Annotated in this window: 61 protein-coding genes and 1 other annotated feature (2 of these 62 cut by a window edge); of the genes, 17 read left to right on the top strand and 44 right to left on the bottom strand. The window is 50.7% G+C overall.

Going from position 1 to position 57,482, the window contains the following annotated elements:
- On the top strand, positions 1–183 hold the 3' end of the coding sequence (locus BM412_RS06595) for an Rqc2 family fibronectin-binding protein (protein WP_091215435.1). It extends 1,668 nt beyond the left edge of the window; the window shows 183 of its 1,851 coding nt (coding positions 1,669–1,851); its start codon lies beyond the left edge, outside the window; the stop codon is at positions 181–183.
- Between the two features lie 77 nt (positions 184–260).
- On the opposite strand, the gene BM412_RS06590 is transcribed toward BM412_RS06595, so the two are convergent.
- The 10 genes from BM412_RS06590 to BM412_RS06545 all read right to left on the bottom strand — a co-directional run bounded on the left by BM412_RS06590 (position 261) and on the right by BM412_RS06545 (position 9,568).
- On the bottom strand, positions 261–797 hold the full coding sequence (locus BM412_RS06590) for a MerR family transcriptional regulator (RefSeq protein WP_091215433.1): 537 nt from the start codon (positions 795–797) through the stop codon (positions 261–263).
- Positions 798–802: 5 nt separating this feature from the next.
- Entirely contained in the window at positions 803–1,645 is an 843-nt protein-coding gene (locus tag BM412_RS06585; RefSeq protein WP_091220243.1) for a PHP domain-containing protein, read from the bottom strand.
- Positions 1,645–2,556 (bottom strand): selenium metabolism-associated LysR family transcriptional regulator, encoded by a 912-nt coding sequence (locus BM412_RS06580; protein ID WP_091215430.1) that lies wholly within the window; start codon positions 2,554–2,556, stop codon positions 1,645–1,647. Before BM412_RS06580 ends, BM412_RS06585 begins: the two co-directional genes overlap by 1 nt.
- 118 nt (positions 2,557–2,674) lie before the next feature.
- Positions 2,675–3,112 carry a hypothetical protein gene (locus BM412_RS06575; protein ID WP_090978221.1) on the bottom strand — a complete coding sequence of 146 codons (438 nt, stop codon included), beginning with the start codon at positions 3,110–3,112 and terminating at the stop codon, positions 2,675–2,677.
- A gap of 181 nt (positions 3,113–3,293) precedes the next feature.
- Positions 3,294–3,557: a YlbG family protein gene (locus BM412_RS06570; protein ID WP_090635781.1), complete on the bottom strand. Its 264-nt coding sequence runs from the start codon at positions 3,555–3,557 to the stop codon at positions 3,294–3,296.
- A gap of 28 nt (positions 3,558–3,585) precedes the next feature.
- Positions 3,586–4,077 (bottom strand): YlbF/YmcA family competence regulator, encoded by a 492-nt coding sequence (locus BM412_RS06565; RefSeq protein ID WP_338044741.1) that lies wholly within the window; start codon positions 4,075–4,077, stop codon positions 3,586–3,588.
- Positions 4,078–4,171: 94 nt separating this feature from the next.
- Positions 4,172–5,962: a hypothetical protein gene (locus BM412_RS06560; protein WP_091215428.1), complete on the bottom strand. Its 1,791-nt coding sequence runs from the start codon at positions 5,960–5,962 to the stop codon at positions 4,172–4,174.
- Positions 5,959–7,686 carry a DNA repair helicase XPB gene (locus BM412_RS06555; RefSeq protein WP_091215425.1) on the bottom strand — a complete coding sequence of 576 codons (1,728 nt, stop codon included), beginning with the start codon at positions 7,684–7,686 and terminating at the stop codon, positions 5,959–5,961. Before BM412_RS06555 ends, BM412_RS06560 begins: the two co-directional genes overlap by 4 nt.
- 138 nt (positions 7,687–7,824) lie before the next feature.
- Entirely contained in the window at positions 7,825–8,271 is a 447-nt protein-coding gene (locus tag BM412_RS06550) for a CBS domain-containing protein (RefSeq protein WP_091215422.1), read from the bottom strand.
- A 109-nt stretch (positions 8,272–8,380) separates the two neighbouring features.
- The gene (locus BM412_RS06545) at positions 8,381–9,568 is read right to left on the bottom strand and encodes an amidohydrolase (RefSeq protein ID WP_256256153.1); all 1,188 of its coding nucleotides are present in this window, start codon (positions 9,566–9,568) and stop codon (positions 8,381–8,383) included.
- A 219-nt stretch (positions 9,569–9,787) separates the two neighbouring features.
- Here BM412_RS06545 and BM412_RS06540 point away from each other — a divergent pair, with 219 nt between their 5' ends.
- Both BM412_RS06540 and ftsW read left to right on the top strand, forming a co-directional pair.
- Entirely contained in the window at positions 9,788–10,132 is a 345-nt protein-coding gene (locus tag BM412_RS06540; RefSeq protein WP_091215417.1) for a YugN family protein, read from the top strand.
- Between the two features lie 6 nt (positions 10,133–10,138).
- Positions 10,139–11,335 carry a putative lipid II flippase FtsW gene (gene ftsW, locus BM412_RS06535; protein WP_091220240.1) on the top strand — a complete coding sequence of 399 codons (1,197 nt, stop codon included), beginning with the start codon at positions 10,139–10,141 and terminating at the stop codon, positions 11,333–11,335.
- Between the two features lie 48 nt (positions 11,336–11,383).
- Here the strand turns inward: ftsW and BM412_RS06530 are convergent, their stop codons facing one another.
- Together BM412_RS06530 and BM412_RS06525 are read right to left on the bottom strand one after the other, a co-directional pair.
- The gene (locus BM412_RS06530) at positions 11,384–11,761 is read right to left on the bottom strand and encodes an Asp23/Gls24 family envelope stress response protein (RefSeq protein WP_091215416.1); all 378 of its coding nucleotides are present in this window, start codon (positions 11,759–11,761) and stop codon (positions 11,384–11,386) included.
- A gap of 96 nt (positions 11,762–11,857) precedes the next feature.
- Complete coding sequence (locus BM412_RS06525) at positions 11,858–13,414, bottom strand: stalk domain-containing protein (RefSeq protein WP_091215414.1); 1,557 nt, start codon at positions 13,412–13,414, stop codon at positions 11,858–11,860.
- A gap of 176 nt (positions 13,415–13,590) precedes the next feature.
- Here BM412_RS06525 and cax point away from each other — a divergent pair, with 176 nt between their 5' ends.
- Positions 13,591–14,652: a calcium/proton exchanger gene (gene cax, locus BM412_RS06520; protein ID WP_091215412.1), complete on the top strand. Its 1,062-nt coding sequence runs from the start codon at positions 13,591–13,593 to the stop codon at positions 14,650–14,652.
- An 81-nt stretch (positions 14,653–14,733) separates the two neighbouring features.
- Here cax and BM412_RS06515 read toward each other — a convergent pair whose 3' ends face one another.
- The 5 genes from BM412_RS06515 to BM412_RS06495 form a co-directional block, all read right to left on the bottom strand.
- Complete coding sequence (locus tag BM412_RS06515; RefSeq protein ID WP_091215409.1) at positions 14,734–15,015, bottom strand: Fpa/YlaN family protein; 282 nt, start codon at positions 15,013–15,015, stop codon at positions 14,734–14,736.
- 139 nt (positions 15,016–15,154) lie between these two features.
- Positions 15,155–15,394 carry an HPr family phosphocarrier protein gene (locus tag BM412_RS06510; protein WP_091215406.1) on the bottom strand — a complete coding sequence of 80 codons (240 nt, stop codon included), beginning with the start codon at positions 15,392–15,394 and terminating at the stop codon, positions 15,155–15,157.
- Between the two features lie 78 nt (positions 15,395–15,472).
- Positions 15,473–16,588, bottom strand: a complete 1,116-nt coding sequence (locus tag BM412_RS06505; RefSeq protein ID WP_091215403.1) for an aminopeptidase — start codon at positions 16,586–16,588, stop codon at positions 15,473–15,475.
- A gap of 69 nt (positions 16,589–16,657) precedes the next feature.
- Positions 16,658–17,395 carry a hypothetical protein gene (locus BM412_RS06500; protein ID WP_091215401.1) on the bottom strand — a complete coding sequence of 246 codons (738 nt, stop codon included), beginning with the start codon at positions 17,393–17,395 and terminating at the stop codon, positions 16,658–16,660.
- 129 nt (positions 17,396–17,524) lie between these two features.
- The gene (locus BM412_RS06495; protein ID WP_256256152.1) at positions 17,525–19,384 is read right to left on the bottom strand and encodes a sensor domain-containing diguanylate cyclase; all 1,860 of its coding nucleotides are present in this window, start codon (positions 19,382–19,384) and stop codon (positions 17,525–17,527) included.
- A 385-nt stretch (positions 19,385–19,769) separates the two neighbouring features.
- Here BM412_RS06495 and rpsD point away from each other — a divergent pair, with 385 nt between their 5' ends.
- Positions 19,770–20,369 carry a 30S ribosomal protein S4 gene (gene rpsD, locus BM412_RS06490; protein ID WP_091215399.1) on the top strand — a complete coding sequence of 200 codons (600 nt, stop codon included), beginning with the start codon at positions 19,770–19,772 and terminating at the stop codon, positions 20,367–20,369.
- A 42-nt stretch (positions 20,370–20,411) separates the two neighbouring features.
- On the opposite strand, the gene BM412_RS06485 is transcribed toward rpsD, so the two are convergent.
- The 3 genes from BM412_RS06485 to tyrS form a co-directional block, all read right to left on the bottom strand.
- A complete protein-coding gene (locus tag BM412_RS06485; protein ID WP_177245875.1) occupies positions 20,412–21,944 on the bottom strand; it encodes a flotillin family protein in 1,533 nt (510 codons plus the stop codon).
- 29 nt (positions 21,945–21,973) lie between these two features.
- Entirely contained in the window at positions 21,974–22,501 is a 528-nt protein-coding gene (locus tag BM412_RS06480) for an NfeD family membrane protein (RefSeq protein WP_091215394.1), read from the bottom strand.
- A 173-nt stretch (positions 22,502–22,674) separates the two neighbouring features.
- Entirely contained in the window at positions 22,675–23,928 is a 1,254-nt protein-coding gene (tyrS, locus tag BM412_RS06475; protein ID WP_091220237.1) for a tyrosine--tRNA ligase, read from the bottom strand.
- Between the two features lie 47 nt (positions 23,929–23,975).
- Positions 23,976–24,270: a binding site (T-box leader), on the bottom strand.
- A 161-nt stretch (positions 24,271–24,431) separates the two neighbouring features.
- On the opposite strand from tyrS, the gene BM412_RS06470 reads away from it, so the two are divergent.
- Positions 24,432–27,560, top strand: a complete 3,129-nt coding sequence (locus BM412_RS06470) for a transglycosylase domain-containing protein (protein WP_091215392.1) — start codon at positions 24,432–24,434, stop codon at positions 27,558–27,560.
- Between the two features lie 67 nt (positions 27,561–27,627).
- Here BM412_RS06470 and acsA read toward each other — a convergent pair whose 3' ends face one another.
- Positions 27,628–29,352: an acetate--CoA ligase gene (gene acsA, locus BM412_RS06465; protein WP_091215389.1), complete on the bottom strand. Its 1,725-nt coding sequence runs from the start codon at positions 29,350–29,352 to the stop codon at positions 27,628–27,630.
- A 177-nt stretch (positions 29,353–29,529) separates the two neighbouring features.
- Between acsA and BM412_RS06460 the strand changes: the two genes are divergently transcribed.
- Positions 29,530–30,162, top strand: coding sequence for a GNAT family N-acetyltransferase (locus BM412_RS06460; RefSeq protein ID WP_091215386.1), 633 nt, complete (start codon positions 29,530–29,532; stop codon positions 30,160–30,162).
- 40 nt (positions 30,163–30,202) lie between these two features.
- Positions 30,203–31,381 (top strand): acetoin utilization protein AcuC, encoded by a 1,179-nt coding sequence (locus tag BM412_RS06455; RefSeq protein WP_091215384.1) that lies wholly within the window; start codon positions 30,203–30,205, stop codon positions 31,379–31,381.
- Positions 31,382–31,457: 76 nt separating this feature from the next.
- Here BM412_RS06455 and BM412_RS06450 read toward each other — a convergent pair whose 3' ends face one another.
- The 5 genes from BM412_RS06450 to BM412_RS06430 form a co-directional block, all read right to left on the bottom strand.
- Positions 31,458–32,162 (bottom strand): 5'-methylthioadenosine/adenosylhomocysteine nucleosidase, encoded by a 705-nt coding sequence (locus BM412_RS06450; protein ID WP_091215381.1) that lies wholly within the window; start codon positions 32,160–32,162, stop codon positions 31,458–31,460.
- The gene (ccpA, locus tag BM412_RS06445; protein WP_091215378.1) at positions 32,162–33,166 is read right to left on the bottom strand and encodes a catabolite control protein A; all 1,005 of its coding nucleotides are present in this window, start codon (positions 33,164–33,166) and stop codon (positions 32,162–32,164) included. The genes BM412_RS06450 and ccpA overlap by 1 nt, the downstream gene beginning before the upstream one ends.
- A gap of 71 nt (positions 33,167–33,237) precedes the next feature.
- Positions 33,238–33,576 (bottom strand): bacillithiol system redox-active protein YtxJ, encoded by a 339-nt coding sequence (gene ytxJ, locus BM412_RS06440; protein WP_177245686.1) that lies wholly within the window; start codon positions 33,574–33,576, stop codon positions 33,238–33,240.
- A 31-nt stretch (positions 33,577–33,607) separates the two neighbouring features.
- Positions 33,608–34,033, bottom strand: coding sequence for a hypothetical protein (locus BM412_RS06435; protein ID WP_091215373.1), 426 nt, complete (start codon positions 34,031–34,033; stop codon positions 33,608–33,610).
- Positions 34,034–34,159: 126 nt separating this feature from the next.
- Positions 34,160–34,582, bottom strand: coding sequence for a VanZ family protein (locus BM412_RS06430; protein WP_091215371.1), 423 nt, complete (start codon positions 34,580–34,582; stop codon positions 34,160–34,162).
- 84 nt (positions 34,583–34,666) lie between these two features.
- Between BM412_RS06430 and BM412_RS06425 the strand changes: the two genes are divergently transcribed.
- Positions 34,667–35,191, top strand: a complete 525-nt coding sequence (locus tag BM412_RS06425; protein ID WP_091215368.1) for a type 1 glutamine amidotransferase domain-containing protein — start codon at positions 34,667–34,669, stop codon at positions 35,189–35,191.
- 101 nt (positions 35,192–35,292) lie between these two features.
- On the opposite strand, the gene ptsP is transcribed toward BM412_RS06425, so the two are convergent.
- The 5 genes from ptsP to BM412_RS06400 form a co-directional block, all read right to left on the bottom strand.
- Positions 35,293–37,056, bottom strand: a complete 1,764-nt coding sequence (gene ptsP, locus BM412_RS06420) for a phosphoenolpyruvate--protein phosphotransferase (protein ID WP_091215365.1) — start codon at positions 37,054–37,056, stop codon at positions 35,293–35,295.
- Complete coding sequence (locus BM412_RS06415; protein ID WP_091215363.1) at positions 37,053–38,936, bottom strand: glucose PTS transporter subunit IIA; 1,884 nt, start codon at positions 38,934–38,936, stop codon at positions 37,053–37,055. The genes ptsP and BM412_RS06415 overlap by 4 nt, the downstream gene beginning before the upstream one ends.
- A gap of 136 nt (positions 38,937–39,072) precedes the next feature.
- Positions 39,073–39,510, bottom strand: coding sequence for a CoA-binding protein (locus tag BM412_RS06410; RefSeq protein ID WP_091215360.1), 438 nt, complete (start codon positions 39,508–39,510; stop codon positions 39,073–39,075).
- Between the two features lie 53 nt (positions 39,511–39,563).
- Positions 39,564–40,856 carry a 3-phosphoshikimate 1-carboxyvinyltransferase gene (gene aroA, locus BM412_RS06405; protein ID WP_091215357.1) on the bottom strand — a complete coding sequence of 431 codons (1,293 nt, stop codon included), beginning with the start codon at positions 40,854–40,856 and terminating at the stop codon, positions 39,564–39,566.
- Positions 40,857–40,885: 29 nt separating this feature from the next.
- Positions 40,886–41,413: a shikimate kinase gene (locus tag BM412_RS06400; RefSeq protein WP_091215354.1), complete on the bottom strand. Its 528-nt coding sequence runs from the start codon at positions 41,411–41,413 to the stop codon at positions 40,886–40,888.
- Positions 41,414–41,563: 150 nt separating this feature from the next.
- Here BM412_RS06400 and BM412_RS06395 point away from each other — a divergent pair, with 150 nt between their 5' ends.
- Positions 41,564–41,866 carry a hypothetical protein gene (locus tag BM412_RS06395; RefSeq protein ID WP_091215350.1) on the top strand — a complete coding sequence of 101 codons (303 nt, stop codon included), beginning with the start codon at positions 41,564–41,566 and terminating at the stop codon, positions 41,864–41,866.
- Here the strand turns inward: BM412_RS06395 and gndA are convergent.
- From gndA to BM412_RS06375, 4 genes are all read right to left on the bottom strand, one after another.
- A complete protein-coding gene (gndA, locus tag BM412_RS06390) occupies positions 41,847–43,259 on the bottom strand; it encodes an NADP-dependent phosphogluconate dehydrogenase (RefSeq protein ID WP_091215347.1) in 1,413 nt (470 codons plus the stop codon). The two genes, BM412_RS06395 and gndA, sit on opposite strands and share 20 nt — an antisense overlap.
- Positions 43,260–43,485: 226 nt before the next feature.
- Positions 43,486–44,082 (bottom strand): hypothetical protein, encoded by a 597-nt coding sequence (locus BM412_RS06385; protein ID WP_091215345.1) that lies wholly within the window; start codon positions 44,080–44,082, stop codon positions 43,486–43,488.
- Between the two features lie 230 nt (positions 44,083–44,312).
- Entirely contained in the window at positions 44,313–44,513 is a 201-nt protein-coding gene (locus tag BM412_RS06380) for a hypothetical protein (RefSeq protein ID WP_091215342.1), read from the bottom strand.
- Between the two features lie 120 nt (positions 44,514–44,633).
- Positions 44,634–45,065: a hypothetical protein gene (locus BM412_RS06375; RefSeq protein ID WP_091215340.1), complete on the bottom strand. Its 432-nt coding sequence runs from the start codon at positions 45,063–45,065 to the stop codon at positions 44,634–44,636.
- A gap of 153 nt (positions 45,066–45,218) precedes the next feature.
- Between BM412_RS06375 and BM412_RS06370 the strand changes: the two genes are divergently transcribed.
- The 6 genes from BM412_RS06370 (at position 45,219) to BM412_RS31780 (ending at position 47,515) form a co-directional block, all read left to right on the top strand.
- Complete coding sequence (locus tag BM412_RS06370) at positions 45,219–45,455, top strand: spore germination protein (protein ID WP_090978156.1); 237 nt, start codon at positions 45,219–45,221, stop codon at positions 45,453–45,455.
- Entirely contained in the window at positions 45,455–45,670 is a 216-nt protein-coding gene (locus BM412_RS06365) for a spore germination protein GerPB (protein WP_091215337.1), read from the top strand. Before BM412_RS06370 ends, BM412_RS06365 begins: the two co-directional genes overlap by 1 nt.
- Before the next feature lie 21 nt (positions 45,671–45,691).
- Positions 45,692–46,456, top strand: a complete 765-nt coding sequence (gene gerPC / locus BM412_RS06360) for a spore germination protein GerPC (RefSeq protein WP_091215335.1) — start codon at positions 45,692–45,694, stop codon at positions 46,454–46,456.
- 16 nt (positions 46,457–46,472) lie between these two features.
- Complete coding sequence (locus tag BM412_RS32850; RefSeq protein ID WP_091215332.1) at positions 46,473–46,733, top strand: hypothetical protein; 261 nt, start codon at positions 46,473–46,475, stop codon at positions 46,731–46,733.
- On the top strand, positions 46,730–47,200 hold the full coding sequence (locus BM412_RS06350) for a spore germination protein GerPE (RefSeq protein ID WP_091215329.1): 471 nt from the start codon (positions 46,730–46,732) through the stop codon (positions 47,198–47,200). Before BM412_RS32850 ends, BM412_RS06350 begins: the two co-directional genes overlap by 4 nt.
- A 189-nt stretch (positions 47,201–47,389) precedes the next feature.
- On the top strand, positions 47,390–47,515 hold the full coding sequence (locus BM412_RS31780; protein WP_143111642.1) for a sporulation protein YjcZ: 126 nt from the start codon (positions 47,390–47,392) through the stop codon (positions 47,513–47,515).
- Between the two features lie 101 nt (positions 47,516–47,616).
- Here BM412_RS31780 and BM412_RS06345 read toward each other — a convergent pair whose 3' ends face one another.
- From BM412_RS06345 to BM412_RS06310, 8 genes are all read right to left on the bottom strand, one after another.
- Entirely contained in the window at positions 47,617–48,066 is a 450-nt protein-coding gene (locus BM412_RS06345; protein WP_177245685.1) for a GyrI-like domain-containing protein, read from the bottom strand.
- Between the two features lie 157 nt (positions 48,067–48,223).
- Positions 48,224–50,143, bottom strand: coding sequence for a threonine--tRNA ligase (gene thrS, locus BM412_RS06340; protein WP_256256150.1), 1,920 nt, complete (start codon positions 50,141–50,143; stop codon positions 48,224–48,226).
- 375 nt (positions 50,144–50,518) lie between these two features.
- Positions 50,519–51,358 carry an MBL fold metallo-hydrolase gene (locus tag BM412_RS06335; RefSeq protein ID WP_091215323.1) on the bottom strand — a complete coding sequence of 280 codons (840 nt, stop codon included), beginning with the start codon at positions 51,356–51,358 and terminating at the stop codon, positions 50,519–50,521.
- Positions 51,352–51,630: a dihydrodiol dehydrogenase gene (locus BM412_RS32320; RefSeq protein ID WP_218163125.1), complete on the bottom strand. Its 279-nt coding sequence runs from the start codon at positions 51,628–51,630 to the stop codon at positions 51,352–51,354. Before BM412_RS32320 ends, BM412_RS06335 begins: the two co-directional genes overlap by 7 nt.
- Before the next feature lie 14 nt (positions 51,631–51,644).
- A complete protein-coding gene (locus BM412_RS06325) occupies positions 51,645–52,235 on the bottom strand; it encodes an aromatic-ring-hydroxylating dioxygenase subunit beta (RefSeq protein ID WP_218163124.1) in 591 nt (196 codons plus the stop codon).
- Entirely contained in the window at positions 52,225–53,580 is a 1,356-nt protein-coding gene (locus tag BM412_RS06320; protein WP_091215318.1) for an aromatic ring-hydroxylating oxygenase subunit alpha, read from the bottom strand. Before BM412_RS06320 ends, BM412_RS06325 begins: the two co-directional genes overlap by 11 nt.
- 27 nt (positions 53,581–53,607) lie before the next feature.
- Positions 53,608–54,525, bottom strand: coding sequence for an NAD-dependent epimerase/dehydratase family protein (locus BM412_RS06315; protein ID WP_091215315.1), 918 nt, complete (start codon positions 54,523–54,525; stop codon positions 53,608–53,610).
- Positions 54,526–54,538: 13 nt separating this feature from the next.
- Positions 54,539–55,549, bottom strand: a complete 1,011-nt coding sequence (locus tag BM412_RS06310) for an ABC transporter substrate-binding protein (RefSeq protein ID WP_091215312.1) — start codon at positions 55,547–55,549, stop codon at positions 54,539–54,541.
- 127 nt (positions 55,550–55,676) lie between these two features.
- On the opposite strand from BM412_RS06310, the gene BM412_RS06305 reads away from it, so the two are divergent.
- Positions 55,677–56,531: a MerR family transcriptional regulator gene (locus BM412_RS06305; protein WP_091215310.1), complete on the top strand. Its 855-nt coding sequence runs from the start codon at positions 55,677–55,679 to the stop codon at positions 56,529–56,531.
- A 29-nt stretch (positions 56,532–56,560) separates the two neighbouring features.
- Here BM412_RS06305 and BM412_RS06300 read toward each other — a convergent pair whose 3' ends face one another.
- Positions 56,561–57,482: the final stretch of a glycoside hydrolase family 15 protein gene (locus BM412_RS06300; protein WP_091215307.1), read on the bottom strand. The gene runs 1,046 nt beyond the window's last position; the window shows 922 of its 1,968 coding nt (coding positions 1,047–1,968); its start codon lies beyond the right edge, outside the window — the gene reads right to left on this strand; the stop codon is at positions 56,561–56,563.

Raw genomic sequence — 57,482 nt, 5'->3', positions numbered from 1 at the left:
GCCGCTCATTTCAGCCAAGCCAAATCCTCCAGCTCCGTGCCTGTCGATTACACGCTGATTCGTCACGTGAAGAAGCCAAGCGGTGCGAAGCCGGGGTACGTTATCTACGATCATCAGAAGACATTGTTTATCACGCCGGATGAACAGCGCTTGAAAGACCTGCCTTCCCACATCAAAGCATAGACTGCCGGACATAAGCAAAGAAAGGGGTTATCTCACCTGCCGAATTTACGCCGGCATGGCTCTGATAACCCCTTTTCTTATTCCCTGCCAATCCTGCTTGTCATGACAACTTCGCGGATATATTGACTGCAGAAACATGCTTTGCAGTCGTACAACTCGCCGCGTTCAAACTTCTCTCCAAGCTCAAGCAGCGCTGGCCTAATCACTTGTGAAACCAACTGTTCCATGGAATGAAGAGCTCTCACTTGTCGATACACCTGATCTGCGCCGCGCAGATCTACTTTATCCAAGTAGTGCATCAGAATATCCACCGGACCTCCGGAATCCACTGCTGCTTTTACTGCGGAGAATCCTCTTAACTCCTCCGAGCCTGAGCCGGAGTCGACCATATTCCGCTTCCGCTCCGCAACCGCCATACCAATTGGTCTGCCTTCTTCGACCCGGGATTTCAACCAACGAATGATTTCAATATCCTGCGCTGTATAACCGCGATAGCCGTTAGGCATGCGCAGCGGACTCACCGCCTCATATCTCTTCTCCCACTTCCTGATGAGCTGCGTAGACAGCCCCGTCAGCAAGGAGACTTCTTTGATTGTGTAAAGCCCGTCAATCATGGCATCTACCTCCGTGAAGGATTGAGTTGACTCAGTACGTCCAACGGGGCAGTTTTGCTTCCCATTGCGCCGTGAAATACGACGCCTTGGCGTTCGCCGTGAAAATCGGATCCTCCGGTAACGATCAGATTATATTGTGATGCCAGCTTTAGATATCGCTCTTCATCTTCGGCCGAGTGATCCGGATGATAGACCTCGATTCCCTTTGCCCCTTGCTTAATGATCGACTCCACAAGCACATCGTTACCATAGATTCCGGGATGCGCAATAACACTAGTTCCGCCTGCTTCGCGAATCCATTCCAATGCTTCAAAAGGATGCAGTCTCGGCGGGTTGGCATAAGCTGCGCCGTCTTCCCCGAGGTACCTGTCGAAAGCCTCCTGCATCGTGCTGACATAGGCTTTGGCTACAAGCACTGCCGCGATATGAGGACGACCGATCGAGCCGCTATCCTTCCCTTGCGCACGAGCCGCTTCCATGACTTCTTCCATCGTTATGGGGAGACCGAGTTCACATAACTTAGCAATAATCATAATGTTTCGCTGATCTCGGGTATCACCCAGCGATGCTAATTTCGTTTTCCAAACTGCTGTATCCCAGTTAATGTAATATCCCAGTATATGTATGTCGCGTCCTTCTGCGACAGTACTTATTTCTACGCCGGGCACCACCGTAATTCCAAGCCGCTCTCCCGCTTCGAGCGCTTCGGCCAGTCCATCCACAGTGTCATGGTCTGTGATCGCAATGGCTCCAAGGCCGCGGGCCTTAGCCATCTCAACATTATCCGCCGGCCGCTGCATGCCGTCGGAAGCCGTTGTATGCGTGTGCAAATCTGCACGAAGACGCATTACAGCCATTGATTTAAATCTCTTTCTCTCAAGAAGCTGAGGAAGGTCACCGCAGATATCGGCAGCAGCGCCGATTTCAAGAAGATGGAATAAAACTGCCGTTTAAATCGAACATCCCTTATCGGGATCGTCTTGATTAAACCTAAGGCAACTTCATGTTTGATGGAAGAGCTCGATACAAAGGAAATGCCAAGTCCAGCCTCCACGGCGGACTTTACGGCTCCCGTACTGCCAAGCTCCATGACGATCTTCATTTCTGACAGATCCATGTTCTTCACTCTGAGCTGTTCTTCCATCACAAGACGAGTACCCGAGCCTTGCTCACGCAGGACGAACGGATAGCTCATCACTTCCTCCAGATCGACGATTTCCGCATCTGCAAGAGGGTGCGACTTGCCAACAATGAGCTGCAGCTCATCGCTCATGACCGCTTCCATATGCATGTCCGGATGATTGACCGGCGCTTCAATCAACCCGAAATTCAACTGGTGATTGACGATTTCTTCCATGATCTGCGCCGTATTCATTACTTTCATGCTTATGGAGATATGCGGGTATTCCTGTCCGAACGGCCCCAGCAGGCGCGGCAAAATATATTCGCCAATCGTTAAGCTGGCTCCGAGCTGCAGCCTGCCTTTGAGCTGCGTCGTAAATTTGGACATTTGGACGTCCGTGTCGCGTATCAAATCGATGCTGCGCTGGGCATAAGGCATCAGGGCACGCCCTGCTTCCGTTAATTCGATTCGCTTCGTGGAACGTTGAAGCAGCTTCGTGCCGAAATAATCTTCGAGCGACTGCACCTGCATCGTCACGGCTGGCTGAGTCATATGCAGCGCTTGCGCGGCCGCCGAGAAGCTCCCGCGTTCTGCGACCGTATAGAAAATATGGAGTTGATGAAAATTGAGCGCCATGAAGGGCATCCCTTCCTTTCTGTTACCACTCATTATACAACAAACTGTGGCGAAAACTCGCTCTCAAATTAAAAAGCATGAGCGCGAACACTCATGCTTTTTCTATAATTGAGAAATATTATTTCCGTTTCCTACTATTTTTAATTAATGTCATTCTTCTGGAATGTCTGAGCCAAGAGTAATAGGACTTCAAGTCACGTAGTTCAATAGTCTCAGACATTCGGCCGAGAAACGTGACTACAATCATCTTGTGCAGCGGGTTCCCGGTCAAATCGGTTTCTTTCTCCAGCACTGCAAACTCGGCAACGAAAACGAGATCGTCATCGATCAGGTACACATCCTGCTCATTCCGGTAATAAGGCTCAATTCTCCCTTGTTTCAAGCATTGCCACATATAGTCCGCAATATCTTCAAAGCCGGTCTTAGCGCTTTCAACGCGATCTGACCATCGGCTCTTGGCATGGTTCGTGATGACGATATCTGCCACTTTCTTGTCCCCAAGCACGACGTGGAACGACTCATATGTGTTCCATCTATCCGTCATCTTGTCTTTCATCGCGATCCACCCCTCCTCCCCGGCAGTAGGCCTTATGATCTATATGTACTTTCCATTTAATTGTAGCATGCCTGTCACATTTTTCAATATTAAAATAAAGTCTCACCAAAAATGTAATTATATGGCTGTTATAAATATAGGAAAAAGCCCCAACTGCAATTACAGTCAGGGCTTCTTCTTCCTACAAACTATAGAATCGTGTCTTGTCCGGCACGCCTTGCGTATACTCGGTCTTAATTTCATTCCGGTATGAACGTTCGATTCGCTTCACGAACGGCAGGCGCCCCATGTTGCGAACGACCTCGTCAGCGCGGTCTGCGTTCATGTACATGACTACATAGTGCATCTTGCGAGACATGTAATGCACTGTGCCATATTTCTCCAGCGAACGGGCAGCCTTGAGATCACTGACCCATACAATATATCCGACGCGTTCCGAAAACATGCAAGCTCCCCCGTTTCCCTCTCTTTGCTTATCCGCAGCCCCCGCTGCTGCAGCTGCAAGAACCGCCGCTGCCACAGCTGCCGCCACCCTTCGGAAGCGGATCGTTGCTCGGCACCTTAATCGTTTCCGAGACCGAGCTCGCGATTTGCTTGGCAATTTCGTGCAGCAAATCATCGACCTGCTGCTCAGCGGCCTTAAATCGGCTGACGCATTCAATCTCATTCAATTGCCGCTGAATCGCTTCCACTTTATCTTTAGCGGCATTGAAATCCGGATGAAAACGTCCGAACCGCTCGCAATCGACGAACTGCTCTTTCGCTTTATCGAATTGCTTGACGAGCTGATGGACTTGCTCATCTTGATCTACTACTGTCTTCCAATATGCATATTCGGCCACTTCAACCGATTGGTTTACCATATCGCCAATTTCATAGGCGTTTAATAACAGCTGTCCCATATCAAGCGAGGAATGATCATTCATTTCAAGCTCTATAGGGTCTGATAATGGCATGGTTTGCATGATATCCGCCCCTTTATGAACACTTGGCTTGTGCCTAATTGTTATCATACCATATCAATCACCGAAAAAGGTAGAGGAAGGCAGTAGCCCTACGTTAAAAACTACCAATTTCAGTTGGAAGAACAAGCATCATTTCCTGCCACATCTCTGGCAAAAGGTTTGCGGGAGCATAACTTTCCTCAAGGACAAAATGTCCCATCACACTCCAACAGCCATCCACATCCACGATGCGTTCGGGAACAAACGGCTTTACAGCGCCCTCACAGCTTAGTTTAACCGGAGTGCGCCAGCTTAACGCCAGTTCCATCAGTTCCCTACGAGTGGAGCTGTGATACGCTCTGAACTGCTTCAGCCACATAGTCGGCACATCCTCAATGCCGCTGAACATGGCTTTCAAAGGCTGCCTTTCGGTTAACAACCCATAGGTCTGCACGACATTGCCATTTTGAATCAACGGTAGTGGTTCTATGGATTCAATAAGGTCTACGGCTTTAATCGGTTTGTTCCCAAGATGTTCGCCAGTAGCTGCGAATGCTTGCATGATGATGGCCCGAACGGTTACAGGCAATGCTTCCCCTGATGCGGTCTCCAAGAAACCAATTACCCCTTCACCGGCCTCATGAAGCAGCGCCTCTTGTTTAAAGCCGCGAGAATCCAGCCGATACACCGCTATGTGGTCGGTACGTTTCCGCGTTACCAACTGTTCAATCTGCCAGATTGTACGGTATGCGCAATCACTGGGAACATAGACATCGCCATCCGGCGTAATTTGCACCTGGCCCTCAAGTCTGGCTTGCCCCTCCAACAAAGCATCGCCAGTCTTGAAGGCGCTTGGGGGAATGAGCCAACGGAGTACTTTGCCGCCCTGTTCGTCGAACGCAGCTTCCATCCACCCTAACGCGCATAACAAACCGCACCAAGCGGGAATGGCTGAAGGCTGAGGTTTAGCGAGGAATTCTTGGCGAAGCATGTGCTGTACATCTAAATCCGTGATTCGAAACCACCGATAAGGAGGCAGCATGCAAAGCGATGCCATTCCTGTCGCTGCTGATGGACTTCTCTCCAGAAAAATCCCGATAATCTGCTTAAGCAGCTCCGTTTCCCGCTCCAATGGCTCGCATTCAAGCCAACCGTTCCACCTATCTTCGTGGATGGCGTACGAGTTCTGCAGTTCTTGCAGCCACTGATTTTTCCGGGCGATATCGAGAAAAAATGCCAGCTGCAGCGGATAAACCTCTCCGGATGCCGCAAGCGATAATTCAGCGACTGCGTTCAGTTGACTGCTGTCTACGGCAAGCTGCTCCGTGCATTTTAAGATCGTGCGTTTCGTCAGGATGCCTTTCGCCGTTCGTTTCATACCGGTATGGAGCAGCTCTGCCATCACATGTAAGCATTGAAGGCTTAGAGGCGGCGTATAACCGCTCTCCTCCATGGAGACGATATGCCTTGATTCAATCTCCATCGGAACAGGTAGGATCTCGGACCTGCGCTTATGCTGCATGCTGATCATCGTTTCGTACCAGGTAAGATACATATCGCTCGGCAGCAGATATTGCTTCTCTCCCCAGCCCTTGCGCACTGCAAAGATTATTCCCGCATCCATGAGCTGAAGCAGTCCATGGCGCAATTCCGCTCCCGCTACTCCCGAACGAGCTGCAAGGAGCAACTGCTCCTCGCTAAACGGCAACGGACCGAACGCGCAGAGCACTACCTCTAAAGCAATCGCAGCTTGCTTCGATAAAGCCGCCCATGCTGATTCAGAGCCCGATCGGCTCAACATGACACTAGGCCATGTTTCAGCCTCACTCAAATGCCAAACGGGACAAGCGCTAATTTCCCCGATTTGCGTTTCAGTAAGGCGATTCACGATTTCCTGAACCTTCACAGCGCGGCCTCCCGAAGACCCTCAATCGACTTTTCTTGCAATAACTGCTCCATATCTGACCATTCGTGAAGTGCATACCTGTAGCCTTGTTCGAGCAGGAAGAGCTGTCTTCTGCTTGCATAGTCCGTTTCTTTGGTTCCCTGGGATACAATCGTGTAGAACCAGGCTTGGTTATCCCCGCGCTTCGGACGAAGGATCCGGCCGATCCGTTGCGCTTCCTCTTGGCGCGAACCGTAGCTTCCCGATACTTGAATGGCTACTGCGGCATCAGGCAGGTCAACGGCAAAGTTGGCCACCTTCGAAACGACCAGAACCGGAATTTTTCCGGCCTTGAATGCTTCATATAGCACTGCGCGCTCTTCATGCGGCAGCTCGCCGGTTAAGACAGGTACGCCTAATTCCTCGGCCAGCGAATGCAATTGCGTTAAATATTGACCGATAACGAGCGCCGGCTTCCCTTCATGGAATTGAAGCAGCTCTCGAACAACTTTGATTTTGGTTCTGTTCTCGCCTGCTATTCTTACTTTCTCCTTCTCGGTAGCTGCGACATACCGTTCAACTTCCTCATGAGCCAGAGGCAGCCGAATTTCCGTGCATGCTAACGATGCGATCCACTGACGGGACTCCAGCGTCTTCCAAGGCAGGTCAAAGCGCTTCGGGCCAATTAACGAGAATACATCTTCCTCATGGCCATCCTCGCGCACGAGAGTCGCCGTTAAGCCCAGACGGCGCGTCGCCTGTAAGTCCGCCGTCATGCGAAACACCGGGGCAGGGAGCAAATGTACCTCATCGTAGATGATTAGCCCCCAATTCCGCTCCCCGAACAGTCTCATATTGCTGTATTCATCGCCTTTTCGCCGGCGGCTGGTCAGAATTTGATAGGTGGCTATCGTGACGGGACGTACTTCTTTGGCTGCCGCCGCATACGTTCCGATTTCCTGATCGGTTAACGTCGTCTTATCGATAAGCTCCGCTTTCCACTGGTTAACCGAAGTCACGTTGGACGTCAGAATTAACGTGTCACAGTGCAATCGAGCAAGCGCCGCAATGCCGATAATCGTCTTGCCCGCGCCGCAAGGCAGCACAAGTACGCCGCTCCCGCCATCAGCTTGACCTTCGCGGTAGAACAGATTAACGGCCCGTTCCTGATAATCGCGCAATTGAAATGATTTCCCGCTCACGGATTTCTCCCGAATTTCCACATCGAGCGCTTCACCATGCCGATACCCGGCCAAATCGATAACCGGATACCCCAAACGTATGAGCTCCTGCTTGAGCAATCCTCTGGCTTCCAGCCGGACTGCTCTCTTCTCTTCGCTGCCGGCAGGCAGCAGAAATGCAGAGATTGTCTTATTCAAACTAAGCAGCTTCAGCAATTCCTCCTCACCCAGCAGCAGCAGCTCTCCTTCTGTCGTTTGCTGCAGCATGAGCTTGCCATATCGATCTGCCAGCTTTCTTATCCCGCTTGTCACTTGAAGCGGAATCTCGTAGCAGCTATGTTCCGTGAGTACTTGAATCATATCCTGAGGCGTCATCCCTGTGGAAGCTGCGTTCCAGAGCGACATCGGCGTAATTCGGTACGTATGTAGATGTCCGGGCCTTTTCACCAGATCGGCGAACCGGCTTAGCTGTTCCCTGGCTGCTTCCGCATCCTGATGCCTTTCATCAAGAAGCACGGTAAAATCAGCCTGGACACATAAGGGGCGAAGCTCGCGTTTATACATCCCATCATCTCCTTGACTCGCGCATTTGGCATGCATGTCGCCTAATGTTTCTTCCCTCAGTATTGAAAGTTTCCTGCCTGATTATGCATACAAAAAAAAAGCGATTCGGCAGTTAATGCCAAATCGCTTATTCTCCCTCTAATGGACAATCGTTTGCTGCTCATTATGCAGCTCCTGCGAAATGCTGCTGAGTGCATCGCCCGCCTCATCGACGAATACTTCTCGAACCGCCAGGTCGCCGATCGCCACAATTCCGACCAAATCCCCATTCTCGACCACAGGCAGACGGCGAATTTGATGGGAAGCCATCAGTTTGCCCGCTTCATCTACCGTCGTCTTCGCATCGATCGTCACGACATCCTTTGTGATGACCTCCGCTACTGCCGTGGAACCGGAATGTTTCTCGGCGTAGCCGCGAACGACCAAGTCGCGGTCCGTTACAACGCCAATTAATTTCTTCCCGTCCACGATGGGGACAAAGCCGATATTATGATCCTTCATCAACACGGCAAGCTCATACACATTATCCAGCAGTGTGGCAGTCACACAGTCGGTAGACATTAATTCCTTCACCAGTCGCGCCATAATTGCAGTTCCCTCCTTGATGAATCGCACGAACACGTTCGACGTATGCATGGACTTCAACACTAGGGTTGCCGTTTGCCGACTTTTTATGAATGAAGCAATGACGTTCTTACGCTTGTGCCGCAAAATCCTCCGCCATCGCAATCATGAGCTTCGCCGCTTTCAGCATCGCCCGTTCGTCCAAATCGAACTTCGGATGGTGATGCGGATAAGTAGCCCCGCAATCTTCGTTGCCGGCGCCTACGAACATGAAGCAGCCCGGAACTTCGCGCAAATAGTAGGTGAAGTCCTCCCCGGCCATAATCAGCGGGGATTCCTGTACACCTTCATTGCCAAATACCTCTGGTGCCACCTTGAAGAATCGTGCTGCTTCTTCCGGATCATTTACAACGGGAGGATAACCGTCCCGGTACTCCAGCTCTGCCGTAGCGCCGTAAATCGCCGCAGTTTGTGTTACGATCGTTCTCAGCCTGCCTTGAATAAAAGACCGGACCTCATCGGTGAACGTACGAACTGTCCCCGTCATCCGACACCGTTCCGCAATGACATTGGCCGTCGAGCCTGCGTGGATCGACCCGATCGACACAACGGCAGGATCTAACGGGTTTACGTTTCGGCTTACGATCGACTGAATCGCTTGTACAATGGCCGATGCGACTAATACTGCATCGACGGTTTCATGCGGCAATCCGCCATGTCCGCCTTTGCCGGTAATGTCGATATAAATTTCATCCGGCGCTGCCATGAACGGCCCCGGCTTCGTTGCGGCCAGACCGTAAGGAAGCGGTGTCCAGAGATGTACGCCATAGATAGCATCAACGCCGTCGAGCGCCCCGCCCGCGATCATCCCCATCGCTCCACCGGGCGATACTTCTTCGGCAGGCTGGAAGATCAATCTTCTTTCCCCTGCAAAATGCTCTTTATTCTCACTATAGAAGCGGGCAATGGCAAGCATCGTTGCTGTATGCGCGTCATGACCGCAAGCATGCATAACACCGGGTACCTTCGAAATGTACGCCGTTTGTTTCTCATCTTGGATGGGGAGTGCATCGATATCGGTTCGAAGTGCAACTACCGGTCCCGGCTTATCGCCATATATGGAAGCGACCAATCCGTAACCTCCGCCGACTCTCGTCTTCACTTCACAGCCTATCTCTGCCAGCTGCTGCTCGATCCAGCGAGATGTTTCCTTCTCATGAAAAGATAATTCCGGATGCTGATGCATATACCTGCGCCACTGCACCATATTCGGATAGACAGTTTGCAGCTGTGCTTCCATCTTGTTTGTTATACTCACGCTTACAAACCCCCTCGCTCACAATTGACTTACGCTCTATTGTACCAGAATGAGAGAGTGAACTGAAATTTGTTTTTTGGCGATTTCAGGCAACATTTTTCGTAAATATGTCACTTTTTGCGCCTTGAGGCAACGGGAGTTAGGCTTGCACTGGTGCATGAAAAATACTATCATGAATAAGAAGAAAACCTGTTCTGAAGCTTGAAGGAGGATCACCCTATGATTATTGAGAATACAGGCCTGAACGGCATGACTAGCGAACTCGCGCACCTTGACGAGTCGGCGGAGAAGCTTGGCTTTGTTCGCTGGCAATGGGAATATTACCGCGCTACGTACGACCTGAAGCTGGAAGACCGCACAAATCGTGAAGAATACTTCCTGCGCTTCAATGTCCGCGCAATTGAAGGTAAGCTGGAGTCCTCTCACGCTGTGCTGCAAGTGGAATCCGTTTATATCGGACGAGCTACGTTCCCGCATGGTCTGGACTATGAATCGCCTGTTCCTCAGCCGATTCTGAATGCGGCAACTCAACGTCTGCAAGAATTGAAGAAATCGCTTGCCTAGTTGGCTATGAAGCCACAAACGACGAAAACAAAGACACTCGGCCTGCGCGGCAGGCCGGATTTCTTGCTTCTGGTGCTCACGCTGCTGTTAGTCGGCTTTGGTCTTGTTATGGTGTTCAGCGCAAGTTCAAACACGGCTGTGATTTCGAAAACTTCGAATTTCGACGCCTTGTATTATACGAAGCGACAGCTGATGTGGGCCGTCTTAGGAACGATCTCGATGTTCGTAGTGATGAACATCCCCTATACCGTGTTCAAAAAAGGCTTCATCCTCTACTTCATCCCCGTAATGATTACGCTCATTTTGGTCCCTTTCGTCGGCAAAGAATTAAACGGTGCTCAAAGCTGGCTCTATATCGGGCCGATCGGCATTCAGCCCACCGAATTCGTCAAGCTGGGTCTCATCCTTTATTTAGGCTCACTGATTGCCAAGAAAGGCGAGAAGTTTAGAGATTTCAAAAAAGGGCTTGTCCCGGTCTTCATCATTATCGGAATCATTTGCTTAATCATCATGATGCAGCCCGATTTGGGTGCTTGTATCGTTATCGGTGCTTGCTCCATCATTATCATCGTTGCAGGCGGAGCCAACCTAAAGCAATTATTTCTCGCAGGCATTATTATTTGTTCCGTTGTCGCATCCTGGGCCAGCATTTCAATCATGAATGATCATGATGATTGGCAGTACCGGATCAACCGTTTCACGGCATTTATGGATCCGCTATCAGATGAACAGAACAGCACCTTTCACTTATCGCGCTCTCTGCAAGCGCTTGGGCACGGCGGCATTACCGGCGCTGGCTTCGGGCACAGCGTACAGAAGCTGAAATATTTGCCTTATCCCTACAGTGACTTCATCTTCTCCATCATCGCCGAAGAATTCGGCTTTATCGGAAGTCTGCTCTTCCTGCTCTTCTATTTATTTTTCCTCTGGCGAGGTTTACTCGTTGCCGTTCGATGTCCGGATAGCTATGGTACCATCGTCGGGGTCGGCATCGTCGGGTTGTTCGCCGTTCAAACACTCGTTAACATCGGCGGTGTGACCGGCGCAATTCCGATCACAGGTGTAACGCTCCCGTTTGTCAGCCATGGCGGCTCCTCGCTCATTGTTTCATTGCTAAGCATGGGCATACTGCTCAGCATCTCGCGTGAATATAATAGGCCGGATAAGCCGCAGTCGCCGCAGCAGCAACGCCGCAGTCGATAAAACAAGAAAGGCATGCCCCCACGGGCATGCCTTTCTTGTTCCAATCCATTATTTCAGCCTTGCAAGCTCTTCGATTTCGTCTTCCTTGAAGGCTACGCCTTCAACTTTGATGTTCACTTCAACGACGTGAAGCCCTGTCATGTTCGCAACTGTTTCGCGGACATTCTCCTGCAGTTGACGGCAAACTTCTTGAATAGGAATGCCGTATTTCACGATAATTCTTAAATCGATCGCGGCTTCCAGCTGGCCCACTTCGACCGATACGCCTTTTTGTGCGTTCTTCCCGCTCAGGCGTTTCGCCAGCCCTTCGGAAATACCTCCGGACATAGCAGCAATGCCCGGAGTCTCAAGTGCAGCCAGTCCCGCGATGGTGGCGACTACGTCGTCTGAAATACGTATGATGCCGGTTTGAAGCTCTTCTGTCATGCCACTCACTCCTCGTTCACCTTATGTTTCCATTGTAATGGAACGGAACATCCGAAGCAAGGCAATTACTATGTAGTTTGGTTGTTTCCGGATTATTTAGGAAGCAATCTGAATCGTCTGCTCATCCTGATCCCAACTGACGGTATAACCGAAGCTCTCCCCTACGAATCTTAGCGGAACCATCATATGACCGTTCAACAGTTTGCCCGGCGCATCTAATGTGACGCTTCTTCCATTTACTACAGCCTGCAATTTTCCAATCGTTAACGTAATGACCGTACTGCCTCTCTTAGCCGTAATCGTTCTGCTGCGTACATCATAGTTCACTGTAGCTCCCAGCGCCGTGAACAGTTCTCTCATCGGCAAGTACAGCCTCCCTCGCGCGACAACCGGTTCGATCGACAAACGCAGAGGCTGACCGTCGAGTAACAGCGTTAGCCCTTTATTAGCCTGAGGCTGCTTAACGGAAGTATCCTTGAAGGCTATAATATGACCGCTTGATTGACCGGAGTATACCGTAAAATACGTTCCGCCTTCATCCAGCACGAGTGAGCCGGATGGGTAGCCCGAATCCGGCGTCAACAATATTCGCCAGGATCCGTCTTGATTGACCATTAGAATTCTTCCGAATTCTTGCCAGAACACAATCCGTCCCGCGCTATCCTTGACCGCGTTTCCGGCAACGCCGCCTGTATGTATCGTCTTCAATCGTTTGCCGGTCATATCGAACGATTCGATCTGGTTCCCGGATGGATAATATAACACGCCGTCAATCAATCTCGTCTGTCCGGGATTTGATGGGGAAATCGTTTCCGGCTTGTACAGCATTTGACCTTTATCCGAGACGATGTAAAAGGCTTCTCCACCGACTGCAAAACCGCCGTCAATTGCAAGAGGCGCCTCCCTGAGCACTCCCATTCCGCGAAGCTCAGTTTGCCATAACGGGAACCCATCTTGATCAAAAGCATGCAGGGTGGAAATATCCACATAGGATTTGATGGACCCATCCTCCTGATAGATTTGATACGCCAACGGATCTTTTGCATCGACTTCAACGCGCTGAACCGTCCGCAGGACCACCGTTATACCTGAGCTGGACACGGCCACAGGCGATAATACGCCATCCTCCGTCATTTGGTCCTTCCAAAGCAGCTTTCCTTCACGATCAACCGCATAGACCGTTCCTGTTAAATTCGAGACCGCATAAATCACATCATGATCGACGGTTGGCACGCCGGTCGTCTTATCATTTGGCGGCGCAAATGACCACAGCAGCTCGCCTGTTGCTGCATCCAATGCCCGCAGTGCACCGTCAGCTACATATATACGTTTAGCGCTGTCATCTATGGTCGGCGTTCTCGATGCCAGAGACAAGTAGCGCTGCCATACAATCTTGCCATCCTTGGTGATTGCATATAAGGTGCCTGCTTCATGATCCTCTGAACTGATAACATATAGCAGACCGTTCGCTGACATCTTCAGATTGCCTAAGTATCCGGGAACCGTGATATTCCATTCCTGTCGAATATACGGATCGTTTCCGGGGGAATCCGCAGCTGCCTCCTTGCCCGGTATCAACAGTGTTCCGAGCAGCAGAATAACTGCGATGAATATTCCTCCGACTTTACGTGAGAATAATGAATGATCATACACGAAACTCAGCTCTCCCTTTCCATTACCTGTTATATTATTCCAACATAAATGTCTCCCCCTGAAATTGTCAATCTACTTTGAATGTTGTCGATTACCAAGTTTACACATTCGCCATTTTCAGCTATAGTGTTAACAGATTTCCAATATTACCACTTGAAGAACGAGGTGCCTTGACTGTGAATCAGAAATTGTTTTTTACATTGCTAATCGGATTGTTTGTACTAAGCGGAATAAGTCACTATGCGCATTTCGGCACGACCATTGAATTTATCATTTCAGCAGCCGCGATCTTGTTTGTAGCCGGCTTTCTGGGCAAAGCTACCGAGAGCGTCGCGCACTATGCCGGTCAGCGGCTTGGCGGCTTTCTGAATGCTACGTTCGGTAATGCCGCGGAATTGATCATTGCGATATTCCTTGTCCGCGAAGGATTATTCGATATGGTAAAAGCCAGCATCACCGGTTCCATTATCGGTAACCTTCTACTCGTACTGGGTGCCAGCGTTCTGCTTGGCGGCTTGAAGTATAAAGAGCAGAGATTCAATGTGCAGCTTGCCAGCCACAACTCTTCGCTCATGATCCTGGCTGTCATCGCACTCGCCATTCCTGCGATCTTTATTACCAATCAGCATTTCTCAGCGGATAGCACCAAATTCCTCAGCATTACGATTGCGATCATTCTCATAGTCGCCTATGTGCTCTGGCTCATTTTCTCCATGGTCACGCACAAGGACATTCTCGAGGATGTCGAAGAAACTACACCGGATCACGGCGAAGAACCCGCTTGGTCAAAAAATACGTCCGTCCTATTCCTCATCCTTGCGACCGTTATGACGGCTTTCGTCAGCGAATGGCTCGTTAGCACCCTACATACGTTTACAGCTGATTTCGGCTTCTCTGAAGTGTTTGTCGGCGCCTTCCTGATTGCGATCGTCGGTAATGCGGCAGAACACAGTGCAGCCGTCTTGCTCGCGATGAAGAACAAAATCGGAGCCGCAGTAGAAATTGCAGTCGGCAGCAGTTTGCAAATTGCCCTGTTTGTTGCCCCGGTTCTTATTCTGGTCAGTACATTGTTTGGACCTACGATGGATATCGTGTTCACGCCGATTGAGCTTACAGCGATTGCCGTATCCGTCTTTATCGCCAAGTCCATCTCCAAGGACGGCAAGACGAACTGGTATGAAGGCGCATTGCTCTTGATCGTATACATCATTCTGGGTATTTCATTCTACCTGGTCTAGCCTGCAAAAAAGACGTTCCGTCACATGACGGAACGTCTTTTTGGTTTTGCATAAAAAAAAAGAGCAGCTGCGATATCGCGGCTACCCGTTTAACGCCTCATACAGCTGCGCCAAGTTTCTTTCTAATTTGTTGATAATTTCTTTGCCGACCGTTTCGCCGACAAGTCCTGCACGAATCGCAAAATCGATTTCTCTGGAAAAGCCGTATATTTGAGTGTCCAATACTTCTTCATAAAGCGGACATTTTCTCGTCGCCAAATTTTCCATTTGCACTTCGATCAACTTTTCGATTTTGGTGGCATCCTCGTGAAGGAGATTGAGCGCTTTTTGATGCAGATGAATAAGAACATCGGATGAAGACATCGTACTCCTCCTTAATGCGTGATACTAATCCATTTATCTATTCTTTATATTAGTCGAAATCAACGGAATGTACAAGGTCAAAACAATAAGCGCCTCGCCGATATCTCGGCGAGGCGCTATATGTGATTATAATGAACTGCTATTCAACTACGTTTACTTTAAGATTATGTTTCTCGAACACTGCTGCCAGTGCCGCTTTCGCTTCTTCAGCGTCAGCACCATGGACGTGGAGCTCATAGGAATGTCCGCCGACCAATGTCGTGAATAGACCGAGGATGCTCTTAACGTCAATGTATTTATTCTCGGCTTGGAGTACAATGGACGATTGGAATTTGTTAGCCGTTTGGGAAATATCAACGATTGCCGCGTTATTGGACATGGGAATCCCTCCATAATTTAGTTATTTTCGCTAGCTTCATTCATCATAACCCGATTCTTGTATTCCTTCAAGGGAATTTTACTTTAAGTTCTCCGGATTAAGGCCTTCCAGTTCAGGAATGACGAAATGTCCGTCCTTACGGATCAAACGATCATCGAAATAAACTTCGCCGCCGCCGTATTCCGGTCTTTGAATGAGGACAAGATCCCAGTGAACTGCGGAACGATTACCGTTATCGGTTTCCTCGTAAGCTTGTCCCGGAGTAAAGTGCAAGCTGCCTGCGATTTTCTCATCGAACAAAATATCTTTCATCGGATGCAGAATATACGGGTTAAAGCCAAGGCTGAACTCGCCAATGTAACGCGCACCTTCATCCATGTCCAGAATTTCGTTCAATTTCTCGGTATTGTTGCTTGTCGCTTCGACGATTTTGCCGTCTTTGAACGTAAACTTAATGTTCTCGAAGGTGACGCCGGAATATACCGATGGCGAGTTGTACGTGATCGTACCTTGGACGGATTCACGAATCGGACAGCTGAACACTTCACCATCCGGAATGTTCTTCTGACCGGAACATTTCTCTGCGCCGATCCCTTTAATCGAGAACGTCAAATCCGTTCCTGGGGAAACGATTCGAACTTTATCGGTTTTCTTCATCAGCTCTTCGAGCGGATCCATCGCCTTGTCCATCTTCGCATAGTCAAGGTTACATACGTTAAAGTAGAAATCCTCGAACGCTTCCGTGCTCATGTTCGCGAGCTGAGCCATGGAATCGTTCGGATAACGCAGAACAACCCACTTCGTATGCTTTACGCGCTGCTCGGAGTGGATCGGGTGACGGTAATATTTTTCATACAGATTCATCTTGTCGCTAGGCACATCGGCCAGGGAGTTAATGTTCTCACCGGCGCGGATTGCTATGTATCCGTCCATCGCTTCCATTCGTTTTAAATCAAACGATGCCCACAGCTTAATTTGCTCTTCTGTCGCATTCATCAGCATCGAACGCAATACGGAACGGTCGCTTGTCTCAACGAAAGGACGTCCGCCTTTCTTAGCCACTTCTTCGATGATGCATTTCGCAAGCTCTCGCTCCGATCCAATCATATCGATAAGGACATTCTCTCCAGGCTGTACATTGATGGAGTATCCGACTAAATTCTCTGCAAGCTTCTGCATACGAGGATCACGCATTGTTCAATAACCTCCAGTTAATAAATTCAATACCTATCCTACCATTTTTCAAGCTGTGATGCACGAAGGCTACAGTTGGCCGCCTCCGAGACGGGTAAACACGATCTTCGTCACGCGCGACTCTTTTCGATCCTGCCCTTCTGCTTTATACTGCAGAGTCGTCTTCTCCTCTAATTGCAGAGGCAGCAGTTTCTTGCGGTCAATGACCATGCGGCAGCTGGATTGCACGCGAAGCGTGGACAGCATCGCTTCAAGCTGTGCTTTGGATCGGCTGAGCTCTTCTTTCCACTCTCTCTCAAGCGAACCTTCGGCTCCTGATGCCTGTTTGCTTTGCATGGTATTCTTGGAAGCAGAAGCAGCGGGCACTTTCTTCTCAAGAACGCTAAATTCGTCTCGCAGCGTTTGTATCCAAGTCGCCTTCGCTTTCGCCTCATTCGAAGTTATGCGTAATACGGCGGTGCGATTTCCGGATTCCGAGGGCACTAATTCCGTAGTCTGAGCATTGTTTTCTACCTGTCTGAGATACTCCAAAGGATGAATCGAACCGCCAAGCGAATCCGGATTGTTTGCTTTCACCTTCACATTGTTATGATTTTCTACCGTTCCTTGAAATGTCATCGCCTTTATCGGTGATAAGCCGGTTAGACCGATGCCCGTATCCCCTGTAAATGCATACCGATCAACGCCTGACAAGCCTGATACGGATAAGGAAAGCAGCTCTCCCGGCGATTTATTGTCTACTGCTGAATTGCAGCCGATTACCGTAATCATAATTAAACAACTTGTCATCCATTTCATTACTTTCATTCGATTCGCCTCCAGCCCATCCTTTGTACCTATCTCACTTAGCGTCTGTTTCATCGCTTGTCTTTATGTAACGAAACAACAAAAAAACAGCAGCCATTACGCTGCCGCCGTTACTCGTTTAAACCGCTGCTATCCGATCATGATGCGATTGCGCCCATTCTTCTTCGCTTCGTACAGCGCCATATCCGCCCGATAAAATAAAGATTCGACGCTGATTTTCTCCTCCTCGAACGTCCACTCCGAAAGCCCGCAGGATACGGTCACCTTCGGCTCTGTATGCTCTTCCACCATATTGCGGATACGCTCTGCGATACGGTAAGCTTGCATCGATCTAATTTGAGGCAAATAAACGGCGAGCTCCTCGCCTCCCCATCTCGCTGCAATATCGCTATCGCGAATACAGGAGCGAATCATTTCGCTCACGATCACGAGAATGCTGTCTCCGATGAGATGGCCGTATGTATCGTTCACTTTCTTGAAGTGATCGATATCTACCAGCACGAGCGAGCCGCAAGGATCCTTCCGCTGGCGATATTGGATTTGCTCATTCAGATAATTCCGGGCATATAAACCGGTTAAGTTATCCGTAATTACCATCCGTCTTACTTCGGCATGCAAGGATGCATTGGAAATCGCCAGTCCGATGTGGGTGGTCAGCACCTGAAGCAGCTTGTAGTTCTCGTAAGAGAAATAGTTTGCGCTCTTATCGGAGACCATGATCACACCAAAAAGTTCCGAACCGGACATGACCGGCGCAGCAATAAGCGATCTTGAGCCTGTTTCGTCCATTAGCTTGGATTCAACCACCCGCGTAGCCAAATAGTCAGATATGATGAGCGGCTCTTTCGTGCTGTGAATGATTCCGCAGAAACCGTAAGCTGTGGGACACTTCTCGCCGACCACGGAAGGCAAATTGCTCGCTGCAATTTGAAAGCTTTGCTGTTCATTGGTCAATTGGATCAAATGGCAGTAATCCGCTTTGAAAATATGCAGCAGCTCCGTCATCGCGTAATCGAACACTTCATTGAGACGAAGCGATTGATTAAGTCGTTTCGCTAACTCATTAATGAGCTGCAATTCGCTGATTAACAAATTGGATTGCTCAAAGAGCTTGGCATTCTCAAATGCGGAGCCTGCCGTATCTGCCAGCATGGCAAGCGCCCGAATCTCGGCATCTTCCCAGTGGGCAGTTTGCATAACTAAGCTAAGAACGCCGTATACGGCTTGTTTGCCGCTCATCGGGATCGCTACTCTCGTGCTATTCTCCTCAGAGCTGACGATCGGCTGCCCGGAAAGAAAGGATCTCGCATAGATATCTTCCGTACTGTGCCTAAGCATAAGCGGTTTGACCCGCGGATCATTATTCACATGGTCTTGCGACAAATACAAATTCACGTCTGCGAGCGGATACAGCTCAGCCATATCCTGCAGCAAAACCTGGAGCACCATCGAAACGTCATTCTGATCATGCAGCCTCTTCGCAACATTAAACATCGTATCTTGATGCCTGGCTTCCTTCTCGCTGAGCTTCTGTCTGTTATGCAAATCCCGGACGACTCTCACATCGAACCGGTGATAGAACATTTGACGAATCAAGAGCGCGGTAGTATGCAGCAGGGAATGAAGCTCATCGCTCTTGTCACGTTTAACGAGCACCAGTGTCGCAATGCTTTGCGGCTCAATCGAACGATTAAGTAACGAAACCTCCAATCGAACCGACTGAGTCTCATTTACCTCTTGCCCGTGCTGCGCAATAACTTGCCCGGCAGCACTATACAGAGCAAGCTCATAATCAAGCAAGGGCGACTTCATCGCCTTCGCTTCCTCCAACCAATTTTGGAAGCTTTCCTTTAGTAGGGAAATGACCGTTGAATCGCTGCTTTCATGGATATCACCTGAAGGAAATGATGACGTTGGCTGCTGCGTATTCAAGCGAATATCAGCCTTATAGTTCGTATTATTCATCCAATCAGAATCGATGGATTTCACCGCAGCATCACCTCATTCCATATTCGATTTCCATGTTGAAATTTGTCTCTACCATTCTACAACTATACTTGATAAATTATTGAAATGCACGACTTTTGGCACTAGATGAGTAGGTCTTGCGATACAGCGAATTTCCAGGATGCGATTCATGAAATTCCCTGGCAAGTTTCTAACCTGATTCGCTTGACATTCGACGCTCAACTTATATAATATTTATAGTTGAATACATGGGAACGGTTTTGTGTCACCCTCAAGAGACTGTCGCTATCAGGTCTGCGGCTGAACATACCTGGTAGGACTTCATTGTGCAAACAATGCAGCGTAGACAGCACTCGGCGAAACACCCATTTCAAACATCCCATTTGAAGAAGGAGTTTTACGACACATGTCAAGATATACAGGTCCTAAATTTAAACTTAGCCGTCGCCTCGGCATTTCCCTAAGCGGTACAGGTAAAGAACTGAAACGCGCATTCCCACCAGGCCAACACGGTCCGGGACAACGCAAGAAAATGAGCGGTTACGGCATTCAATTGCAAGAAAAACAAAAGCTTCGTCACATGTACGGAATGAACGAAAAACAATTCCGTAACCTGTTTGACAAAGCTTCGAAACAAAAAGGTATTGCCGGTGAAAACTTCATGGCGCTTCTTGAGAGCCGTCTGGACAACCTGGTTTACCGTCTTGGTTTCGCAAACTCCCGTGCAGGCGCTCGTCAGCTTGTATCCCACGGTCACGTTACTGTAAACGGTAAGAAAGTCGACATCGCTTCTTACACAGTATCGATCGGCGATGTAATCGGTCTTCGTGAGCGCAGCCGTGCTTTGAAATCGATCAAAGAAGCTTTGGCAGGACGTAACTTCCTACCGAACTACCTTGAGTTCAACGACAGCGCTGTTGAAGGTAAATTCGTTCGTCTTCCAGAACGTGCTGAACTTCCGCAAGAGATCGACGAGAAACAAATCGTCGAGTTCTACAGCCGTTAATAAATCGAGCGGTCCGAATATTCGGACCGCTCTTTTTTATGCTTATTCGGTTGGTTTTGCTAATGTAGCCGTTACTTCTTGAACTAAGGCCTCGGGTAATGCTGCTGCTGCCGCATCAGAAGTAAGCTGTGATTTGTTTGTTAACCCTCTGACGAATGCATTCAGATCGATTCCTGAGACGCTCTTCAGCATTTCCGGCGCTGTTGCCATCAAGGAGGTGACGTAGTTGCTTAAACGTGCCGCACCTTCCCCATGACCGGTATCCACGATCGTCAGCTTGTCGATCGCGCGAATCGGATCGGCCACTTTACCGGCCAGCTCAGGCAGCATCTTCACAATGATATCGAGAACGGCCGCTTCGCCGAAGAGCTCGAACGCTCTTGCCAGCTTTTCTTTCGCTTCCGCTTCTGCCAAACCGCGAAGCCGGATAACCTCTGCCTCAGCAGTACCCTTGGCACGCTCCGCATCTGCTATAGCCATACCTTCAAGTCGCTTCTGCTCCGCATTTGCACGTGCTTCGGCTTCGATCTTGTACTGCGCAGCATCTGCTTCGCGCATCCGCTTCGATTTGTCCGCTTCAGCGGCTTGTTCCACTGCATAGCGGTCCGCATCTGCCTTCTTCTTCACTTCCGCATCGTACTGTTTCTCGCGGCGCAATATCTCTTTGCCTTCGATATCAATTTCACGCTCTTTACGAACGATCTCAACCTGCATTTGCTCTTCGACCACCTGCTGTTTCGCTTTCGCTTCTTGAATCGCGTAAGCTTGGTCCGCTTCCGCTTTAGCGGAATCCTGCTCTTTCTTAAAGGAAGCTACTTTAAGCTCCTTCGCTTTGGACGCTTCCGCGATGTTCGTATCCCGCAGCAGCTCGGCCTTCTGCCCTTCTTCTTCCGCTTTCGCCTTCTGAATCCGCGAATCCCGAACGGCTTCCGCTTCCGCAATGTCTGCATCTCGCTTCACGGCTGCGATACGCGGCTTACCCAGCGCATCCAGATAACCATGCTTATCGCGAACATCCTTGATTGTGAACGAAACGATTTGCAGCCCCATTTTCTTCAAATCAAGCGCTGCAATCCCTTGTACTTCCTGCGCGAATTTATCGCGGTTCCGGTACACTTCTTCCACGGTCATCGAGCCGAGGATGGCACGTAGATGACCTTCCAATACTTCTTGCGCCTCGCCTTTCAGCGACTCCGTCGGCTTGCCGAGAAACTGCTCTGCTGCCGTTGCAACATCTTCTACCGTGCCGCCGATCTTAATAATGGCAACGCCATCGCAGATGACCGGAACACCCTGCTCGGTATATACTTCAGGCGTCGATACATCAAGCTTATGAGAGAGCAGCGAGAGGAAATCTGCTTTTTGGAATACCGGCAGAATGAATGCCCCGCCGCCGCGTACGATTTTGATCCGGCGTCCGGTCTCGTCAATGGCCGCGTTACGACCGCCAAGGAATGTACCGGTAACTATCATCGCTTTGTCCGGGCCAACGGTCCGGTAACGCGCCCAAAAGGCAAGACCAAGTACGATGAGAACACCAACAACGACTGCTGGAATGACTAAGTAATCTGGAATCAAATAAAAATCCCCTCTCGGTTGTAAACTTACAGCTCCAATAATGAAACCATTAACGAATGACCTTGAACGTTAATCACAACGACGCGCGATCCATTCGGAATCAGGACGCCATCATGACTGGATGCAATATGGCTGGTTAAGCCTGCACCTACTCGAATCATTACTTCCCCATACCCTTTCGCCGGAATCGGAACGGAAACTTCCCCAATTGTACCTGCAAGCTCCTTCATCGAATACCCGGTCGAATTCTCGGTCTTCTGCATGGGTCGTACATAGAAGTAATAAACGCCCAGCGCGGCCGCAACCGCACACAGAATCGATAACACCAGTACAACTGCCGAGCCCAGCTCTGTATGTCTACCCAACAACAGGCCGGCGCCGCCGAACACCGTAACGCCGCCGACGATGGCCATCGGCTGCAAGATCGGATGTCCATCCAGGGACAAGAAATCGAGCATACCGTCGAGCGAAGCGCTAAGCCAGTCTCCAAGAACGACACTTACAATCGCAAATAAAATGCCGCCAACCAGGCAGCCCATGAATAAACCTTCCAAAGCCCTCCCCCCTTCATTTATAAAATGAACCATATTCTAGCAGAACATCCGGTATTTATTACGCAGAATGTTCACATAAGTTTCGATGGACAACGACAACACGGACAAGCCTTGTCGAAATATAGAAAAAGCCCGCCTGCGAATCGCTTCGTCAGGCGAGCTTTTATTATTTGTTATTCCAGCACGATTTTAACAATTTTACGTTTGCCAACTTGCACGATGTCACCGGACACCGGGGTAATCGCAGCTGAACAGTCATCAATCTTAACCCCATTGATACGCACTGCTCCTTGCTGAACGCTCCTCTTCGCCTCACTGGAAGAAGTCTGCAGTCCAAGGGTCGTTAGCAGCTTGAAGATACTAATGGAGCCTTCTTCAAAGATATGGCTTGAAAGCGGCACCTCTTCAATATCAGTAGGAAGCGCGCGTTTCTGGAATACCGTAATAAAATGCTGCTCTGCTGCTTCCGCGGCCTCTTCGCCATGGTACATGCGGACAAGCGTCCGACCCAGCCTCATCTTCGCATCCCGCGGATGTACGCTGCCGCCTTCGAGTCCGTCCCTCAATGCTTGCAGCTCTTCATTGGTCATATCCGTTGCGAGCTCATAGTATTTGATCATAAGCTCATCCGGAATGGACATGGATTTCCCGTAAATTTGATTCGGCTCCTCATCGATCCCGATATAGTTGCCAAGGCTCTTGCTCATCTTGTTGACGCCGTCCAAACCTTCGAGAAGCGGTGTCATAATGGCAACCTGAGCGCTCTTGCCATATTCTCTCTGCAGGGTACGACCCATGAGCAGATTGAACTTCTGATCCGTTCCGCCAAGCTCAACATCGCTTTCCAGCGCGACTGAGTCATAACCTTGCATCAGGGGGTAGAAAAACTCGTGGATGCTGATCGGCTGGCCGGATTGGTAGCGTTTCGTAAAATCATCCCGTTCGAGCATGCGAGCTACCGTTACTTTCGCCGACAAGGTCACGACATCTGCAAAATGCAGCGGGCTAAGCCATTCCGAGTTGTAGTAAACGGTCGTTTTCGCCGGATCCAGCAGCTTGAAAATTTGCTTCTTATACGTTTCCGCATTGCGCTTTAAGTCTTCTTCGGTCAATTGCTTGCGCGTCTCCGATTTACCAGTAGGGTCCCCGATCCGTCCGGTGAAATCACCGATAATGAGCTGCACCGTATGGCCAAGCTGTTGAAATTGTCTTAACTTGTGAAGCACAACCGTGTGTCCGATATGAATGTCCGGCGCTGAAGGATCAAGCCCCAGCTTTACTTTCAGCGGCGTGCCTGTCGCAACCGCGCCTGCTACCTTCGCTTTCAATTCATCCTCCGGTACAATTTCAACGACACCACGGCGGATGACGTTCAATTGTCTTTCTACTTCCTGCTGCTGGTCCGGCGTAAGCTGATCCCATTTCATCATTACGATACACTCCCTCCGCGAAATAACAAAAAATCCTTCTGTCCTCAAGGGACGAGAAGGATTTGCTCGCGGTACCACCCTCGTTAGAGTCGCCGGCACCGGATGTCAGCTGGACTGACGCGGATGCCCATATGGCGGCTCTCACTTCATTTCATAACGGATTCTATCCGGAAACAGACTACTGGCAGAGCCTCTTTTAATAAAAACTTAAAGGAGGCCTCGTTCGTCCGATCAGCTCGAGGCGGTAATTCAAACTGCAGCGCGTGCCGGTTCACACCACCCACCGGCTCTCTGGAATCGTCGATCAGCAGCTCTACTGATGCCTGTCATCACGTTTCAATATGAACTTTTCTTGTTCTAGGTTATATCATACGGGTTCAGCAAAAGTCAACGGGAAGCCGGTTTGTCTTTAAGTTTAGACAAAAACACGTTCTCCACTGCAAACCGTATGGCGATTTATGCTATAATAGCACTGTTAATCGGAGGAGGCTAATCATTTTATGAATCAAGACCGTCAACAGAAAACAAAAGGATACAGCAAATGGCGGACTTTTGGAATCGTGACGCTCGTAACCTTCAAATGGCTATTCATTTTCGGATTATTAATCGGATTGTTTGCCGGAGCGACCGTCGCAGGTTACGTCGCATCCTTCGTCAAGGATGAACCCGTACGCCCCCGCACTGATATTGAAACCAAAATAAACGAGAACGCCATAACGGGCTTTGTCTATTTCAATGATGGACAAACACCTGTCGGACAATTGCGTACGCAAGAGGACCGCCGGCTCATTAAGCGAGCTGACATCCCTCCGCAAGTCGTAAATGCCGTCCTTGCTACGGAGGACAACAATTTCTACTCACATATCGGCGTGGATTTCAATGGTTTGGCGCGCGCCGTGAAACAGAAAGTACTTAACGAAGAAACCCAAACAGGCGGCAGTACGCTCACGCAGCAGCTGGCTCGCCAAGTGTTTCTCACCTTGGACAAGACGGACAGTCGTAAAGCGAAAGAAATCTTCCTCGCCCTGCGGCTGGAGCGGTTTATGACCAAGGACGAAATTTTGACGGCTTACCTCAATAAGGTACAGTTTGGAACGGGAAACAGCGGCTATAATCTATATGGTATTAAAGCAGCAGCCAAAGGGATCTTCAATATTACGGACCTGAATCAACTGAACACTGCACAATCGGCCTATTTGGCCGGATTGCCGCAGCGACCGTCCGCCTATACCGCATTCACCAGCAAAGGCAAATTCAATGAGTCCGGCTTCGCGTTATCGATCGACCGCCAGCACATTGTGCTTAAGCGGATGCTCGAAACGGGACGAATCAGCGCTGAACAATACGATGAGGCACTGGCCTTCGATATCAAAGCCTCGCTGGCCAAGCCTACGGAGAAAGCGTACTCTACCTTCCCGTACTTGATGCTCGAAGCAGAACGTCAGGGAGCAGAGATTTTGCTCATGCAGGAGAATCCTAACCTGACCATAGCGGATGTTCGCAAGAAGGAGAATGCGCCTCTTATTGAAGAAGCGCGGGAGCGCCTGCTGCGCGGCGGTTATCACATCTATACGACGATCGACAAGCGTGTGTATAATGCCATGCATAAAGTAGGCACCAACCCGGAGAACTTCGATCCGGACAGCGAAGAGAAAGGCATGGAACAAACGGCTGCCGTTATGCTAGATCATAAAACGGGCGCCATTCTGGGGATGCTGGAAGGCCGCGACTTCTACACCGAGCAGATGAACCATGCCACTCAGATGACAAGGCAGCCCGGTTCTACGATGAAGCCAATCGCTGCTTACCTACCGGCCATCGAGAAGGGTTTAATTCAACCGGCCAGCGTGCTGGATGATGCTCCGATGGTGCTTAAGGACGGACAGAAGGGCTTCCATATTCCGATGAACTTCAATAAGAAGTTCTACGGACTCGTTACGGCGCGTGAAGCGTTAAACCGCTCCTTGAACTTGCCGGCTCTTAAGCTGTTCAACCAAGTGGTGACGATTCCGGAAGCTTGGAAGTTCGCCAGAAAGCTCGGCATTACTTCGCTTAAACCAGAAGATGAGTATGCGCAAACCGGCGTAATCGGGGGTCTGAGCATCGGCGTTTCGGTTGAAGAGCTTACGAATGCTTATGGCGCAATCGCGAACGACGGCGTCTTTAACGATGCTTACATGATCAGCAAAATTACCGATGCCAATGGCGATATTGTCTTTAAGCATGAAGCGAAGCCGCTTCGGGTATTCTCGCAGCAAACCGCCTTCCTTATGACGGATATGCTAAAAACAGTCATTTCTGATCCGAACGGATCCGGTCATGCCGTGGCGTCCAAGTTCAAAAACTACGGCAAAATCCCAGTCGTCGGTAAAACAGGCTCCACGCAAAGTTATGGCGATGTTTGGTTCGAGGGTTTCACCCCGGATGTCACGCTTGGCGTGTGGGTCGGGTATGAGAAGCAAGCTTACTCGCTGTCGAAAGACGGAAGAAATCATGCTAAGAACATCTGGTCCCTCATTATGAACGAAGTGACGGATGAACGGCCTGAGTTATTCCCAACCAAGCAGTTCAGCATGCCTTCAGGCATTGTTAAATCTACGGTATCGAGCGTTAGCGGCAAGCTTCCAACTGAGCTTACGCGGAGCAGCGGCAAGCTTGTAACCGATTGGTTCAACAGCAAATTCCTGCCGAAGGAATCCGATGACGCGCTTGTCAAAATGGCCGTGATCTCATTCAACGGAGTCAACTACATTCCGCAGCCTGCAACGCCGGCAGATATGATTAAGGAACTCACGGTCGTCAAACGCGAGAAACCGCTTGACGTGCTCATGCAGGAAATCGAGGCTGCTCAAGCCAAATTGCCGGAAGACAGCCGCAGGCCGATGAGCATGTACCTGCCGCCGGATGCGGGGCAGGATGCACCATCGATCGTCGATCCGCGCGTTGAAGACGGTAAAGCTCCTTCTGCGCCACCTAATGTGCGGCTCGAAACCGTGAGCAAGTCCAATGCATACCGTATCGTATTTGCTCCTGCTCCTGAGAAGGATATTGTCGGCTACCGTTTATACCGCGCTATAAACGACGGGCCTTTCACTTACACCGGAAGTCCGGTTATGACGGGCCAAGAAAACCGTTTCGTCAATTACGTGAGCGGTTCGGCGACGTTCAGCTACTATGTCACATCCGTTGATGTAGCGGGCAGAGAATCCGCACCGAGCGGCATCGTAGCGTCAGGCAGCGGAAGCAATCCGCTTCCGCCTACTCCGGACTTCACGGATGATGGCGATGTTCAAGGTACGGGTGATGATACCGGCGGAATTCTGCTTCCTGATCCGGGGTCAACAACCGGCGAGAGCGGCTTAGCCGCTCCTTCGGTCCCGATGAACGTAAAGCTTGAAAGCACCGATATCGGAATTAAGCTCACCTGGTCCGATAATGCAACCTCAGAGCAAGTCATGCAGTACAATGTTTACTACAGTACGACCGAGAACGGCAGATATCGTAAAATCGGCTCTACCGATGAGTCCAGATTCGAATATGTCTCCCCCATGTCCGCAGGTTACTTCCAAGTGAGCGCGGTCAACGAAACAGGCGAATCCGGCACATCCACTCCGGTCGGAATCAAATAGGTACAATCAAGAAAGCCGCCAAGCGCATCATTCCGATGCACTTGGCGGCTTTTGTTTACTTCGAAGCTTAGTCTTCAATTGTCGACAGGTCACCTGTCGGGAGGTTAAGCTCCCATGCCTTCAGGACGCGGCGCATAATCTTCCCGCTGCGCGTCTTCGGCAATTTATCTTTGAACTCGATTTCGCGAGGGGCTGCATGAGCGGACAATCCTTCTTTGACAAACTTCGCGATATCCGCTTTCAGTTCATCCGAAGGCGTGTAGCCTTCGCGAAGAGCAACGAATGCTTTGATGATCTCGCCGCGCATCGGATCCGGTTTGCCGATTACACCTGCTTCGGCAACGGCCGGATGCTCTACGAGCTTGCTCTCCACCTCGAATGGCCCTACACGCTCGCCTGCTGTATTGATAACGTCATCAATACGGCCTTGGAACCAGAAGTAGCCATCTTCGTCTTGATAAGCGGAGTCCCCTGAAATGTACCAGCCTTCTAAACGGAAATACTCTTCGTATTTGGCCGGGTTATTCCATACTTTGCGCATCATGGATGGCCAAGGTGTGCGAATCGCCAGGTTACCCATCCGGTATGGCGGAAGCTCGTTCCCGCTGTCGTCGATGATCGCGGCTTGAACGCCCGGAATCGGCTTACCCATGGAGCCCGGTTTAATATCCATGCTCGGATAGTTGCAGATCAGCTGTGCGCCGGTTTCGGTCATCCACCACGTATCGTGGATACGCTGGTTGTAGACTTTAAGCCCCCAACGAACAACCTCCGGGTTAAGCGGCTCGCCGACACTAAGTACATGACGCAGGCTGGAGAGGTCGAATTTCTGAACGACATCGTCCCCTGCGCCCATCAGCATGCGGAACGCCGTTGGAGCGCTGTACCACACGGTAACGCCGTATTTCTGGATGGTGGAATACCAGTCCTGCGGGCTGAAACGTCCACCCCGAATGACATTGGCAGCACCGTTAAGCCAAGGGGCAAAGATACCGTAAGAAGTTCCGGTTACCCAGCCTGGATCGGCTGTGCACCAGTACACATCGTTGGGCTTCAAATCAAGCACAACTTGTCCTGTGAAGTAGTGCTGAATCATCGCATTATGAACATGGAAAATACCTTTAGGTTTGCCTGTGGAGCCCGATGTATAGTGAAGCAGAAGGCCATCTTCACGATCAAGCCATTCGATCTCGGCTTCATCCGCTGCCTTTGCCATCTCTTCTTTGAAATCGACGATGCCTTCCCCCGCTTGAACGCCTTCACCATAAACGATGATATGCTTCAAATCCGGCAATTCGCTGCGCGGAATTCGTGAGAGCAATGCCGGTGTCGTCACAATGGCAGTTGCGCCGCTGTCAAGCAAGCGGTCTCTGACGGCCGTTTCCATGAACGCTTCGAATAGCGGGCCTACAACCGCACCGACTTTAAGCGAGCCAAGCAGACTGAAATAAAGCTCAGGCGTACGCGGCATGAAAATGAATACCCGCTCGCCTTTCCCGATTCCAAGTCCGCGAAGCACATTGGCAAAACGGTTCGACTGACCGGACAACTCTTGGAACGTATACGATTCGTCTCTATTGTTATCGCTATAGTAGAGTGCGACATTGCCGCCTCGTCCCGCTGCTACATGACGATCGATCGCTTCATAGGCCATATTGACCTTGCCTGTTTCAGACCATGAAAACTGTTGTTCAAGCTGTTCAAAACTAAAGTTACCGTATGTTTCATCGTAGCTTGTCATGTTGGAGCCGGATGCCGTAGCCGGAATCCGTTCTTGATGCATGTTAGTCATTCTTTCATCATCCTCCTGCCCATTGTGCAACATTTTCTAGCGAGGTCGGCCTCCGTAACGGCTTCCTCTTAGGAATACGCTTTCATATTATATCACGCTGCGTCTCGTTCAACCATGCTTTTCAACTTGACTTTTTTTTGTTATAAGTTAAATAGAACGCGAAAGGAGCCAACATCATTGGAACATCGCAAAAGGATGCAAGCGCAGCGATTGCCTTATCAGGATCGAGAAATCGTCGTGGAAGGGCCTTTGCCCGCAGATGCACTGAAACGGCTTAAGCTTCATCCCCAATTGGATGCATTTCGCAGACCGGAAGAACAAATGAAAGCACTTCTCGAGATTGCTGAGCTGCCGGAAGGACGGATTATTGCCGCCCGCGATGGCGAAATCATCGTCGGTTATGTCACCTTCCACTATCCGGACGAACTGGAACGCTGGTCCGAGGGCGGAATGATCGATCTCATCGAGCTGGGTGCGGTAGAAGTTTCCGATGACTACCGCTCGCTTGGACTCGGCAAACGGATGATTCGGCTCGCTTTCTCGCAAGAACAACTGGAGAACGTCATCGTATATACGACGGAATATTATTGGCACTGGGATCTGGAAGGCACGAAGCTGAGCGTCTGGGAATACCGTGCTATGATGGAGAAGCTGATGAAATCCGTCGAGATGGAGTGGGTAGCAACCGACGACCCTGAAATATGCGCTCATCCTGCGAATTGTTTAATGGTCAGAGTCGGCAAAGAAGTTCCTATCAGCTCGATCGAGCAATTCGACCGTGTCCGCTTCAGGCAGCGGTTTATGTATTAGCAGGCTGCAGCAAGCGGCGGAAAGGAAGATCGGACGCATCATGGCGGATAAATCCGTATACATACATCATCCCGAGGCAGGACGGTATAAATTCAATAAAGACCACCCGTTCGACCCGATTCGTTTAGCGCTTACGCAAGATTTATTGGAAGCAGCAGACGCGATTGATGCTTCACATTACATTGCTTCCGAGACTGCGTCAGAGGAGCTTATCCAGCTTGTTCACCGTGCAGACTATATGGATGCCGTACGCGAGCTTAGCCGCGATACACCGGCTCCTGAAGCCGTTAAACGAGCTGCTCAGTACGGATTGGATTCAGAAGACACACCTTTCTTCCCCGGCATGCACGAAGCAGCATCTGCAATCGTCGGAGGCTCGGTCCTTGCCGCTGACCTTGTCATACGAGGAGAAGCTGACCATGCCTATCATATGGCCGGCGGACTTCATCATGCGTTTCCTGAGCGTGGATCAGGCTTCTGCGTCTATAACGATGCCGCAATCGCGATCGCTCATATTCGCAAGCAGTATGGCGCGCGTGTCTTGTATATCGATACGGACGTCCATCATGGCGACGGCGTGCAATGGACATTCTATGCCGATCCCGACGTGTGTACCTATTCGATCCATGAGACCGGGAAGTTTCTATTCCCCGGAACCGGCTTCGTTCATGAACGAGGTATCGATGCTGGCTACGGCACGAGCATCAACGTTCCGGTTGATCCTTATACGGAAGACGAGTCCTGGCTTGCATGCTTTAGTGAAACCGTTGCCAAAGTCGCCGAGGTGTTCAAACCGGATGTCATCGTCAGCCAGCATGGCTGCGATGCCCATGCCTATGATCCCCTCTCGCACATTCATTGCAGCATGCGTATTTATCAAGCCATGCCCGCCATTATCCATCAATTGGCCCATACCTATGCGGCCGGTCGATGGATTGCAATCGGAGGCGGCGGCTACGACCTCTGGCGCGTCGTTCCACGGGCTTGGGCATTAGTCTGGCTCGAGATGTCCGATCACCCGCTGGCCGCCGTCCTGCGCGATTCTGACGCGAATGAGCCGCTGCCTGCGAAGTGGCTGGCCAAATGGTCTCAACTGAGCAGCGACCCCTTGCCTACCCATTGGCTGGACAATATGAAGGATTGGCAGCCTATGCCTCGCAGACAAGAGATAGAAGCACGTAATAAAGCGACCGCCGAACTTGCGCTATCGCAGTTATAACAAAAAAGGCAGTTTCACTTGACCTCCCCCGTGTACGAGGGAATTCAGGTGAAACTGCCTTTCTATATAGCACCACTTACATGTGCTGAATCATTTCATCAATAATGCGGTGCGAATTCACCGAAGCTTGTACCGTAAATTCTGCAAAATTCACATGAGCGGAACCATCTGCCTTGTCGGACATGGAACGAATGACGACAAACGGAATGTTATTCATCACGCACACCTGCGCGAGTGAAGCACCTTCCATCTCCGTGCATGCGCCGCCAAGCTCTTCGTGCATCTTCTGCACTTCAGCGCGATCGGCGACAAATTGATCGCCGGAAAGCACTTTGCCCGTCACGCTGCGTCCCGGGAATAGGGACTCGCATGCATTGTTCGCAAGTTCTACGAGATCGGCAGCGGCTTGAAACTCCCATACCTCTTGAAACGGAATTTGACCGCGCGCGAAACCAAGCGGCGTAACATCCATATCATGCTGCAGGCATGACGTCGAAACGACAATGTCTCCAACATTCAAGCTAGGCTCAACGGCACCGGCAACGCCCGTGAACAGTACGCAATCAACACCGGCATCAATAAGCAGCTGTGTACATACCGCAGCATTCACTTTACCTACGCCGGATTTGCAGAACACGACATTGCGGCCGTGCAGCGTACCCTCTACATATTCAATTCCCGCTTTCACAAACGAGCCTGTCTTCTCGACATGTTTGTGCAGCAGATCAATCTCTTCTACCATGGCACCCATGATGCCAATTCTGTTATACGATGCTGTCATTATTTACTCCCTACCGACTGACGGTTCACGATTTCATGCGGAAGCACGACTCTAGGGTTCTCAACGGCTTCCTTCTTCATCAGCTTCGTCAGCAAACGCATCGAAACGGCGCCGATGTCATACATCGGCTGGGCAACTGCAGTAAGCTGTGGTCTAACCATGGATGCCATGCGGCTGTTATCCACGCTGATGACCGAGATTTGCTCCGGCACTTTCAGTCCGGCATCTTGAATGCAGTGAATCGCACCGATTGCCATTTCATCCGTAGCGGAGAATACAGCTGTCGGAACGGTTTCCAGCTCCAAGAAATATTTCATCGCATCAACACCGGATTCATAGCGATAGTTGCCGATACGCACAAGAGTTTCGTCGTAAGGCAAGCCTGCTGCTTCCAGCGCACGTTTGTAGCCTTGGAAACGGGCATAGCCGTTCGATGGATCCTGCAGCGTACCGCAAATCATCGCAATGCGCGTATGTCCGCTCTTAATGAGCGTTTGAACCGCATCGAATGCAGCGCCTTCGTGATCGATATCAACCGAAGGAATCGTACCGTTCTCGTCAGTCGTTGCACAAAGCACGATCGGCACATTAGCTGTCTTAAACGCCTGCAAATGCTCGTCCGTTACAGCGCCGCCCATGAACAGCAAACCATCCACCTGCTTCTCAAGCAAGGTGTTGATGACGCGAATCTCTTTATCTTTCTTCTTATCGGCATTGCACAAAATAATATTGTAGTGATACATATTAGCAATATCTTCGATGCCCCGTGCCACTTCAGCAAAGATTGCATTCGAAATATCCGGAATGACTACGCCTACGGTCGTTGTTTTCTTACTTGCCAGGCCGCGCGCTACAGCATTTGGACGATAGCCAAGACGTTCGATGGCTTCAAATACTTTCTTCCGTGTCTGAGGCTTGACGTTTGGATTGTTATTGACAACCCGCGACACCGTCGCCATGGAAACGCCTGCTTCTCTTGCTACATCATAAATGGTTACCGTCACAGTCCTTCTCTCCATTAGTTCAAATTTTTATCTCGCGCCGCATTACTTTACCGTAATGATACGACAAAATATTACTTTTCGCAATGAGTACCGAGATGCTCGTCTAATGTTGAGTAGGTAATGCGCCAGTGAGATGCATGCCAGGACACCTTGCCGTCGATCACTAATATAAGCTGTGGAGACTCGTGTTTGAGGCTGAGTTTCTCTGAAATGAGGGTTGAAAGCGGACGATTGTCCGGCACTAAAACCATCACAGGCCGGAGTGAAAGCGTTGTCGCATCTTCCAACCAATTGGCTAATTCGTCATATGCACCGCTGCTGATCGAGCAGCTTGTACTGTGTTTAAAGACCAGCAAAGGCTGTTGGAAAGAACCGCTGTACGCCTCTTCCCACTGCGCTTCGGTTGTCATCGGAGGGGGTAACTTCATTCCCTCACTCCCTTCAGGTTCGGCTTCCGTACTGCAGCATGCTGCGGCTCAATTGAGCCAGCCGCTTATGTATTTCAGCAGTCCAAGCTTCGTCGCCCGCAGCTTGCGCCACAGCAAACAAATCCAGAAGCATGTCGATCCTCTCTTCGGTCATACGCCGCATGATAGAAGGATCGGTCAGCTTACGATCGTGATAAGCCTCTACCAACAAATTTGCCCATTCATTCCATTCGTTAAACAGAAACGTCTGTTTTACTGGATGAGCTCCTAGTTTTCCGATTAAACCGGTCAAATCCGGCTTCACTTCCGGAAACACTTCACTGCGGTTGCACGACTTGCATGAGTAGATTGGAACATTATCGATTTCAACCTTGTTCGAATAAATAACGGTACGCAGCTTCATTGGCATGTCGTCGCCGCAAGAACAGCGCTTTTGCAAAGTGGTCCACTCCTTCTCTTAAACAGCAGCAACACCATAAAGAGTTCAATAGGTGCTGCTCGACGTTAAAGATATTCGACCATTTGCGAAAAAAGTCCTGCTTCTAAGCGAGTTGTAATTTTTGCATCATTCGGATAACGCAACCAGTCTGCGCCATGGCTTACGGATGAGTGGAAGCGCTACAACAACGACGGCAATTGCCGCGCCGATTCCGTCATGCCGGAGATCCGCAATATCAGGGGATCGTCCGGAAACAAACGATTGATGATACTCATCCGTAAGACCATACAGCACACATAGGAGCACGATTGCCACTTTGAAAGTCCAACGCCTTGCTCGACGAGCAAATCCATAATCAAATGTTAAAGCGAGCACGAAATAAGCGATAAAATGCCCCCAATCAAAGCTGCTCATCTGCGGGAAAAGCTTCTGGAACCAGGGGAGGAACGTGTTCAATTCATCATTCGTACGTGAAGAAAGCAGAAAAATGGTGGCCATAATGATTATCGCCGGGAGGAAGCGAAGCCGCCTCATTGTCGTTTGCTTCATACTATCACCTTCGTTACAATGGATAAGAGCTTGATGAATCTATAAATCGTAAACCACTACGCAACTGCCAAAGGAGGAAAACAGATGTCCTTGCAAGGAAAAACAATTATTTGCCTGCTCGACGACGAGTTCGAGGATTTGGAACTATGGTACCCCGTTTACCGAGTCCGCGAGGAAGGTGCAACCGTCCTGTTCGCAGGTCCTGAGAAAGGCCGCACTCATATTGGAAAATACGGCGTTCCCGCCACGGCGGATCTGTCCTTCGACGAAGTCGACGGCAGCAAGATCGACGGTCTGCTCGTACCCGGAGGCTGGGCACCGGACAAGCTCCGCCGCTACCCAAAGGTGCTGCAGCTGGTGAAAGAGATGGATACGGCGCAGAAGCCGATCGGTCAGATCTGCCACGCAGGCTGGGTGCTGATCTCCGCGAAAATTCTGCAAGGCCGCAAGGTTACGTCCACCCCTGGCATTCGCGATGACATGGAGAATGCAGGCGCAACATGGATCGATGAGCCGGTCGTTGTAGACGGACACATCGTATCGTCGCGTCGTCCGCCGGATTTGCCGCCTTACGCGAAAGCTTTCGTGGATGCGCTTCGCGGCAACTAAACTCGTTTACCAGAAGACTCCAATTAGCGCCGACCGATATAATCGACAGCGCAGAAGAAGGGCGGCAACCCAAGGGTTGCCGCCCTTCTCAACGTTCTAGCTTACAACGGCTTCGAAACGGTGGCGCGTTCACGTGCCGCTGCAATTGGCGCATCCTGCGAAACGGCCAGCAGCTCATGAATTTCTGCGCTCGTTCTGCAGCGGAGCAGCTCGTCGAACAATGCGCGGCATTCCTCCTGCTTCAGGGAGAGAAGCCGCTCCTTTACAGGCAATATCGCATGGGCGGACATACTCAGTTCGTCGACATCCAGTGCGAGCCAGATTGGCAATGCATGAAGATCGCCGGCCATTTCGCCGCAGACGCCTACGTGGATGCCGCTGCGTTTGGCCGCTTCGATCGTCAGCTTCAGCATCCGCAGGACGGCCGGGTGATACGGCTCATACAGATGAGAAATTTGCTCATTCATCCGATCGACGGCGAGTGTGAATTGTACCAAATCGTTCGTACCGATGCTGAAGAAGTCGACTTCTTCGGCAAGAATATCCGCGATAAGAACGGCGGCTGGCAGTTCAATCATAATGCCGACTTCGATATTCTCGGCAAAGCGGATATCTTCCGCCTTCAACTCCGATTTGCATTCTTCCAGCAGGGCGTTGGCTGCTCTCACCTCTTCAACCGAAGAGATAAGCGGGTACATGATCTTCACGTTGCCGTAATGACTCGCGCGGAGAATCGCTCTTAATTGTGTTTTGAACAAATCCTTCTTGTCGAGACAAATCCGAATGGCCCGGTAGCCCAGAAACGGATTGCTCTCTTCCGGCAGTTCGAAGTAGTCCAGCTGCTTGTCGCCGCCGATATCCAGCGTTCGAATAATGAGCGGTTTATGATCCAGCTTCTCCGCAACCGAGCGGTATACTTCATACTGCTCCTCTTCCTTCGGAAGTCGGTTGCGGTCCATATAGAGAAACTCCGTCCGAAACAGCCCTACGCCATTGGTTCCGCTGCTTAATGCGACATCCAGCTCCTTCAGAGAGCTGATATTGGCGCTGAGCTCGAATTCCTTACCATCCTGCGTGACCGGCTTGACGCTGACAATCTGTTTGAGCTGCTGCTTCTTCTCCCGTTGACGAAGCTGCTTCCCTGTATATTGATCGACCAGCGATTCCTCAGGATGCATATGAACAATACCCAGGTCTCCATCGATAATAAGCAAATCGCCGGTTTGGATCGTCTCTTCAAGCTTAGATTCAATACCGACTACAAGCGGAACGCCCAGCGCTCTTGCCATGATGGAAGAATGCGAGGTCGTGCTACCCGCCAGCGTTGCAATGCCCAGAACGTGATTGGGATTCAAATGGGCCAACTGCGATGGCGAGAGCTCTCTTGCGATGAGCAGGAAAGGCTGTGTATCGGAAGGCAGCGTAATTTCCGGTGCGCCAAGCAGATGCTTGAGCAGCCGGTTACCTACGTCCTTGATATCCAGCGCGCGTTCTTTCATATATTCATCGTCCAATAGATCGAACATCGTCACAAAATGATCAATGGCCTCTTTTACCGCCACTTCCGCCACTTTATATTGACGCTGGATGATACCCTGGATCTCGTTCATAAAGACCGGATCATCCAATATCGCTAAATGGGCATCGAAGATGCTCGTTTCCTCAGGTCCGACAACCTCACGCAGCTCATCTTTCATTTGCTCGATTTCGACCTTCGAGGTGCGAATGCCTTCATATAATCGATCAAACTCGCGCGCCAGATCAGCGACATCGATTTTCTGCTCCGGCAAATCCCATTCCCAGTTCGGCAGTACGAACGCTTTGCCGATTGCAATGCCGGATGATGCTCCAATTCCTTGAATCACGCTGTTTCCCCTCCACCGCTTCTCTCTTTTAGCACAACTGACATGACGGAAGCCTGGCCCTTTTTAACCCCTTTAAACGGAGCAAAGCTCCAAGAACTGACCAAATCGGAGTTCGTGATGACCATTGGCGTAGCGAGCGACTTGCTTCCTTTGCGTATTTTCTGCATGTCAAAGGTAATAAGCAGTTGACCCGGTTTCACCTGATCCCCTTCTTGGACGACAGCATGGAAGCCATGTCCTTTCATCTGGGAGGTATCGATGCCAATGTGCAGCAACACCTCGAGCCCTTCCGGCGTGCGAATGCCGATGGCATGCATCGATGGATATACATGAATGACTTTTCCTTGGACAGGCGAGACGAGCTCGCCTTTATCCGGCATGAACGCTACGCCATCTCCAACAAGCTTCCCCGCAAAAATCGGATCCGGCACTTCGGAGAGCGGCAGCATTCTTCCTTGAACGGGGGAACAAAACAGAACCCTAGATATATCCCTTCGTATTGCTTTGTCCATTTCCTCCCGTATCAGTTCGGAATAGGTGCCGAATACGATCTGGACATTGCCCCCGCCCAGCCGGATGACGCCTGCTGCGCCTAAATGTTTGAGGGCGTTAATGTCTACCAGCTTATCGCTGGATACCTTCAAGCGAAGACGAGTGATGCAAGCTTCCATCTGCACAATGTTTTCTTTGCCTCCGATGGCTTGCAGGATGAGCGGTGCACGATAAGGGATATCCCCTGCCCACTCGTCCAGCTGGGAACCTTCTTCCCGCCCGGGGGTTGGAATTTGGAAACGCTGAATCGCCCATCGGAATAAGAAATAATAGAGCAAACCGAACAGAATTCCGATCGGGATGAGCAGCCAGCCCCTAGTGGCCAGATGCTCATTAATGAGGAAGTCGATCGCTCCTGCTGAGAACGAGAAGCCATGCCTGATGCCAAGCTCGTATGTAAACCACATCATCGCGCCTGAGAGAAGCGCGTGGATCACGAATAAGTAAGGCGCTACGAACAAAAATGCAAACTCAATAGGTTCCGTGACTCCGGTTAGGAAGGAAGCAAGCGCGGCCGTGGTAAACGTTTTGCGAATTTTCGGCTTCAAATCCTCGCGCGCCTCGTGAATAATCGCAAACGCGATCGCAGGCAGCGCAAACATCATTGTCGGATACAAGCCTGCCATAAATCCTCCGGCGGTTGGATCCCCTGCGAAGAAACGGGGCAAATCTCCGAAAACGACGGAACCTTCCGGAGTACTGTAGCCTCCGACTTGGAACCAGAAAACGTGGCTGACCAGATGATGCAGCCCGAACACAACCAGAATGCGAAGAACGAACCCGAACAGAAACACCCCGAAGCCGCCGCCGGAATCGATAATCTCACCAAGCTCGATTAAAGCGCTATGAATATAAGGCGCGAGCTGCACCATGACGATGGCCCATATCGTGGAGAATACGCTCACGATGAGCGGAATAAAACGCGGCCCGCCAAAAAACTGTATATACTCCGGGAATTTAATCGACTTGAAGCGTTCATTAAATATACTGGTCACGATCCCGATTATGACCCCCGTAAACACGGTTGGTTCCAGCTCATAATGGCTCGCATTAATGATGCTTGTATAAATAAACATGCCGGCAATGGCTGCCAACCCTGCCGCACCCGCATTGCTCGTCATCCCCATTGCGATGCCAAATGCAAATAAATAGGGCAGAAACGTAAACAGCGTATCCCCTGCGGTTTGCAGATGGGTATGGATGCTGGGAAGTCCCATCGCGTCCCATGGCAAAGCGCTCAAACTCAGGAATATGGCTGCGCCCGGCAGCACGATCGTCGGAAGCATGAAGGAACGGCCAAGCTGCTGCAGTTGCCCCATTATGTTCATAGGTTCCCCCCTCTCTTGAATCTGACATTTCCCAAAAAACCTCTACTCCTGATCGTAAGGGTTGTTACCGTCTTTGTCAAAATAAAACGGCAGACCTCGCGGTCCGCCGCTTCATTCGATTATGAGCCGAAATCTTCTATCCTTTGGACTTCCCTTGCGGCAGCAAGATGGAGTCTTCTACTTTGATGCAGCGGTCCATAATGACGTTCAGACCGCCGCTTTCCGCAATTTCCGCCGCCTCATCATTAGCGATGCCCAGCTGCAGCCATAAGGTCTTCGCTCCGATTGCGACTGCTTCTTCCGCAACAGGAGGTGTATGCTCGCTGCGCCGGAAGACATTAACCACATCAACCGGAAACGGAATCTCCTTCAGCGAGGCGTAATTCTTCTCGCCGAGAATCGTATCTGCCCCTGCCGGGTTAACGGGAATGATGCGGTAGCCTTTCGCTTGCATCGCTTCCGAAACCATGTAGGACGTACGGTCCGGTTTGTCAGATAATCCGACTACCGCGATTACCGAGCTTGCTTCGAGAATCCCTTTGATTTCTTCTCTTGAAGGATTAGTATGGGCCATGTGAATCCCTTCCCTTCTATCATTTCGTTTCCTTAGCTTAGACTGCCAATTTCCTACTCAATCCATTCGACATTCGCGCCGAGTGCCTTCAAATGATCGAAGAAGATCGGATAGGACTTCGCCACATGATGGGCATCGCGGATGCGAAGCGGTTGTTTGGCACGCAGACCAACGACAGTAAGCGCCATAATAACGCGGTGATCATAGTGCGCATTGATTTCCACGCCGCCTTCCACGCCTTCCGGACGACCGTGAACGATTATTTCGCTCTGACGCTCTTCCACGTTCGCGCCGGCTTTGCGCAGCTCATTCAAGTAATCCGTTATGCGGTCGCACTCTTTATAGCGCAGGTTCTCAACATCGTAGAATCGGGAAGTTCCCTCTGCGAATACCGCTGCAGCAACCATGGCAAGCACAGCATCCGTCGCTTTATCGCCATCGAACTCAACCGCTTTCAGCTTGCCGTTGCCTTGCACACGAACGATGCCATTCTCGTGTGTCAGCGGTACTTCCATCATACGCAGCACGTCAACAATGGCGCGTTCGCCTTGCTTGCTGTTCTCCTCCAGGCGATGCAGAATGACATCGGATTGCGTAACTGCAGCTGCTGCAAGAACTGCGGCAGAACCCGGGTAGTCGCCTTGTACGACGTATTTCTTCGCTTCATAACGTTGTCCGCCCGCAATGCGATAGTGCATCAAGTCTTCGCTTGCTTCTATCACGATGCCTGCTTGTGCAAGAACTTCAAGGGTTTGTCCCACAACAACCTTGGATTTCAGGTCGTGCAGCACTTCGATTTCGCTGTCTTCCTCAAGCAGCGGCGTCAAGAACAGCAATGCGCTGAGGAACTGCGAACTCACATTGCCGGATACTTGAATTTTGCCGCCTTTGGCTGCGCCGCCGCGAATCGTGATCGGCAGTCTGCCATTATGATGTTGAACATCTACGCCGATTTGGACAAGCGCGTCGATCAGATCATCATGCGGACGTTTGCCCAATGAATCCGGGTACCGGTTGATGAATGTAACATCCGGCGCAAGGGCGGTAATGGCCATGAGGAAACGAAGCACAGCTCCCGCATTTCCCACATCCAGCTCTTTCACGTCTTTGGGATTGCGACCAAAGCCTGTAATCGTAATTTTCTCGTCATCTTCTTCAATAACTGCGCCAAGATCGCGAATGCAACGGCGCATCGCATCGCTGTCTTCACTATGTGCGGGGTAATAAATCGTGCTGGTGCCTTCCGCGAGAGCGGCAACAAGCAGGTAACGCGTCGTGTAGTTCTTCGAAGATAGCGCTTGAAGCTCGCCTTGCAGCTTCGGTGTCGGGGTTACGAGTACATCCATCTTTAGTCGGTCTCCTTTATATGTAAGTGTTAGAAACGCATCTTGATGCCGTGCTCAATTTGCTCTACAACTTGCCGGACGCTGAGATTCGACGTATCAACCGTCAAATGGGCAAACGCATACGCATGCTTCCGGTCTTCGAGCAATTTATTAACGCGTTCGCGCACATCGCCTTGAAGCAGCGGACGTGCGGCATCTTCGCTCACACGGGCAATTATTTGCTCCGGATCTGCCGTTAAAGCAACCACGAAGCTATCTTGCAGCATCATCTCACGGTTGCGCTCCGACAAGACAGCACCGCCGCCTGTCGCGATCACCAAGGGATCTGAGCTCCCCAGTACTTCTGCCAATGCGGCAGTCTCGGCAAGCCGGAAGTCAGCCTCGCCCCGCGCTGCGAAAATATCCGCGATCGCCTGTCCTTCACGCCGGACAATCTCGGCGTCAATGTCAGCCGTACCGCATTTCAGAAGCTCTGCCAGCTGCTTGCTGACCGTCGATTTGCCGGTTCCCATAAAGCCGATGAGGACAACATGATGAAGCGGTTTTTCCTTCGTCATTGAAAAAACACCATCCCAATCTGTGCGATAACAAAAAAACATTTTCCCGTGATTATATCATTATTACAGATTAACGGGTATAAAAAATTGGTTTCTTCCGTAGAGTTGATAGTACCGATTCCAATAAATCCATGAAGGAGTGACCTCGATATGGCTCCAATCCCCGAGCCTTTCTCCGCTCAGTACCGCGTGGACAGGATTTTTAATCCCGATTATCCGCTTTCCCGAGAAGATGTGCTGTGGACCCTAGAGTATATGAAAAAGAAAATGGCTGACGAAGCGCCTGAATTACTCAGTCTTCCTCAGCCACTCTTATTAAAAAAATTTCAAAGCTTTGCAGAAGCCTCGTTATTCCTGCTTAAGCAGCAGCGCAGCGGATGCGGGCAAGAGTCCGACCGGCTGCGAAGCTGCTTACAGGATGTAATAACGGGTCTTAGGATTGAATCCAATTGAAGTGGAATGATCCTTCTTTGTCCACACGCTTGAACGTGTGTGCGCCGAAGTAGTCGCGCTGCGCTTGAAGCAGGTTCGCAGGCAGACGCTCTGTGCGGTAGCTGTCGTAGTAGGACAGCGCGCTCGAGAATGCCGGTACCGGAATCCCTTGCGTTACCGCAGTCGCGATTACTTCACGCCATGCGCCTTGGTACGATTCCACGATTTCTTTGAAGTGGTCGTCAAGAAGCAGGTTAGTCAATCCTGGGTTTTTGTCGTACGCGTCTTTGATGTTTTGCAGGAAGCCGGCACGGATAATGCAGCCGCCGCGGAAAATCATCGCGATATCGCCGTAACGCAGGTTCCAGCCATACTCGTCGCTAGCTGCGCGCATTTGTGCGAAGCCTTGTGCGTACGAGCAAATTTTGCTTGCGAACAACGCTTTGCGAACCGCTTCGATGAAAGCAGCTTTGTCGCCTTGGTAAGGAGCCGATTGCGGTCCTTTCAGCAATTTGCTTGCAGCTACGCGCTCGTCTTTAAGAGCGGACAGGAAACGGGAGAAAACGGACTCCGTAATGATCGACAGCGGCACGCCAAGATCAAGTGCGCTTTGGCTTGTCCATTTACCGGTACCCTTCTGTCCAGCGGAGTCAAGGATAACGTCAACCATAGGCTGTTTGGTTTCCGGATCATATTTGGAGAAAATATCAGCTGTAATTTCGATCAGGTAGCTGTCGAGCTCCCCTTTGTTCCATTCCGTGAAGATCGATTGCAATTCTTCCGTGCTTACGCCAAGAACCCGGTTGAGCAGGTCATACGCTTCGCAGATCAGTTGCATATCGCCATACTCGATACCGTTATGCACCATTTTCACGTAGTGGCCGGCACCGTCCGGTCCGATGTATGTGCAGCAAGCGTCGCCGCCAACTTTCGCGGAGATCGCTGTAAGAATAGGCTCAACAAGTTTATAAGCAGACTCTTGGCCGCCCGGCATAATGGACGGTCCTTTCAGTGCGCCTTCTTCGCCGCCGGAAACGCCTGTACCGATGAAACGAAGACCGCGTGCTTCAAGAGCTTTGCTGCGGCGCTGCGTATCAGGGAAATAAGCGTTGCCGCCGTCGATAATAATATCACCTTCATCCAGAAGCGGAACGAGTGCATCAATTGTTGCATCTGTGCCTGCTCCGGCTTGGACCATGATTAGAATTTTGCGAGGGACTTCAAGCGATGCTACAAATTCCTCGACCGTGTATGTACCGACGAGGTTTTTGCCAACCGATTCTTTCAAGAGATCGTCTGTTTTCTCGCGGGAACGGTTATAAACCGATACCGTAAATCCTCTGCTCTCAATATTAAGTGCAAGGTTCTTACCCATTACGGCAAGACCGATAACGCCGATTTGCTGCTTAGACATTTGATTCTCCACACCTTTTCTCTGTTATAGTAATGACACAGTACGGCGAAGCAACAACCTTCGCTTGCGGATACAATGATCCTATTTTACTCCTTTTGGACAGGAATGAAAACCTTCTTCATCAGAAAAATGTCGATTCCCCCCTATATATTACCACACAAACAAAATAAACCCCCGGTTTGCTGGCATCCCGGAGGTTTATTTCCTATCTTTAATCTTGGTTATTTCAAAGCTCAAGCTGTATCATCTCAGTTCTAAGGGATTGCAGTCTTTCCTTGGACTGCGTCATGTCTGCTTCTCGTCCCTCCGTGATCGCTTCATGGAGGACCGATAGCTCATAATCAAGCTCATATCGTAGCACTGACGCTCGCTCCTCAGCCCTTTTCGACTGAAACGCCTGAATGACTTCTTCTACCGTAACAAAAGGTTTCTTCTGATAGATGATGCGATGTTCCATGCCGGACACCTCCACAAGTCGAATAATTTCACCAAACATAATGCTTTCAATGACAATTTGCCTGTCTTTGAACCGTTTGACAACTGCATGACCGCGGGAATCGTTAATCAGCTTCTCCAATAAATCCGACAACTTCTCATCCTTGATTAGATAATCACCGACGATTTTGTACCGATTGCGGACCCGTTGAAACCGAAGCTTCACAAGCTTGCGCCCGCTGCGTACAGAGATGAGAAAATAGACGTCCGTTTCGCTCCAATAAAGCGAATATCCCTCCTGGATTAAATCCCGAATGAGATTTTGGATTTGCCGTCTGTCGAAACGCAGCTCCAAATTGCAGTATTCAACTTCATAACTTTTGTTCATCGGCAATCCCTCCCTTCGTTTGGCTTCATTGACGAAATGTTCTGAATATTCTCTCATATGATTATCTTATACTCCATCTTATGTTCTGGCAACTTGGATTATTGACTATTTTTCGCCTTTTCGAGCCCAATTGGACAAACAAACTTTTTCGCGCAAAAAGGCTGCCTCAGACTTAGTGAATAAGTCGCTGAGACAGCCTGCTTTGTACCAATATTCCGCTTATTTACGGATCAGACAAACCATTCTTTCAAAATAATACCGAACGAAACCGCGCTGACAACCGCTCCGGCAAAGCTGTATACGCCTGCACGAATGCGCTGCTCGAACATCTTCACGATGCCGAAGCTCAGCAATCCGAATATCAGCATAATAAACACCGCGCCCGTAATAAACAAGGCTGCAGATATGGCACTAACGTCAACCAGAGTCACGAATAACACTCCCTATGCAAGTCTTTACTTGCATTATAGCCAAGCCCGTGATGTATAGCCAGCAGGGGATCATAGGAAGATCGAACAAATTGGTGACAATTCTATGATGAAAAGGCTCCCTTACAGCCCATGAATGGTTGCATGATGTACGCGTTTGCTTGACGGGCGCTTACGCAGCTTAATCTTAAGCACGGCGCCATCGTACTCCGCATGGCAGGAACGCGGCAGCACAAGCTTCGGCAGTTTAATGGTTTCATCGCTTTTGCCGGCGATACCGCTTAGTTTCACGCGATCTTCCTTCACGACCAGACCGATGGCGGACAGATCAGCCGATTCTCCGAGCGGATACGTTAGGATGACATATCTCTTCGTTTCTACAATATTAGATGAAGCAGGATTTAGCGCCGAGGATACGGCGGGCAAAGCTTTGTTCATCATGCTGCGGACGTAATTCTCGATCCAATCGGATTGGCGGAAGATATCGAATCCTTTGGGCAGCTGCTGCCCATCCATCCAGTCCTCCAATTCTTCCCACTTTGATTTCGAAGACATACTAGCGCACCTCCGCCAAACGCCGTTATAACATTCAGTTTATGCGGGCGGCTCTATAGGCGCTACTGCCGAACGCAAAGTCACATCTGGGCATTTGCCGCATACGATGTAACAAATGCTCGCTGTAAACCAGACTAGGGAGAGTGAGTCATCATGCCCGCTATTGTAGGCTTCGTCAAAGTAATCAGTGTCGGATCCAGCGCCGTCGTTCAATTCGGTGATTCTGTGCAAATCTCTCCGTCCAGCTCATCCAAAACGTATGCGGGATCAGGCTCCTTCCTCACCGGCGGTTTGACCAACTCGAACAATGCCGTCAGTTCGACGAATACCAGCGATCCTGATGTCCAAGACAATACGAATAATGAAGTTGCTAACGGAGTGAACATCTAATGCAGCTTACGGTTCATCAAACCATTACGATCCACCAGCTTCGTGTAGACAGCGTAGCAAACTCCTCCGTCCTGCAGGTTGGGACGGCTGGAGCGATTTCTTCCCTCTCGCAAATGTACAACTCAGGGGGATTTAAAGAGCCGGCACCGATGCTTAACGAAGAGCTCAGCACAGAGAATCCGCTGAACTTCGTTCCGCTGCCAAATCCGAATTAACAAGGAGGTGCCTACAAGCGTATGCAACCGGCCAACACACCGCCTACTCCTTGGCAACTATGGAACGCGTTTAACCAGCATATTCATAAGCTGCAATGTCAGCTCGACGAGCAGCAGGCTGTCATCAACCGGCTTTGCAAGCAGCTCGAGGCGCTGAATGCCCGTTTGGATGCCGCAGAGTCAAAGCCGAGCTATCACATCGATACCATTCAATATCATTTCGACCAGTTAAAGGTCGAGAAGCTCGATGGTACGCTGAACATCGGGCTCACGCCGCCTAACGAGGAACAGATCAAAGAAATCGGCCAAATTGTGATGCCTAACGGGAACAGCACGGTCGTAGTCAACGATCCCGGCCATAAAGCGTTCAATGACAACCCTCCCGTGAACAATCTCAAGCCCAACGTATTCCCTGCTCATCCCGGAAGCACCGTTCCCGGACCCGGATCCGTTCTACCCGATACACCCTATCCGGAAATCCGTTTAGTGATTGATCGCTACTTGGATCAGAATGCCCCTCAGCAGCTTAGCGAGCTTGAAGCCGAGCTCGGCATCTCACTCGATCCGTATCACCGCAAACTCATCATTGAGGATATTCGCAAGCAAATGAGTGCCCGAATCCAATTCTACATTCAAGCCGCAGAGCATGAGAGAAAGGGCAGCTCATCCCCTGAAGGAAACCACACGCCAAGCGATGCCCAAATCCAAGAGACGATCATTGGGAAGACGACACGCGACATCCATGCCGCGCTCCGCAGCTACTTGTCGCGATTGCAAAATTCGTAAGAAGGAGCTTTCTTCTATGCAGATGCAGATGCATGTAGTGAACCATGTGCTCGCTGTCGGCAGCATTCAATTAACCGGCGTAGCGAGCGCATCGATACTTCAAATCGGCGATACCGAGGAGATTACGCTCATCTCCATGTTCGATACGCCGCCGGAATCCGTTATCGTCGGTCCGATTGCGCCGCTTGACGAACCGCAAGGCGCAAGCCGTGCTGAAGGGGAAGCGGATGTGTTCAAGAAAGAAACGATCGAGAAGCTGGAGGAGCTGGGATTATGAGAAACAATCCCCCTCTTCCGTCTTACAGCGAAGAAAATTCGGACTACCCCGTTAGGGTTTCCGAGGTAGGCGGACTCTACTTAACGAGCGTGGGCAGTGCTTCTGTCGTGCAAATCGGCGATCGAGCAGAAGTGAACGCTTCGCTTCGCGCTCTGGCTGTACAGCGCGCGGCGGATCATATCGAATCGGGCAAAGTTTATTTCGAATCGTATTCCATATTCGATCGCGCAACGCCGAGCTGGGACCCGCTTGGCATTGCGTCCGATGACGTGCCCGCGTTCATTCGGACAACCAACCTGAAGCCGACCATCAGCGTCGGGTGCATCGAAATCATAGCTGTAAGCAGCGCGGCCAACGTGCTCATCGGCAACGGGCTGAAGATGCGCGCGGAATCAAGAGTCAAACATATCCGTCAATATGCACGTTCGATGCCAACCGGGAGCTCACTTGGCGGACCTCAATGCTAGTGGATGGTAGGCTGCTGTAGTAGCAGGCTGCTTCCCCCGCATAACCGCTGTTGTCCCAGTTGGGCGAATGTGTAATTACGAATGCACCCCGTACAAACGTCCAATCGATTCCGTCTCAAAGGCATATATTACAAATGTGATATGAAACATCACAAATTAACCACTCAGGAGGTATGTACAGTGGGATATATGCAAGGTGTAGGCGGCGCAGGAGTAGGTTGCGGTGGCGGACCGGGCGTGCTTTGGACTAGTGCAGGCGTAATTCTTGTACTTTATATTTTGCTCGTTATCGTTCTTCGCGGCGGCTTCTATTGATCCCGTTAGTCCCATAAACAAAAACCGGTCTTGCCTTCGGGGCAAGACCGGTTTTTGCATTTATGGTACGATCGCGCTGCGCGTTGGCGCATCCGAACTTGCTATAACAACGGAACGTACACATCCACCTCAGACGGCCAGAGCGGCTTGTGTACTTGATAAACTTCAAGTGACAGTCCGCGCTTGTTATTGCCTAAGCCTTTCGCCTTGATATAGGCATGGAGAAGCTCGTAAGGATCGCCTTGTTCCACACGGACTTTGACATAACGCTGCGCCGGAATCGTAAACCCGATCATGCCTTCGGGAACCGCAGGCAAGGCGTGAACCTCCATGCAGGATAAATAAGTAAACAGTTGATCGCTGACGAACGATGGACAAACATAGGAGCCGGCATCCGCAAGATGCTTGATTTCGAATCTGCGGGCGATAAAAGCCTTCAAGTGCTGCTCGACCCGCTTCGGATCGTGATTGGCAAAAACGGATGTAATCGCCGTCCCGACATAATGCCGCTCGGGAAGCGCTACTTCCTGTACATCATCCAGTGAATTCACAGCACAGTACCCCCATTCAAGAGATAAGCCGATTTTTCCAATCTTTGGTGTTCAGCAATAGACTAGCTTCCATCACCCTGCCCGTCAAGCATAAATTTAGCAGTGGAAGCCCCGCCGTTATTCCCAGGGCTCCTTACTGCATTCACTACGTCTTGCATCACTTCTTCAAAGCAAGCTCCTCACGCAACCGCTCGATCAAATCTTCGATTCGCATGGATCCAATATCCCCATTTCCCCGCTGCCTTACCGCAACCGTGCCCGAATGCCGCTCCGCCTCACCGAGCACCAGCATGTAAGGTACTTTCTCGAGCTGCGCCTCGCGAATCTTGTAACCCAGCTTCTCGCTGCGGAAATCCACTTCTACACGCACGCCTGACTGCTCGAGCACCTGTTTCAGCTCAAACGCGTAGTCTTGATCTATCCCTGAGACCGGTATGATCTTCACCTGAACCGGCGCCAGCCACAGCGGAAACGCTCCGGCATAATGCTCTGTCAAAATGCCGATGAAGCGGTCGATTGATCCATAGACGGCCCGGTGGATGACGATCGGGCGATGCTTCTGACCATCTTCCCCGATGTACGACAGATCAAATTTCTCCGGCATTTGAAAATCAAGCTGAATTGTCGCGCACTGCCAGCTCCTCTTAAGCGCATCGAGAATATGGAAATCAATCTTCGTTCCATAGAATGCGCCATCGCCTTCATTCACGCGATAAGCAATTCCGCGATTGTTCAGCACCTGCGCAAGTGCGGCTTCCGCTTGATCCCACAGCTCCGGTTCCCCCATCGAATCCGCCGGCCGAGTGGAGAGCTCAATCCGATACTCGAAACCGAAAACGGCGTAAATGTCGTCGATAAGCGATATGACGCGGCCAATCTCAGCTTCGATCTGATCCGGTCTCACGAAGAGATGGGCGTCATCCTGGCAGAAAGTCCGCACGCGCATCATTCCGTTTAGCGCGCCGGAATACTCATGGCGATGCACTTGGCCGAATTCGGAGATTCGAATCGGCAGCTCGCGATAGGAATGAAGGCTGTTTTTGTAAATCAACATATGGCCCGGACAATTCATGGGCTTAAGCGCAAACGCAGTTTCATCCACCTTTGTGAAATACATATTGTCTTTATAGTGGTCCCAATGCCCTGATTGCTCCCACAGCCGTTGGTTCAGCATTAGCGGCGTCCGCACCTCGTCGTAATCGCGCTCCCGCTGCAGCTCCCGCGAGAACTGCTCCAACTCATTGCGCAATGTCATTCCTTTGGGCAAATAGAACGGCATGCCCGGCGCCTCTTCCGAGAACATGAACAGCCCGAGTTCTTTGCCTAGCTTACGATGATCTCGTTTCTTCGCTTCCTCAAGCCTGCTCAGATGCCCTTCGAGCTGCGCTTTCTTCGGAAACGCTGTACCGTATATCCGCTGCAGCACGGCATTCTCGGCGTCTCCCCGCCAGTATGCGCCTGCGACCGACAATAACTTAAACGACTTTATCCGGCCAGTGGAAGGCAGATGAGGTCCGCGGCATAAATCAGCGAACTCGCCTTGATCATAGATCGAAATGGCTGCCGATTCCGGCAAGTCACGGATCAGCTCCACTTTCAGAGACTCTCCCTTTCCTTCAAACCAAGCAAGCGCATCCTCTCGTTCCACTACTCGCCGTACGATCGGCAGATTCTGCTGCACGATGCGATCCATTTCTTTCTCGATGGCTAGCAAATCAGCAGGTGTGAGCGGACGCTCAATCGCGACATCGTAATAAAACCCGTCTTCGATAACCGGCCCTACGCCCAGCTGCACCGCCTCGTCACCGTAAATCCGCTTTATTGCCTGCGCCATCAGATGCGCTGTACTGTGACGCAGGATGGCTATCCCCGCATCGCTATCGAGCGTAATCAGCTCTACCTCACAATCCGCCTCCAGCCGATAACTCAAATCGACCTCTCTTCCATTCACCTTGCCTGCCACCGCGTTCTTCCCCAGCGCTGAGCTGATTGCCTTTGCCACGTCTGCAACCGAAACGCCTGCATCAAAGCTTTTTACACCGCCGTCTTGCAGCTTTACCTTAATCCCATTATCCACGAGTCTTCCTCCATTCGATAAATTGAACGCAAAAAAACGCACATGTCCCAAGGGACGAGTGCGTTCAGACTCGTGGTTCCACCCTAATTCGACCCAGCCGATCGCGATCAGGCGCGGGGTCCTTCTTAGCATCCGGTAACGGGGATTAATCGGTGCCACTTACAACCGCGACACAGAATCGACGGGTTCAATGTTACGGCTGCAAAGGGGTAACTCCGCATCTCAGGACGGAAGGAGCTTGCAGCAATCGCTCCTCTCTCTGTGCAGCCTGACGTATGGGAATCATGTCTTTGGTCTTCGCCTGCTATGTTGCTGTGTTCCATATTATAGAGTCCATCCGAACAAAGTTCAAGAGGTATTCGCATAATTTTCAGACTACTTCAAGTTAGGCAATACGCTCTGTTCATTCGCAAGCAGCACCAAATTCGCTTCATGCCGCTTCCTGAATCCGATTTTGAACCGATAATCTTGCACATCCATAAACGATTCGAGACGGTTCGACACTTCTCCAAGCTCAAGCTGCTCTTCGCACAGCTTCAGATATTGCTCCGAAACTTCCGCCCGATGCATGATTTCATCCTGATCGGATGTCACGCTGCCATGACTGGGAAGCAATACTAGATTGGGCACCGACCATGCATAGGATACGATTTTCTCCAGTGTGCTCCGGTAAGCGGCGAAGGTGTCGAACACGAACGGGAATTCGATATCCGATACATAATCGCCGGTAACGAGCGCCCCAATTGGTTCAATGAAGCACATCAACCCGTCTCCGTTATGTCCGTATGCCGTGCTGAAGGTCAGGATTGTGTTACCGATGACCAACTTCTCGCCTTCTAGCTCGATGACATGATCCACTCGCGGAAATTCGATGCCGTATGGCCGGCTAATATAAAATTCATCATCCAGCCGCTCAACAACCGATACCCGCTCCGCCTTATCCGGATGATTGGCAAACGCCGTGCCTGCAATGATCCTGCAATCCGTGAAGGAGCCATAACCGACGATATGGTCAAAATCAGAATGGGTGAAAAACAGATATAGCGGCCGATCCCGCTTCACAGCATCCACATGCTTCCGAATGGCGGCAAGCTCTGATGGCAAGTAGTTCGGATCTACGATCAAGACAAGATCATCCGTCTCGATAACAAAGCAGTTGGTCTGATAGAGCTCGCTTTGAAATACAGAGATGGCCTCTGATTGATACGTTAGCATGACTCCCTCTCCTCCTCCTTGCGTTCACTTTTTATGGCAGGCGGTGGAATATCGGCGCTAAATGGATACGGTTCAAGCGGTGTTTGCAGCAGGGAAGAATACATGTCCGCATGCTGCCACGTCAAGCTCTCCAGTGACAATGGATCAAGACTTACATGCAGGCCAAGCCCATTGGATATAATCTCCAGCCGTTCCCCGTTGCGGGTTCTGATCTTCCGAACCGTCACGCTGGCGAACTCATTGGCAATTCGAATCTCTTGTTCAGCAGACATCCTGCCACCCCCTTCTACAAGAAAATACCTAAGCTGCTGATGCCCATCGTCGTATGATCCAATCGGACGAACCGTTTCGCCAGTTTCCAGCCGCCTGCGCTGCCGGATTCGCGAATGGTATCTTCACGTTCGCCTGACACCAAATCGTATGCAGGGCTGTCAAATCGGCTGCGGAACAGCAGCAAATTGCTGATGACGACCATTTCAACCGCACCTTCACTGCTCTCGCGCACATCGGCCAACCGGAAATTCGTCAGAAAATGTCTCGTACGGGACGGAGGATCCTCCGCCCAGTTGTAGTCCGAGAACGTACGCTCCACCCGCATTTGGATGGATGCCAGGTTCTCGTTCATATGAAAGGCTTGGTCGCTGAACGGGCTTGGCGCATGGCGTTCGCGAGTCAGCCTGATCGGGATTTGATAGCGGATATCACTCGTCAGCAGAGACATCCACTCCGAATATTGTCCATTGTCCAGCAGCTCAGCCTCGTGGATCAGGAAATGCTGCCCCTCCTGCAGCAACTGTTCGGTCCCACGTTCAACAATCACGGTTTCTTCTCCCATCACAGTCCCATCCCTTCCTCCGATGCCAGATTCATTCTTCATCGTCAAGCATCGTATTCACATACGATTCATAGAAATAGCGCTGATTGCCTTCCCCATATCGCGGATAGTAAGCGATCCCCGGAAGCGGCCAGTCTTCGTCTCGTTTGGCTTTTCCCATCCCATTCATGCCCATTTGGAAGTTGAGCTTCAAATTGTTCTTTGCAAATCGATTGCCTGCCGTCTGCGTAATGGTTTCCCATGTCATCGAATCATCCATCTCGAATATCCCCGCTAAGCTGAACGTTGCCGAGCCGGCGCGATAGGAGGCTTCCTTGAATTCTTGCGGCGTATTCTTAAACATGAGGAACCAGTTCCAGATTTCGATTTGATCCGGACCCTTCGGACGCCACTGGCGCATGCTGATGAACGGTACAGGGGGCAAATCCCGCTCGGGCGTAACGGTCATTAGCAAGAATGAGCTGTTCGGAAAGATGTTGCCGAGCATTTCCTTGGAGTCTCGAACGATCTCCAGCGCTTTCGGCTCCAGCCGATCAAGCCGGAAGGTATCGACGATTTCCTGTGGAAAATTCCAATATGGCATCTCGATGACCTGTTCCGTCTTATCCAGCGATATGTCGACGCAATGTCCGTTGCCGGCAAGGATTTGTTCGCCGTTCATATTCGCCAGCATGGAGAATGGCGAGGAGCCCACTTCATACGCGGAATGGTGCAGGAAGATCAGATGATACGCATCGCCGCTGAAATTCTCCGCCGCAACCTTCCAATTCGCGTTCACGATCCAGCGCTGAGGTTCACCGATGACTTCAATCCCTTCATCCTGCAAACCGAACAGCAGATCCAGGTAGTACTTGCTGTCTGCAAGATAGTCCTCGAGCGGCGGCGTCTCCTTATCCAGGCAGGCGAAAATCAAGCCGTGAATCGTATCGCAGCGCGCCGTAAGAAGCCCCCAATCCTTCTTGTTCAACCCGTTGTAAGCATGCTGCTGAGCAGGCATTCCGATCAGGTTCCCGTTATTTTTATAGATAAAGCCATGGTAGGGACAGCGAAAATGCGAGGCATTCCCCTTCTCCGCCCGGCATACCCGAACGCCGCGATGAACGCAGGCATCCAGCATGACGCGAATCTCTCCGGACTCGTCGCGATTCACGATAAACGGATCTTCGCCAATATAACGAAGCACGTAATCCCCGGCGGATGGAATTTCCGATTCATGCCCGACATAGATCCACTTTTTCGTAAAAATCTTCTCCATTTCAAGCTCATACAGCTCGCGGTCATTGAAGATGCCTACGGGAATAATCCCTTCCTTCAAGCTCTCTCGCATTTCGCGGAGCAGCGATTTGGCATGGCTATACGCCGGCGCACCCTTCGTCTCTGTTTTCATCGTCTCGCACCTCGCTATTCTTATGGGTTAGTAGGGATTGAACTCCAGCCAACTAGCATATTCACGCACACTTTCATAGAATGGCCGCGAAGGCACGTAGCCGATTTCTTCGCGCGCTTTCGTAATGTCGAAGGTGCCGTAATGATCCAGCTCCGAGAAGCGGCCTTCCCCGACTTCGATTACAGCATCCGGGTATAGCTCCTGCACGAATGCGATCAACTCGCCGAACGTTGTTTTATAGCCGGCAGTGATGCTGTATACGTAGCTTGTCATGTCTTCTGCTTCCATCGCGCAGATACAGGCCTGCGCCACATCCTTCACATGCACGTACTGGAAGCCGTAGTCCCGGCCTTCCTTCAGGTAGGTCGGCACGCCCTTGATCGCATTCACGATCAGATCCTTCATGTAGCACTGCATAAACTGTCCGGGCCCATACAGCCAGCCCGGTCTCAGCGACGGGATTTCCAAGCCATACAGATTACGATAGCCGTAGGCCAGCTTCTCCGTGAACACTTTCGTGGCCCCGTACACGCCGCTCGGATGAAGCGGTACATTCTCGGTCACCGTGCCCAGCTCGGCATTGTTGCCATAGGCGTACTCGGAGCTCAGGTTGACCACTCGTTTAATACCGGAAAGCCTGGCCGCTTCGAATATATTCGTCGTGCCGACCGCATTGGTCATGACCGTCTGATACGGTATATCTATGGCTGTCACCGGATGGGAGATCGCAGCGGTGTGAATAATGCGGTTGATCTCATACGTGCGGATCGTCTCCAGAATTAGCGGCAAATCCAGCAAATCGCCTTGGATATAGGTGAGCGATTCATCTCCCCCGTTATCCTTCACTCTGCGGTCGTAGCTGACGACGCGGTAGCCGCGCTCTCTCAGCATCGGGACCAGATTTGAACCCAAGAAACCCATTCCGCCGGTTACTAAAATATTCATGTGTTATTCCTCCCTATTTCTCATCAGCCAGTTGATTGATAAAAGATGGATTGTACAGCTTGCTCATATCCGGCAGCTCGTCGATAAATTTCAAATCCTTCAGAAAAGCGCCGACTTGCTCGCCGTTATATTTCACGGACGTATACGCCTCTTCTTCCTTCTGCGCTGCCACGTTATCGTTCAGATCGTATACTTTCACGCCTTCAAGGGAGATCTTGAATTCCTCCGGCGTAATCTCTGCGTGTTTCGCCATAATGGCGATCGCTTCGTCCGGACTGTGCTTCAGGAAGCTTACGGCGTCAAACCAAGCGGCCATCACGTTCTTCACGTCCTCCGGGCGATCCTTGATGATGCTTTCGCGGAAAGCGATGGTGTCCATCAGCAATCCCGGCGTTTCTTTGGAGGAGAAGAGCAGCTTGCCCTTGCCGGAGCTTAACGTTTCACTCAGGAATGGCTCCCAGATGACAGCGGCGTCGATTTTCCCTGCAAGGAAGGATGAACCTGCGTCCGCAATTGCCATGTTGAAGTAGTTAATATCCTTTTCCGATAAACCGTGTTGTTTGAGGACAGTCAGCATGAAGAATTGATCCACCGTGCCCAGCTCTGTGGCAATTCGCATCCCTTTCAAATCCTCGAAGCTCTTGATCGAGGGATCGACGACAAAACCATCGGCGCCGTCCGAGTAATCGATAATCATCGGAATCTGCAGCTTAATTCCTTTACCGACCGGCGGCAGGGTGTCACTGAGCGTTTGGCTGTTGGCGTCTACATTGCCGGAATTCAGAGCCGACAAACCATCGCTGTAACTAGGGAACCATTCGAGTTCTACATCTACATCGTGTTTCTCGAAGAAGCCCTTCTCTTGCGCCACGTACCAGAGGAAATAGGTCGGGAACGGATTCAGGCCGATTTTGAGCGGATCGCCGGATTTCTCCGTACCGCCGCCATTGTTGCTCGCGCAGCCGCTGAGCAGAAAACCTGCCATCATGCATGTCGTAAGGATCGATAATACACGCTTTTTCATGGTTTGTTCCCTCCACTCGATTAACTTAAAGCGATTGTAAACCTTTGTGCTACACAAAAGTCAATCGCAATGTTATATTTTATAACATCAGTGGTGAAGTAGAGCTGCAAAGGGGGGGGATTCGCCGATGAAAGAACGGCTTTCGATTAGCGAAATGGCACAACTGCGCGGGATTTCTGCCGAAACGCTTCGTCATTATGACCGAATCGATCTGTTTAAGCCGCAACATGTCGATCCCCATACCGGCTACAGGTACTATTCGATTTTTCAATACGAGGTGCTTGGCACGATTAAAGAGCTGCGTCAGCTGGGGATGAACACCAACGAAGTGAAACAGTATTTCAATGAGCGCAATATTAAAAATTCAACCGATATATTAGCAGCCAAACACGAAGAGCTTGTCCGTAAGCTCAAAGAAATGACGGCACTCGAGGAGAATATCCGGGATAAGCTGGCTTTTCTAAGGGAGGTCATTGCCGAGGTAGGCAGCCCGGCCGTCACCATTCGTCAGTTGGGGCGCAGGAAGCTATTCACGCTGCATCAGAAGATTAACAGCAACCTGGAGCTGTGTTATGGCGTGTTGGGGCTGGAGAACCGGCTTACGGAGACGGCTCCGATACTAGCCAGCAACAGACTTGGCGTCCTGCTGTCGCAGGAAGACCTGGAAGCTCGCCGGTTCGAATCACCGTCAACGATCTTCGTAGTGGCCAAGCGGGCTACATCACTTCCGAAGGGGAATCTCGTAACCATCCCGGCGGGATCGTTCGCCTGTATTCGCTATTACGGGGAACTGTGGAATCGCAGCGCAAGCCTCGACACCTTATGCCGCAAGCTTGAAGAGGACGGCTACGAAATAACGGGGGATGCGCTGCAAATCATGCAAGTAGACATTACGATTACCGATAATCCGAATGAAGTTATGTTTGAGATTCAAGTCCCGATTCGGAAGCAAACAGCAAACAGCAGCTACTGCGGCGTATGAGCCGCAGTAGCTGCTGTTTGCTGTTAGTTCTATGCCTTGGCGGAGAGTTCCGCATACTTCTCTGCGTACCGTGTCACCGTCTGCACATAAGTCGCATGGGACCATGTGAGCGGCGCTACGGAGAGCGGGCTGCCGTCAAGCGGATGCAACTGTTCTGGCAGGACTCCGCTTGAAAGCGCATGTTCGACCACCCAATTGATCGTTTCGCGCGGACGAACCAGATCGCTTAATTGCTTCGCCGACTCAATTTCGAAGTTTGCAATCCACAGCGTACAGATAATCCACGGATTACCCGGCACATTCTCGATATCGCCGGACTGCTGGAAGTAATAGTCGTTCGTGTAACGCGCAACGCCTCCGACGCTTGTTCGGATTGTCAGCCCATCGCGAATCGCATTCATCGTCTTGATGACGCGTTCGTCCTCAACAGGCAGCACGCCGAATTCCCAGACGCCGAACAAGCTGCTCTCAAGGGTCATATCCTTCACCCAGCGGTTATCCTTCTGGATTAGGCCGCGCGCGAATCTGCCTGACTCTTCATCCCAGAGATGCGTAAGCATGCCGTGTTTGATGGATTGCGCCGTGTTGCGAAGATGGTCGCTTCGTTCGTAATCCCCAAACAGCTCCGTGAAGAAGGCCGCCGCCATTAATCCGCCGTATACGGAAGCAACGGTATAGGTCCATATCCCGTAACGTTCTTCCCACAGATCATAGCTGGGCTTAGGAAGCGACAAGCTATGCTCCATATACTGGCTCAAGAAAGCTGCGCCTTTGCGAATCAAATTGTTATAGAGCGACTGCGGCAGCTCGATGACTTGATGCCGCGTGTAGTCCCTCCACAAGGCGAAGAGCACCAGCGCCGTTTCATCCTCTTGGATCGGCAAGCGCCGGCTGCCCTGCACAATATACGGGTGCCAGCTGGAGCCTACCGTTCCGTCGGGATTGTATTTG

It is taken from the genome of Paenibacillus sp. BC26, assembly GCF_900116125.1.
In the GTDB taxonomy this organism is placed as follows: Bacteria; Bacillota; Bacilli; order Paenibacillales; family Paenibacillaceae; genus Paenibacillus_Z; species Paenibacillus_Z lignilyticus.
This window is presented reverse-complemented; position numbering and strand designations above follow the sequence as displayed.

Excerpts from the sequence above, each read along its gene's own strand:
- BM412_RS06515 (WP_091215409.1), bottom strand. The coding sequence starts at position 15,015 with ATGTCTTCATCCGATGTTCTTATTCATCTGCATCAAAAAGCGCTCAAT.
- BM412_RS06430 (WP_091215371.1), bottom strand. The coding sequence starts at position 34,582 with ATGAAGCAAACGACAATGAGGCGGCTTCGCTTCCTCCCGGCGATAATC.
- BM412_RS06585 (WP_091220243.1), bottom strand. The coding sequence starts at position 1,645 with ATGCGTCTTCGTGCAGATTTGCACACGCATACAACGGCTTCCGACGGC.
- BM412_RS06350 (WP_091215329.1), top strand. The coding sequence starts at position 46,730 with ATGAGAAACAATCCCCCTCTTCCGTCTTACAGCGAAGAAAATTCGGAC.
- gerPC (WP_091215335.1), top strand. The coding sequence starts at position 45,692 with ATGCAACCGGCCAACACACCGCCTACTCCTTGGCAACTATGGAACGCG.
- BM412_RS06385 (WP_091215345.1), bottom strand. The coding sequence starts at position 44,082 with ATGAACAAAAGTTATGAAGTTGAATACTGCAATTTGGAGCTGCGTTTC.
- BM412_RS06415 (WP_091215363.1), bottom strand. The coding sequence starts at position 38,936 with ATGAACATAATGGGGCAACTGCAGCAGCTTGGCCGTTCCTTCATGCTT.
- BM412_RS06575 (WP_090978221.1), bottom strand. The coding sequence starts at position 3,112 with ATGAAAGACAAGATGACGGATAGATGGAACACATATGAGTCGTTCCAC.
- BM412_RS32320 (WP_218163125.1), bottom strand. The coding sequence starts at position 51,630 with ATGTCTGCTGAACAAGAGATTCGAATTGCCAATGAGTTCGCCAGCGTG.
- BM412_RS06510 (WP_091215406.1), bottom strand. The coding sequence starts at position 15,394 with ATGTCCAATAACGCGGCAATCGTTGATATTTCCCAAACGGCTAACAAA.
- BM412_RS06550 (WP_091215422.1), bottom strand. The coding sequence starts at position 8,271 with ATGGCGCGACTGGTGAAGGAATTAATGTCTACCGACTGTGTGACTGCC.
- BM412_RS06365 (WP_091215337.1), top strand. The coding sequence starts at position 45,455 with ATGCAGCTTACGGTTCATCAAACCATTACGATCCACCAGCTTCGTGTA.
- BM412_RS06555 (WP_091215425.1), bottom strand. The coding sequence starts at position 7,686 with ATGTATAAACGCGAGCTTCGCCCCTTATGTGTCCAGGCTGATTTTACC.
- acsA (WP_091215389.1), bottom strand. The coding sequence starts at position 29,352 with ATGACTAACATGCATCAAGAACGGATTCCGGCTACGGCATCCGGCTCC.
- BM412_RS06590 (WP_091215433.1), bottom strand. The coding sequence starts at position 797 with ATGATTGACGGGCTTTACACAATCAAAGAAGTCTCCTTGCTGACGGGG.
- BM412_RS06450 (WP_091215381.1), bottom strand. The coding sequence starts at position 32,162 with ATGACAGCATCGTATAACAGAATTGGCATCATGGGTGCCATGGTAGAA.
- BM412_RS06375 (WP_091215340.1), bottom strand. The coding sequence starts at position 45,065 with ATGTCTTCGAAATCAAAGTGGGAAGAATTGGAGGACTGGATGGATGGG.
- aroA (WP_091215357.1), bottom strand. The coding sequence starts at position 40,856 with ATGGATGTACTCGTAACCCCGACACCGAAGCTGCAAGGCGAGCTTCAA.
- BM412_RS31780 (WP_143111642.1), top strand. The coding sequence starts at position 47,390 with ATGCAAGGTGTAGGCGGCGCAGGAGTAGGTTGCGGTGGCGGACCGGGC.
- BM412_RS06305 (WP_091215310.1), top strand. The coding sequence starts at position 55,677 with ATGAAAGAACGGCTTTCGATTAGCGAAATGGCACAACTGCGCGGGATT.
- BM412_RS06530 (WP_091215416.1), bottom strand. The coding sequence starts at position 11,761 with ATGACAGAAGAGCTTCAAACCGGCATCATACGTATTTCAGACGACGTA.
- BM412_RS06410 (WP_091215360.1), bottom strand. The coding sequence starts at position 39,510 with ATGGCCCATACTAATCCTTCAAGAGAAGAAATCAAAGGGATTCTCGAA.
- BM412_RS06335 (WP_091215323.1), bottom strand. The coding sequence starts at position 51,358 with ATGCTAACGTATCAATCAGAGGCCATCTCTGTATTTCAAAGCGAGCTC.
- BM412_RS06455 (WP_091215384.1), top strand. The coding sequence starts at position 30,203 with ATGGCGGATAAATCCGTATACATACATCATCCCGAGGCAGGACGGTAT.
- BM412_RS06470 (WP_091215392.1), top strand. The coding sequence starts at position 24,432 with ATGAATCAAGACCGTCAACAGAAAACAAAAGGATACAGCAAATGGCGG.
- BM412_RS06425 (WP_091215368.1), top strand. The coding sequence starts at position 34,667 with ATGTCCTTGCAAGGAAAAACAATTATTTGCCTGCTCGACGACGAGTTC.
- gndA (WP_091215347.1), bottom strand. The coding sequence starts at position 43,259 with ATGTCTAAGCAGCAAATCGGCGTTATCGGTCTTGCCGTAATGGGTAAG.
- BM412_RS06395 (WP_091215350.1), top strand. The coding sequence starts at position 41,564 with ATGGCTCCAATCCCCGAGCCTTTCTCCGCTCAGTACCGCGTGGACAGG.
- BM412_RS06400 (WP_091215354.1), bottom strand. The coding sequence starts at position 41,413 with ATGACGAAGGAAAAACCGCTTCATCATGTTGTCCTCATCGGCTTTATG.
- BM412_RS06580 (WP_091215430.1), bottom strand. The coding sequence starts at position 2,556 with ATGGCGCTCAATTTTCATCAACTCCATATTTTCTATACGGTCGCAGAA.
- rpsD (WP_091215399.1), top strand. The coding sequence starts at position 19,770 with ATGTCAAGATATACAGGTCCTAAATTTAAACTTAGCCGTCGCCTCGGC.
- BM412_RS06325 (WP_218163124.1), bottom strand. The coding sequence starts at position 52,235 with ATGAAGAATGAATCTGGCATCGGAGGAAGGGATGGGACTGTGATGGGA.
- BM412_RS06310 (WP_091215312.1), bottom strand. The coding sequence starts at position 55,549 with ATGAAAAAGCGTGTATTATCGATCCTTACGACATGCATGATGGCAGGT.
- ytxJ (WP_177245686.1), bottom strand. The coding sequence starts at position 33,576 with ATGACAACCGAAGCGCAGTGGGAAGAGGCGTACAGCGGTTCTTTCCAA.
- tyrS (WP_091220237.1), bottom strand. The coding sequence starts at position 23,928 with ATGAAATGGGATCAGCTTACGCCGGACCAGCAGCAGGAAGTAGAAAGA.
- ftsW (WP_091220240.1), top strand. The coding sequence starts at position 10,139 with ATGAAGCCACAAACGACGAAAACAAAGACACTCGGCCTGCGCGGCAGG.
- BM412_RS06540 (WP_091215417.1), top strand. The coding sequence starts at position 9,788 with ATGATTATTGAGAATACAGGCCTGAACGGCATGACTAGCGAACTCGCG.
- BM412_RS32850 (WP_091215332.1), top strand. The coding sequence starts at position 46,473 with ATGCAGATGCAGATGCATGTAGTGAACCATGTGCTCGCTGTCGGCAGC.
- BM412_RS06315 (WP_091215315.1), bottom strand. The coding sequence starts at position 54,525 with ATGAATATTTTAGTAACCGGCGGAATGGGTTTCTTGGGTTCAAATCTG.
- BM412_RS06500 (WP_091215401.1), bottom strand. The coding sequence starts at position 17,395 with ATGAAAGTAATGAAATGGATGACAAGTTGTTTAATTATGATTACGGTA.
- BM412_RS06370 (WP_090978156.1), top strand. The coding sequence starts at position 45,219 with ATGCCCGCTATTGTAGGCTTCGTCAAAGTAATCAGTGTCGGATCCAGC.
- BM412_RS06505 (WP_091215403.1), bottom strand. The coding sequence starts at position 16,588 with ATGCGTGATCCTCGTATGCAGAAGCTTGCAGAGAATTTAGTCGGATAC.
- BM412_RS06570 (WP_090635781.1), bottom strand. The coding sequence starts at position 3,557 with ATGTTTTCGGAACGCGTCGGATATATTGTATGGGTCAGTGATCTCAAG.
- BM412_RS06565 (WP_338044741.1), bottom strand. The coding sequence starts at position 4,077 with ATGCAAACCATGCCATTATCAGACCCTATAGAGCTTGAAATGAATGAT.
- BM412_RS06320 (WP_091215318.1), bottom strand. The coding sequence starts at position 53,580 with ATGAAAACAGAGACGAAGGGTGCGCCGGCGTATAGCCATGCCAAATCG.